Origin of the sequence: Hymenobacter sp. IS2118 (genome assembly GCF_000715495.1) — a bacterium.
Lineage (GTDB): Bacteria > Bacteroidota > Bacteroidia > Cytophagales > Hymenobacteraceae > Hymenobacter.
Genome location: NZ_JNLX01000003.1, coordinates 1 through 54,850 on the forward strand (window position 1 = coordinate 1; position 54,850 = coordinate 54,850).

At 62.0% G+C, this 54,850-nt stretch carries 34 protein-coding genes, 2 pseudogenes and 1 riboswitch; of the genes and pseudogenes, 22 read left to right on the forward strand and 14 right to left on the reverse strand.

Features of this window, described 5'->3' with window-relative positions:
• From GM79_RS26385 to GM79_RS00130, 3 genes and pseudogenes are all read right to left on the reverse strand, one after another.
• A pseudogene (locus tag GM79_RS26385) lies at positions 1-198 on the reverse strand (hypothetical protein); the annotation flags it as partial.
• A gap of 215 nt (positions 199-413) precedes the next feature.
• Complete coding sequence (locus tag GM79_RS00125; RefSeq protein WP_035557223.1) at positions 414-1,097, reverse strand: IS110 family transposase; 684 nt, start codon at positions 1,095-1,097, stop codon at positions 414-416.
• Complete coding sequence (locus GM79_RS00130) at positions 1,007-1,423, reverse strand: IS110 family transposase (protein WP_035557228.1); 417 nt, start codon at positions 1,421-1,423, stop codon at positions 1,007-1,009. The genes GM79_RS00125 and GM79_RS00130 overlap by 91 nt, the downstream gene beginning before the upstream one ends.
• Before the next feature lie 320 nt (positions 1,424-1,743).
• Between GM79_RS00130 and GM79_RS24025 the strand changes: the two genes are divergently transcribed.
• The gene (locus GM79_RS24025) at positions 1,744-2,541 is read left to right on the forward strand and encodes an IS3 family transposase (RefSeq protein WP_051718302.1); all 798 of its coding nucleotides are present in this window, start codon (positions 1,744-1,746) and stop codon (positions 2,539-2,541) included.
• A gap of 126 nt (positions 2,542-2,667) precedes the next feature.
• Positions 2,668-2,949 (forward strand): integrase core domain-containing protein, encoded by a 282-nt coding sequence (locus GM79_RS24030; protein WP_051718303.1) that lies wholly within the window; start codon positions 2,668-2,670, stop codon positions 2,947-2,949.
• Between the two features lie 677 nt (positions 2,950-3,626).
• On the opposite strand, the gene GM79_RS22525 is transcribed toward GM79_RS24030, so the two are convergent.
• Entirely contained in the window at positions 3,627-4,571 is a 945-nt protein-coding gene (locus tag GM79_RS22525) for a LytTR family transcriptional regulator DNA-binding domain-containing protein (RefSeq protein ID WP_051718304.1), read from the reverse strand.
• A 264-nt stretch (positions 4,572-4,835) separates the two neighbouring features.
• Between GM79_RS22525 and GM79_RS26295 the strand changes: the two genes are divergently transcribed.
• From GM79_RS26295 to GM79_RS00190, 10 genes are all read left to right on the forward strand, one after another.
• Positions 4,836-5,141 carry a twin-arginine translocase TatA/TatE family subunit gene (locus GM79_RS26295; protein ID WP_035557232.1) on the forward strand — a complete coding sequence of 102 codons (306 nt, stop codon included), beginning with the start codon at positions 4,836-4,838 and terminating at the stop codon, positions 5,139-5,141.
• Positions 5,142-5,159: 18 nt separating this feature from the next.
• Positions 5,160-5,636, forward strand: coding sequence for a twin-arginine translocase TatA/TatE family subunit (locus GM79_RS26300; protein ID WP_081867456.1), 477 nt, complete (start codon positions 5,160-5,162; stop codon positions 5,634-5,636).
• A gap of 32 nt (positions 5,637-5,668) precedes the next feature.
• Entirely contained in the window at positions 5,669-7,096 is a 1,428-nt protein-coding gene (gatA, locus tag GM79_RS00155; protein ID WP_035557240.1) for an Asp-tRNA(Asn)/Glu-tRNA(Gln) amidotransferase subunit GatA, read from the forward strand.
• Between the two features lie 279 nt (positions 7,097-7,375).
• Positions 7,376-9,571 carry a lytic transglycosylase domain-containing protein gene (locus tag GM79_RS22530; RefSeq protein WP_051718305.1) on the forward strand — a complete coding sequence of 732 codons (2,196 nt, stop codon included), beginning with the start codon at positions 7,376-7,378 and terminating at the stop codon, positions 9,569-9,571.
• Between the two features lie 168 nt (positions 9,572-9,739).
• Positions 9,740-12,010 carry an NADP-dependent malic enzyme gene (locus GM79_RS00165; protein ID WP_035557243.1) on the forward strand — a complete coding sequence of 757 codons (2,271 nt, stop codon included), beginning with the start codon at positions 9,740-9,742 and terminating at the stop codon, positions 12,008-12,010.
• A gap of 113 nt (positions 12,011-12,123) precedes the next feature.
• Complete coding sequence (locus GM79_RS00170) at positions 12,124-13,935, forward strand: DUF885 domain-containing protein (protein ID WP_035557246.1); 1,812 nt, start codon at positions 12,124-12,126, stop codon at positions 13,933-13,935.
• A gap of 239 nt (positions 13,936-14,174) precedes the next feature.
• Positions 14,175-14,780, forward strand: coding sequence for a Holliday junction branch migration protein RuvA (ruvA, locus tag GM79_RS00175; protein WP_035557249.1), 606 nt, complete (start codon positions 14,175-14,177; stop codon positions 14,778-14,780).
• Positions 14,781-14,988: 208 nt separating this feature from the next.
• The gene (gene sprA / locus GM79_RS00180; RefSeq protein WP_051718306.1) at positions 14,989-22,497 is read left to right on the forward strand and encodes a cell surface protein SprA; all 7,509 of its coding nucleotides are present in this window, start codon (positions 14,989-14,991) and stop codon (positions 22,495-22,497) included.
• Positions 22,498-22,640: 143 nt separating this feature from the next.
• The gene (gcvH, locus tag GM79_RS00185) at positions 22,641-23,021 is read left to right on the forward strand and encodes a glycine cleavage system protein GcvH (RefSeq protein WP_035557251.1); all 381 of its coding nucleotides are present in this window, start codon (positions 22,641-22,643) and stop codon (positions 23,019-23,021) included.
• A 33-nt stretch (positions 23,022-23,054) separates the two neighbouring features.
• Positions 23,055-24,863 (forward strand): VanZ family protein, encoded by a 1,809-nt coding sequence (locus tag GM79_RS00190; protein ID WP_081867457.1) that lies wholly within the window; start codon positions 23,055-23,057, stop codon positions 24,861-24,863.
• 55 nt (positions 24,864-24,918) lie between these two features.
• On the opposite strand, the gene GM79_RS00195 is transcribed toward GM79_RS00190, so the two are convergent.
• Positions 24,919-25,455 carry a hypothetical protein gene (locus tag GM79_RS00195; RefSeq protein ID WP_152559743.1) on the reverse strand — a complete coding sequence of 179 codons (537 nt, stop codon included), beginning with the start codon at positions 25,453-25,455 and terminating at the stop codon, positions 24,919-24,921.
• 338 nt (positions 25,456-25,793) lie between these two features.
• Entirely contained in the window at positions 25,794-26,693 is a 900-nt protein-coding gene (locus GM79_RS00200; RefSeq protein WP_035557257.1) for a YicC/YloC family endoribonuclease, read from the reverse strand.
• A gap of 229 nt (positions 26,694-26,922) precedes the next feature.
• Here GM79_RS00200 and GM79_RS00205 point away from each other — a divergent pair, with 229 nt between their 5' ends.
• The 4 genes from GM79_RS00205 to GM79_RS00220 all read left to right on the forward strand — a co-directional run bounded on the left by GM79_RS00205 (position 26,923) and on the right by GM79_RS00220 (position 34,324).
• Positions 26,923-29,712 carry a TonB-dependent receptor gene (locus GM79_RS00205; RefSeq protein WP_161787079.1) on the forward strand — a complete coding sequence of 930 codons (2,790 nt, stop codon included), beginning with the start codon at positions 26,923-26,925 and terminating at the stop codon, positions 29,710-29,712.
• 128 nt (positions 29,713-29,840) lie between these two features.
• A complete protein-coding gene (locus GM79_RS00210; RefSeq protein WP_035557262.1) occupies positions 29,841-31,631 on the forward strand; it encodes a T9SS type A sorting domain-containing protein in 1,791 nt (596 codons plus the stop codon).
• A 123-nt stretch (positions 31,632-31,754) separates the two neighbouring features.
• Positions 31,755-32,981 (forward strand): glycosyltransferase, encoded by a 1,227-nt coding sequence (locus tag GM79_RS22535; RefSeq protein WP_081867459.1) that lies wholly within the window; start codon positions 31,755-31,757, stop codon positions 32,979-32,981.
• Between the two features lie 74 nt (positions 32,982-33,055).
• A complete protein-coding gene (locus GM79_RS00220; RefSeq protein ID WP_152559744.1) occupies positions 33,056-34,324 on the forward strand; it encodes a lipopolysaccharide biosynthesis protein in 1,269 nt (422 codons plus the stop codon).
• Between the two features lie 110 nt (positions 34,325-34,434).
• On the opposite strand, the gene GM79_RS22540 is transcribed toward GM79_RS00220, so the two are convergent.
• Entirely contained in the window at positions 34,435-37,995 is a 3,561-nt protein-coding gene (locus tag GM79_RS22540; RefSeq protein WP_051718309.1) for a gliding motility-associated C-terminal domain-containing protein, read from the reverse strand.
• 249 nt (positions 37,996-38,244) lie between these two features.
• Here GM79_RS22540 and GM79_RS22545 point away from each other — a divergent pair, with 249 nt between their 5' ends.
• The 4 genes from GM79_RS22545 to GM79_RS24040 all read left to right on the forward strand — a co-directional run bounded on the left by GM79_RS22545 (position 38,245) and on the right by GM79_RS24040 (position 43,922).
• Positions 38,245-39,444 (forward strand): endonuclease/exonuclease/phosphatase family protein, encoded by a 1,200-nt coding sequence (locus GM79_RS22545; RefSeq protein ID WP_051718310.1) that lies wholly within the window; start codon positions 38,245-38,247, stop codon positions 39,442-39,444.
• 275 nt (positions 39,445-39,719) lie between these two features.
• Entirely contained in the window at positions 39,720-41,303 is a 1,584-nt protein-coding gene (gene cysS / locus GM79_RS00235; protein WP_035557268.1) for a cysteine--tRNA ligase, read from the forward strand.
• A gap of 101 nt (positions 41,304-41,404) precedes the next feature.
• Positions 41,405-42,424: a M28 family peptidase gene (locus GM79_RS00240; RefSeq protein ID WP_035557271.1), complete on the forward strand. Its 1,020-nt coding sequence runs from the start codon at positions 41,405-41,407 to the stop codon at positions 42,422-42,424.
• A 184-nt stretch (positions 42,425-42,608) separates the two neighbouring features.
• The gene (locus GM79_RS24040; protein ID WP_081867460.1) at positions 42,609-43,922 is read left to right on the forward strand and encodes an alpha/beta fold hydrolase; all 1,314 of its coding nucleotides are present in this window, start codon (positions 42,609-42,611) and stop codon (positions 43,920-43,922) included.
• Between the two features lie 199 nt (positions 43,923-44,121).
• On the opposite strand, the gene GM79_RS00250 is transcribed toward GM79_RS24040, so the two are convergent.
• The 5 genes from GM79_RS00250 to GM79_RS00270 form a co-directional block, all read right to left on the reverse strand.
• Complete coding sequence (locus tag GM79_RS00250; protein ID WP_051718311.1) at positions 44,122-45,378, reverse strand: homoserine dehydrogenase; 1,257 nt, start codon at positions 45,376-45,378, stop codon at positions 44,122-44,124.
• Between the two features lie 221 nt (positions 45,379-45,599).
• On the reverse strand, positions 45,600-46,625 hold the full coding sequence (gene metX / locus GM79_RS00255; RefSeq protein WP_035557274.1) for a homoserine O-acetyltransferase MetX: 1,026 nt from the start codon (positions 46,623-46,625) through the stop codon (positions 45,600-45,602).
• Positions 46,626-46,738: 113 nt separating this feature from the next.
• Positions 46,739-48,118 carry an O-acetylhomoserine aminocarboxypropyltransferase/cysteine synthase family protein gene (locus tag GM79_RS00260; protein ID WP_035557276.1) on the reverse strand — a complete coding sequence of 460 codons (1,380 nt, stop codon included), beginning with the start codon at positions 48,116-48,118 and terminating at the stop codon, positions 46,739-46,741.
• A gap of 103 nt (positions 48,119-48,221) precedes the next feature.
• A complete protein-coding gene (locus tag GM79_RS00265; RefSeq protein ID WP_035557279.1) occupies positions 48,222-48,887 on the reverse strand; it encodes a peroxiredoxin-like family protein in 666 nt (221 codons plus the stop codon).
• Between the two features lie 367 nt (positions 48,888-49,254).
• Positions 49,255-49,370, reverse strand: a riboswitch (SAM riboswitch).
• 242 nt (positions 49,371-49,612) lie between these two features.
• On the reverse strand, positions 49,613-49,897 hold the full coding sequence (locus tag GM79_RS00270) for a LysM peptidoglycan-binding domain-containing protein (RefSeq protein WP_035557282.1): 285 nt from the start codon (positions 49,895-49,897) through the stop codon (positions 49,613-49,615).
• Positions 49,898-50,076: 179 nt separating this feature from the next.
• On the opposite strand from GM79_RS00270, the gene GM79_RS00275 reads away from it, so the two are divergent.
• Together GM79_RS00275 and GM79_RS00280 are read left to right on the forward strand one after the other, a co-directional pair.
• Positions 50,077-50,496 carry a hypothetical protein gene (locus GM79_RS00275; protein ID WP_035557285.1) on the forward strand — a complete coding sequence of 140 codons (420 nt, stop codon included), beginning with the start codon at positions 50,077-50,079 and terminating at the stop codon, positions 50,494-50,496.
• Between the two features lie 169 nt (positions 50,497-50,665).
• A complete protein-coding gene (locus tag GM79_RS00280; protein WP_081867461.1) occupies positions 50,666-53,278 on the forward strand; it encodes an erythromycin esterase family protein in 2,613 nt (870 codons plus the stop codon).
• On the opposite strand, the gene GM79_RS00285 is transcribed toward GM79_RS00280, so the two are convergent.
• Together GM79_RS00285 and GM79_RS25210 are read right to left on the reverse strand one after the other, a co-directional pair.
• The gene (locus GM79_RS00285) at positions 53,268-54,353 is read right to left on the reverse strand and encodes a YbhN family protein (protein ID WP_051718312.1); all 1,086 of its coding nucleotides are present in this window, start codon (positions 54,351-54,353) and stop codon (positions 53,268-53,270) included. The two genes, GM79_RS00280 and GM79_RS00285, sit on opposite strands and share 11 nt — an antisense overlap.
• A 151-nt stretch (positions 54,354-54,504) precedes the next feature.
• Positions 54,505-54,850, reverse strand: a pseudogene (locus GM79_RS25210) (hypothetical protein); the annotation flags it as partial.

Sequence of the window (54,850 nt, forward strand, 5' to 3'; positions counted from 1 at the left end):
GTCGCCTGGCCAAGCCAGGCGCTCACTTTTTTTAGCCGCCGCTGGCAGCTTAGTCGGCCGGCCCGATCGCTGCCCTTCGAGCAGTCCCGCTAAGCCGTGGTCGCCCCAGGCCGTGAGCCAGTCGTGGACTGTAGCATAGCGCACTGCAAAAAAGATGGCTAACTGAGTCATACTCTGGCCGCGGTGGTGGCCCAGCACGGCTTGAGCACGGGCGGCGCTGGCGGGGGTTGCGCACGTGGTGGCTACACGCCTCAAGGCTCGTCACTTCGTCGGCCGTCAGGGAAAGGGGAAAACGCGAGGTGGTCGGGTAAACCAGGAGATACTGTGATGAAAAGCAAGAAATTGGGCAATTTTTTTATCTTTGGGCTCCTTAAAGGAGGACCTTCGGGTTCATCCTGTGTAGCCTCGTCCCATTAAACGGTCGGGGCTACTTCTTTTTCCGCCACGTAGGCAGGGTGAAAGAGCGGGTCGTAGGGCCGGTCATTTTTCCAGAGAGAATAGCAGAGCAGCAAGAGTTTGCGCATGACGGCAATCACGCCGGGCTTGCCGCTGGGCGGGCGCGCAAGCGGGCGTAAAAAGCTTTTTTGCTGAGGGTTGAAGCGCAGACTACTGACCGCTGGCAGGTAAAGGGCCGTGCGCAGGCGCACGTTGTCTCGTCGGGAGATGCGCGTAGCCCCGGCCGAGAGGCCGCTTTGACGCTGCACCACGTCCAGCCCGGCGTAGGAGGCGAGCTGCCGCTCGTTTTCCACCAGGCTAAAGCCGTTGGTTTCGGCCACCACCACGATGGCCGTGGTCAGGCCCATGCCGGGCACGCTGTTGAGGTGGGCCAGCTTGCCGGCCAGCTCCGGCTCGGCTTTCAGCAGCGCGGCCAGGTCCTGGTCCACGGCTTTTAGTTGCTCAATGAGAAGCGCTTGCTGGGCGGCCAGACGTTCCAGGGTGCGGGCGTCGGGCTGGTAGCTGTGCTGGTAGGCGTGGCGCAGGGTTTTGAGCCGCCCGCCCTGGTCACTCAGGCGCTCGCGGGCCAGGGCCGCAGCTGGCGCAGGGCCGGTGTGGGCGGCTGCCAGGCGGGCAGGGCCCGCTCCAGGCCCAAGTGGCACAGCAGCCGGGCGTCGAGCTGGTCGGTCTTGCTCTTGAGCTCGGTGCTTTGGGCAAAGTGCTTGACTTTATTGGGCAGCAGCACGCTTAAGGCCTGTGCGTTATCCGCCAGAAAATAGGCCAGCGCCTCGTAGTAGACCCCGGTGGCCTCTACCACAAACCAGCGCGGGGCTGCGGTGGGCTGTTGCTTGGCCTTCCACGCCAGCAAGGCCGCGAAGCCGGCCGGCGTGTTGTCAAACGTGGCTTCTTTGCCGAAATGCAACTGCTGGCTGGTCTCGATGCGGCCGAAACAGGCCACAAACGTGTCTTTAGCAATGTCAATGGCCACGACGTACTTGAGCGGGGCGGGGGGGGGAAGGGACAGCGGGCATGGGCGTGGGGTAAAAAGGGGGAAATCAACCAGCCAGCAAGGTTCTTACCGTAACTATTCTTGTACAAATACGGGATGCTTAAGCGAACCGAGCTCCCTACATACTGTGCAGTCTTCAGGCAAAAACGAGAAACGAGGCACAGGTTCTCCTATACACGGTCGACACCAAAGAGCCGCCGTTAGAGAATTATGGTGTCCTCGTTTCCTTTTCTGGCTACCTCTCTACTTGAGAGGCAGTGCAATCATACAAGAGAATTGGGTGCTAACTTCCCAATCTGATGGAAAAAGCTCCTCCGACAAAACGACCGCGCTATGATGCGGCCTTCCGCGCCGAAGCGCTGCGGCTGGCCAACGAAAGCCGCTCCACGCTGGCCGCCGCCCGCGCGTTAAATATCGATGCCAAGCGCATTTATGCCTGGCTGAAAGCGGCCCAGCCGCCCTTGCCCGCCGACCCGACCGAGGCGGCCGAGGTTCGGGCGCTGCGTGCAGCCAGTAAACGGCTGGCGCAGGAGTTGGAGATTTTAAAAAAAAGCCATCGCCATCTTCTCCCAGTCCCAGTCCCAGTCCCAGTCCCCGACCCCGTGAGCCCATTGCATTTTATTGAGCAACAACGGACTCACTACCCTGTCCGGCAGCTGTGCCAGGTCCTGGGCGTGGTGTCCAGCCGCTACTACGCCTGGCGGCAGCGCCCGGCACCGGGGGCGGGAACGGGCGCGGTGCTGGGATGGGAAACGGAAATGGTGGCCGTGTTTGACCACCACAAACGCCGCTACGGCACACGGCGAATCCAAGCCGAGTTGCGGGCAACGGGCCACCGGGTGGGCCGTCAGGCGCTACGCACGGCACTACGCCGCCATGGACGGAAAGCGTTGCAGCCCAAGTCGTTCGTGCCGCGCACCACCGATTCGACGTATGGGCAGCGCTACGCCCCCAATTTGCTGCTGGACCAGCCGCCTGCCATGCAGGCCAACCAGGTGTGGGTGAGCGACATTACCTGCCTGCCGCTGGCCAGCGGCGCTTGGTCCTACCTGTGCGCGTTTCAAGACCTGTTCACCAAACACGTGGTGGGCTGGTAGGTGCGCGCCGATATGCCCGAGGCCCTGGTCACCAGTGCCTTGCAGCGGGCATTGCTGGCCCAACGGCCTGCGCCCGGCCTCATCGTCCATTCCGACCGGGGGCGTACCCGGTAGGGCGGGCAATACGTGGGCAACACCTACAAGGCCCTGCTGCGCAATGCGAAGGCCCAGCTCTCGCACAGCCGGCGCGGCGAGTGCTACGACAACGCGCAAGCGGAAAGCCTCTGGTCCCGCCTCAAAACCGAGGAACTCGAAGCCCGCGACTGGCCCGTTTTTGCCGACCTGGCCGACGCGCAGGCAAGCGTGGCCGACTATTTTGACTACTACAACCACGAGCGCCGTCACTCCAGTATTGGCTATCAGAAACCATATCAATTTCATCAACAGCAACTTAACAACATTACCTAATTCTCTCCTGCTTAACTAGACCACCTCAAGATGCTTCAACTGCGCTCAGTATGACCGTTTGGGTATTTTTCGGATAGACTCTAAGCCCTAGTGGTGCCACGAATCGCCCGAAGGGCTCCGTGGTATTACCTTGCCTCATACCACCGAAATAGCCATTAATCTGTTGATTTAGCGGGTGTAGCTCCTTGTATGTTGGTTGAAAATTTGGAGGACTATGCCACTAACGGCAGGCTCGCAGAAGTAAGGTGGGCGCAGGGCGTACCAACCCACTTTAGCCTTTGTATTGTAAGTGGTGGCCTCCTTTGGATTTGTGGCAACACGTTCATTGCCTGGCTTTCACGTTGAAAGTGTCGAAAATTAGCGGATTGGGCGAGGGCCAGCGGACAGTTCGCTTGCCCAAACTTCCTCACACATCTCCTTGAAACAACTTTGCACTTCCGACCCCATGCCGTGAAGCAAAAAAAAACCCGCGCCAAAGGTGCGGGTCTTTCTGAGCTATGAAAACAAACTTAGTCGTCGGCAATAGTAGCTACTAGCTCGCTGCAACCGATAACCGAATCAAAGGTGGGGTATTTTGGAACAGGATAAACTAGCATTTCGGTGAGTCGGGGGATTGACACGGCGAACGGCAGCTATAGCGGGGTGCAAGGCGACACTTCGGCTGGCCATTGGTGATTTTAGACCAGATTCAAGCGGCCAAGCAGTCCGGCTTTGTAAGAGTTGCCAATGGGAACGCGCACCGGTGCGCGGGACGAAATAGTGTCCCGTACCCCATCCAAAAGGGCTGAATCGGCCTCAATGGTCATGATGCGGTCGAGGCGAACGATGTATTTCCGGTGCACACGAGCGAAGTCGCGGACGGGTAGTTTTGTTTCCAGGTCCTTCATCGTGCCGTACACTGTAAACCGCTCGCGGGTAGTGTGTAGGTTGACGTAATCACCCAATGCTTCCACATACTGGAGGTCGGCGGTGGCAATGCGGACCAGGCGTTGGTCTTGTTTAACAAAAATTTCTGCCCGGTTATTGGCGTAGAGAGCATCGCCGGTATTGTTGGCCATGCGTAGGACGCCTTCCAGCTTCTGCCGCTCGTCTTCGAGCTGAATGCGGACGCGCCGGAGTTCCAGATGGGCCATCACCTGGCGGGCCAGAATGCGCAGGGCCTCACGCTGGTCTCCGGTCAGTTCCCGGGGGACGGTGTCTAAGGCGCAGAGGGTGCCCAAGGGCTGGCCTTCGGGGGAGAGCAGCGGCGCACCAGCATAAAAACGTATATTAGGGTTGCCGGTTACTAGCGGATTCTGGGCAAAACGCGCATCCAAGGTGGCATCCGGTACCTCATAAATATCGTCGGCCCGCATGGCATACTGACAAAACGCATGTTCGCGGGGCGTTTCCTTCATTTCCATTCCTACCCGGGCTTTGAACCACTGCCGTTCGTCGTCAATTAAGGAAACCAATGACATCGGAGTGCCGCAAATGAACGCAGAGAGTTGCGCCAGGTCATTGAATACTTGCTCAGGGTCAGTATCCAGCACCTGGTAGCTGTGGAGGGCTTCCAAGCGTTCCGGCTCGTTAACTTGACGCAGCGAAGCGTCGGCCTGGGTTGTGCGCTTCGATGATTTCACAGCAGCGTGGTAAGTATAGTATTTTCGTTATGAACCAATTATGGTAATAGACTGGTTGGTAAAGCTACATAATGTGCTGAGGAAAGCAGGGAAGGATTCCGCGCAACTTTCATTCTCAGCCTGCCAATAGGTGTAAATTGCCGGTTAATGAACTGGAATACTCTTCCAAAACCGCACTGCCAGGTATCTTTGGAACTCCAAAAGTCGTTCAGCCTCGTATATCGCCATTCATCAACTTAACCGGGCCCAATCCCTTCTTAACGTATGCTTCATTCTTTGTTTTTAATCGGCAGCTTCGGTACGACCGAAATCTTGCTCATTGTGTTTGTTATTGTCTTGTTATTTGGCGCTAAACGCATTCCCGAGCTATTCAAAGGCATGGGCCAGGGCGTTCGTGAGTTTAAGGATGCTAGCAAAGTGGCTGAAAACGAGCAGCCCCAGTACCGCGACCAGCCCATGGCACCACCCGTGCAGCCGCCTTATCAGCAGCCCGGCGCTCCGCAGCAAGGCTATCAGCAGCCCGTGCCGCCCGTTTACAATCCCAACGACCCCAACAACCAGCCGCGCTAATCCGCGCACTTCTGACTCATGCAAATCCCTTTCATGCTCTTTTTGGGCGACATCGGCGGCTCTGAGCTCATGCTCATCATGGTCGTCATACTCATTTTTTTTGGGGCTAATAAAATACCGGAGCTGGCGCGGGGCCTGGGCAAAGGAATCCGCGAGTTTAAGGACGCCAGCACTGAAATCCGTAAGGAATTTGAGCAGGCCGGCCAGCCCGCCCCCACGAACTACGCGCAGCAGCAGCCGGTTTACGACGCCCACAACCAACCCGTGAGTTCATTGCCAACTACTCCGGCAGCGGACACGGGCTCGGGCTTTGACCCGTGGGCGGCACCGGCCACGGCCTCGGTCATGCCAACCGCCGATGCCGACTACTCCGCAACAGACAATGCCCCGGCGCCCGCGCCACCCGTTGCGCCCACGCTGCCCCCCAACCTGGCGCCGGAAGGTACTCAGCCCCGGCAGCCGTACGTGCCGGCGGCCCCAAATCCCAACGTATAGCGCTCAACCGCTCACCTAATCTGCAAAACAGCTTGAAGCGTTTTCATTCCTTATCCGAAGTTCGTAGCGAGCTGGCGGCGGGCACCACGTCCTGCCGCCAGCTCGTGGAGTATTACCTGGACAACATTGAGCGCCAGCAGCATCTCAATGCCTTTTTGGAAGTGTGGCCCGACGAGGCCCGCGCCCAGGCCGAGGCCATTGATGCCAAGTTAGCGGCTGGCACCGCCGGGCCGCTGGCCGGCATGGTTATCGGCATCAAAGACGTGCTGGCCTACGCGGGCCATGCGCTACAAAGCAGTAGCCGCATGCTGGACGGGTTCAAATCGCTCTTTACCGGCACGGCTGTGCAGCGCTTGCTCGATGCCGATGCCATCCTGATTGGCCGCCAGAACTGCGACGAGTTTGCCATGGGCGGCTCGAACGAAACGTCATTTTTCGGTCCGGCCCGGAACGCGGCCGACCCCGAGCGGGTGCCCGGCGGTTCGTCGGGCGGTTCGGCCGTGGCCGTGCAGGCCGATATGTGCCTGGCCTCCATTGGGTCCGACACGGGCGGTTCGGTGCGGCAGCCGGCAGCTTTTTGCGGCGTTATTGGTCTGAAGCCCACGTACTCGCGCATTTCCCGCTATGGTTTGGTGGCGTTCGCTTCGTCGTTCGACCAGATTGGGCCCATCACGCGCTCGGTGCAGGACGCCGCGCTGTTGCTGGAAATAATGGCCGGCCCCGACGGCATGGACAGCACCGCCAGCCAGCGCGAAGTGCCCGCATACAGCCAGCAGCTCACGCCGGCGCCGCATTACCGCATTGGTTACATTGCCGATGCCATTGATAGCGAGGGGTTGAATCCTGAAATCAAAGCGGCGCTGGAAACTCAGCTCGACATCTTGCGTGGCCAGGGCCACGTGGTGGAAGCGGTGGATTTCCCGTACCTGGATTTTATGATTCCGACTTATTACATCCTCACCACCGCTGAGGCTAGCTCAAATTTGGGCCGCTTCGACGGGGTGAAGTACGGCCACCGGGCCGCCGACGCCACCGATTTGGAGTCGCTGTACAAGAAAAGCCGTTCCCAGGGTTTTGGTGCGGAAGTTCAGCGCCGCATTCTGCTAGGCACGTTTGTGCTCAGCGCCAATTATTACGATGCTTACTACACCAAGGCCCAGCGTGTGCGCCGCCTGATTAAGGATAAAACCGACGAGCTGTTGCGCCAGTTCGACTTTTTGGTATTGCCCACTACGCCGACTACGGCCTTCAAAATAGGCGAGAAGCAGGACCCGGTTTCCATGTATCTGGCTGATATTTTTACGGTGCAGGCCTCACTAGCCGGCGTGCCCGCGATTTCCGTTCCGATAGGGGAGGACGCGGCCGGCTTGCCCATTGGCCTGCAGGTAATGGCTGGTGCCTTCCGCGAAGCCGATTTGCTGGCCTTTGCGAGTGTGCTGACAGAAGAAATAGTGGCTTAACTGCCAAACAAACAGCATAAAAAATGGCCGCCCACTGTAGTAGGCGGCCATTTTTTATGCTACCAGCGTGTTGCTCCCATCTGGCTACAGGAATTGCGTTAGCGGCAGATGGCAATTTTTCGGCGCTAGCGTTGCTGAAAGCAGACCGGCAGTCAAGTGTTTGGCTCCCTTCGCAATTCAACCTTGATTTGGAGCGCAAGACAAAGGCCGGCTTTAATTTTCTCTAAAACCTCCAGCGCTACCTATACAAGTTCTTTACCCTTGCGCTATCTTAGTGCTATGAAGCAAGGGATTAAGCAAACTAAAACTTCCCGCCGCGACCGGCTTTGGCTGGTGCTGATGCTGCCTTGGCTGTTGTTTAAAACGACAGATAGCAAGGCCCAGGGAGTACCGGAGCCCGAGTTGGCGAACCCGGCAAATGCCACGGTGCCAGCTTTGTTGGGCGATACCTTACGGGTGCAGCTGGAGTTGCTGCCCAACTCGTTGGTAGCGGAGCCGGCTGAGCCTGTGAGCGTTGATTCGGCCCGGCTGGAATGGCTGCGAACCGCCCCAACGCTGCGCGACCTGGTGGGCGACCGGGTGAGTTGCTTCGAAACCGACGTGCCGCGGCAGTTCAACAATTCCGTAATGGCTTACGTGACCTTGTTCACGGCCCGCAACCGGAGCTATATGCAACGCGTGCTGGAGCGGGAAAACCTGTACTTCCCGCTGTTCGAGAAATACCTGGCGCAGTACAACCTGCCCACCGACTTAAAGTATCTGGCCGTAGTGGAGTCCGCTCTTATTCCGACGGCCAAATCGCCGGTAGGTGCCACCGGGCTGTGGCAGTTTATGGGGCCTACCGCCGGCGACCTGCGCCTGAAGCGCGATGAGTGGGTGGACGAACGCATGCACCCCGAAAAGGCTACTGAAGCCGCCTGCAAGCACCTGCGCTACCTCTACGGCGTTTTCCACGACTGGGAGCTGGTGCTGGCGGCCTACAACTGGGGCGCGGGCAGCGTGCAGCGCACCATGCGCCGCACCGGCAAAAAAACCTTCTGGGACCTCTACCCGCACATGCCCGCCGAAACGCGCAACTACGTGCCCACTTTCACGGCCATCATGTACAGCATGAAGTACGCCGACGCCCACGGCCTGCGCACCGACAACCTGAACTACCAACGCGCGGAGCCCATGGATACGCTGGGCCTGCGGGGCCAGGCCTTCGACCTGCGGCGGCTTAGCCAGGCCTGCGGCTATCAGGATTCCTCCTATCTATCCCGCTTTAACCCGGAGCTGCGGCAGGCGACGCTGCCCGCCGGCTACCGGTCCTATGTGGTGCGTTATCCCGCCGCCGCCGCGGTGCACCTGGGCGACGTGGACCGCGCCACGCTACTTGATTATTGCCAGCCCACCGCCGCTTTGCCGCAACCGTTGGCGTTTATGCCGCCGCGCCTGAATGGCGTGGAGCCCTGGGCAGCCCGGCCATTGCTGGCCGCTACTGAAGGCCCGCGCGCCCGTGGCGAAGCCGAGGCGCCGCGCTTCCGGCGGGTGCCACATAAGGTGCGGCGTGGTGAGACGCTGGCCAGCGTGGCCGAGCGCTTCGAGGTGAGCCAGGCCCAGCTGCGCCGCTGGAACGACCTGCCCAAAGGCCGCCCGCTGAAGCCCGGCAAGCAGCTGGTGATATTCGTGCCGCAGCCCGTGGCGGCACCTTCTAAACCTGCGGCGCCTGCCGAAGCTGCCGCGCCGGTTGCCATTGCCGTGGCGACGCGCCCCGTGCGGCCCACGGTTGCTCCCGAGGTAGCTGCCGCCCGCCAGGCGCAGGCCGAGGCCAATGCCCGCGAGCTTGCACGGATGCAGGAAATCGCGCGCCAGGAAAAAACCCAGGAAGCCCGCCTGGCTGGTATCCGGCAGCGCCAAGCCATTCAGCAGGCCGCGGCGGAGGCGCAGGCCCGCGTAGCCGCCAGCCGGCTGGCCAAGGCCCAGGCAGCGGAAGCCAAACGCAACGAAGCCAAACCAGCCGCTGAGCTGGCAGTTGCCGGTGAAATTGCCGATGAAGTGACACCGGCCGGTAATGCCGAAGGAACGGCCTACACCGTGCGCAAAGGCGACACCCTGACCAAGCTGGCCCGCGACTACAAGGTGAGCGTGGCGCAAGTGGTGGCGTGGAACGGACTGGATTCGGAAAAGGTGGCGGCGGGCCAACGGCTGGTATTCTCCGCGCCGGCTGAGGATGAGGAAATACCGGCTGAAGCCACCCCTCGAAAGCAACCCGTCGGCAGGGCTACCAAGACGGCGGCAGTGGCTACTACGCGCCAGGCCCCGGCAATGGCCAAAGCATTGGGGTCTCCGAAAGTCCACCTGGTGCAGCGCGGCGATACACTTTTTAATATCTCGCGCCGCTTTGGCGTGAGCGTGAAAATCCTGCGTGAAGCCAATAACTTGATTTCGGACGAAGTGAAGCTGGGCCAGAAGCTACTGGTGCCGCAAGGATAAAAAACCCTGCTTGCTTGCCACGTCGATGCTACCGCTTGGCGGGTTGGGTTATAAGCCAGCTACTGCCGGTGAGGTAAAATAAAGACGGCTTTGCTGCGTATTTCGCGCTAATTTCGCCTATACGGCCGCGCTGCCTGCGCGGCCGTTTCTCATTTGTACTGCTTTTCGATGCTGAAAACAAGCCAACAAGACGCCCTCAACTACCACTCCCAGGAGCCCGCCGGCAAGCTGGAAGTGGTGCCCACTAAGCCCATGAGCACGCAGCTCGACCTGGCCCTGGCCTACTCGCCCGGCGTGGCCGAACCCTGCAAAGCCATTGCCGCCAACCCGGACGACGTGTATAAATACACTGCCAAAGGCAACCTGGTGGCCGTGATTACCAATGGCACGGCAGTGTTGGGCCTGGGTAATATTGGCCCGGCAGCGTCCAAGCCGGTGATGGAAGGTAAGGGTGTGTTGTTCAAGAAGTTTGCGGGCATCGACTGCTTCGATATTGAGATTGATGCCACCGACCCCGACGAATTTATTCGCATCGTGAAGGCCCTGGAGCCCACGTTTGGCGGCATCAATCTGGAGGACATTAAGGCGCCGGAATGCTTTCGGATTGAAACCGAGCTGCGGGAGAAGATGAATATTCCGCTGATGCACGACGACCAGCACGGCACGGCCATCATCACCTCGGCCGCGCTGCTGAACGGGTTGGAAATCGTGGGCAAGAAAATCGGTGAAATCAAGCTCGTGGTGAGCGGCGCGGGCGCGGCGGCCGTGTCGTGCCTGCGGCTGTATTTGGCCCTGGGCCTGAATAAGGATAACGTGGTGGTGTTCGATAAGGACGGCATCATCAACGCGGCCCGCACCAATCTGGACCCGATTCAGATGCAGTTTGCCACTGCCCGCCCCATCACCACAATGGACGAGGCCATGGAAGGGGCCGACGTGTTCCTGGGCCTTTCGGCGGCCAACGTGCTGCCGGCGGGCTTGCTGCTGCGCATGGCGGCGCAACCCATGGTGTTTGCCCTGGCCAACCCCGACCCGGAAATCAGCTACCAGGTGGCGATGGCCACGCGCGATGACCTGATTATGGCCACCGGCCGGTCCGACCACCCCAACCAGGTGAACAACGTGCTGGGCTTTCCCTACATTTTCCGGGGCGCGCTGGACGTGCGCGCCACCGAAATCAACGAGGCCATGAAGCTGGCCGCCGTGCACGCGCTGGCCGAGCTGAGCAAGGAGTTCGTGCCCGAAATTGTAAACAAAGCCTACGGCGACAATACGTTGTCGTTTGGTCCGAACTATCTGATTCCCAAGCCGCTCGACCCACGCCTCATTACTACTATTAGTCCGGCGGTGGCGCGGGCGGCCATGGAAAGCGGCGTGGCCCGCCTGCCCATCACCGACTGGGCGGCCTATGAAGACCAGCTCCGGGCCCGCCTCGGCGTGAACCAGAAGATGATGAACCGCATGACCTCGGCTGCCAAGGCCAACCCCAAGCGGGTGGTATTTGCGGAAGCCGACAACTATAAAATTCTCAAAGCAGCCCAGATTCTGCGCGACGAAGGCATTGCCATGCCCATTCTGCTGGGGTCGCAGGAAGCCATCGAAACCATTGCCCGCGCCAATAGCCTGGATTTGGAAGGCTGCGAAATTATCAACATTCTGAAGCAGGACGAGAAGCGCGCCGAGTACGCTGCCCTGCTCTATCAGAAACGGCAGCGGCGCGGCATGACGCTCTACGAAGGCCGCCGCCTGATGCGTGAGCGCAACTATTACGCCGCCATGATGGTGGAAACCGGCGAGGCCGACGCCTGCATTACCGGCCTGACCAAGGACTACGGCAAGAGCATTATTCCCTCGCTGCAAGTAATTGGCACCGAAGAAGGCGTGCGGCGCGTGGCGTCGATGTACATCATTCAGCACAAAAAAGGCCCGTACTTTTTCGCCGATACCACGGTGAACATCAACCCCACGGCCGAGGAAATGGTGGAAATTATCGGCCTCACGGCGCGGGCGGTACGCTTTTTCGATGCTGAGCCGCGCATGGCCGTTATCAGCTATTCCAACTTTGGCTCGAATTCCGGGCCGCTGCCCGAGAAAACCCGCCGCGCCACCGAGCTGGCCAAAGCCCGCTTCCCGGACCTGCTCATCGACGGCGAGATGCAGGCCAACGTGGCCCTCAGCCCGCAGCTGCTTCAGGAGCACTACGACTTCAGCCCCCTGGCCGAAAAAGGTGCCAATACGCTGATTTTCCCCAACGTAGAGTCGGCCAACATTGCTTACAAGGTGCTCCAGGAAATTGGTGGTGCCGAAGTCATTGGGCCGGTGCTCATGGGCATGCGCAAGCCGGTACACATTCTGCAGCTGGGCGCCAGCGTGCGCGAAATCGTGAACATGGCCGCCATTGCCGTGGTCGACGCGCAGCTGGGTAGCAAAGGGTTGTAAAGAATTAGATAGTTATCCATACAATCGCGCCCTGACGCACCCGCTGAGATGGTTGCGTCAGGGCGCGATGGTATGAGCAGCTAAGAATTCCTATTTCTTTATTTCTTTGCGGAATGAAGAAAATTCTCCTCCGTAGCGCTGGCGTACTGCTGCTCTTGCTGGTCGCATTCGTTGTGAATGCGACCTGGTTCAAACCAGTGTTTATTCGCGCTTTTTACGAGCGGGTGTTCATCGAATTTGCCTTCGATTCGCCGGAGCTGCTGTCCAGCCTGCGCATGGTGGAGCAATTTGGCGTGCAGGGGCACAATAAGGAATTGAATGACTTGTCGGAAGCTGCCGCAACCCGGCAGGCCGAGCGCCTGCGCCACAACCTCGACGTGCTGCACAGCTACGATGTGAGCGGCATGGACACCCAGCAGAAGCTGTCGTACGACGTGCTCGACTGGTTTATGAGCACCGCCGCCGAGGGCGACAAGTTTCGCTACGACAATTACCCGGTGAACCAGCTGTTTGGGGTGCAGAACGGGTTTCCCACCTTCATGGCCACCACGCATCAGGTGCATAACCAGCGCGATGCCGAGTACTATAACCTGCGCCTGGGCAAAGTGAAAACCCAGTTCGCGCAGGTGCTGGAGGGCCTCAAAATACGGGAGCAGCACGGCGTGGTGCCGCCCACGTTCGTCATCGACAAAGTGCTGGCCGAGATGACAGCTTTCGTGGCCCAGCAGCCCGAGGCAAACATTCTCTACACGTCGCTGGCCGAGAAGCTGGGTAAGGTGACGGAGATGGAAAAGGCTGAAAAGGACCGACAGCTAGCCGAAGCCAAAAACCAGCTCGCGACGGCCGTATACCCCGCTTACCAGTCGCTCATTACCTACTTCACCGCGCTCCGGCCGCGCTCCACTACCGATGCCGGGGTGTGGAAATTCCCCGACGGGGCCGCCTACTACGCCTACTGCCTCAAGCAAAACACCACTACCGACCTCACGCCCACCCAAATCCACGACCTGGGCCTGCGCGAAGTGGCGCGTATCGAAGGCGAGATGCAAACCATTCTGCAAGCTCAGGGCCTTAACGGGCCGGCCGTGGGGCCGCTGATGGCCAAACTAAACCAGGAACCCCGCTTTTTGTATCCGGACTCGGATTCGGGCCGGGCGCAGATTCTGGCCGACTACAAGCGCATTCTGGCCGAAGTGAATGCCGGTCTGGAGCTAGCGTTTCGCGAGCGGCCCCAGGCGGCGCTCGACGTGCAGCGCGTGCCGGAATTCAAGGAGAAAACCGCGCCCGGCGCCTACTACAACCGCGCGGCCGGCGACGGCTCCCGGCCCGGCGTGTTCTACGCCAACTTGTACGACGTAGCGGCCACGCCCCGGTTTGGCATGCGCACGCTGGCCTACCACGAAGGCATTCCGGGCCACCACTTCCAAATCAGCGTGCAGCAGGAGCTGAAAGGGCTGCCCACTTTTCGCACGCTGGTACCGTTTACGGCCTACACCGAGGGCTGGGCGCTGTATGCCGAGCGACTGGCCTGGGAAATGGACTTCCAAAAAGACCCCTTCGATAACCTGGGCCGCCTGCAGGCCGAGCTGTTTCGGGCCGTGCGGCTGGTGGTGGACACCGGCCTGCACGACAAGCGCTGGACCCGCGAGCAGGCCATTGCCTACATGGGCAGCCACACCGGCGAAGCGGCCACCGACGTAGAGGCCGAGATTGAGCGCTACATCGTGATGCCCGGCCAGGCGTGTTCCTATAAAGTGGGGATGCTGAAAATTCTGGAGCTGCGCGAACGCGCCCGGCAGCAGCTCGGCCCCAAATTCGACCTGCGCGACTTCCACGCCGTGGTACTGAAAAATGGCGCCCTGCCGCTCACCATTCTGGAGCGCGTGGTGAACGAATACATTGCCACTAAAAAAGCCAGCACCTAAGCCGCAGGCTACCCGGTAACTTGGGAATCGCCGCCATCGTGCCTGCGCACGGAGGCGGCGATTCCTTTTTTTAATCAAATTATTTCGCCGAAAAGCCGGTAGATTTGGGATAGAAACCGGCGTGTGTGCTGTTGGGCTGGTCGGCCGGTTCCGGCTTTTTGTTAGTTCTTCGGGCACTTGTTTCGTGCCTGCGTCCGTTGCCGGGTGCGGGCGCCGCCTCGCTTTTATCCCTTTCCCGCATGATTGCCTACCTCGACGGTAAACTCGCTTACAAAGACGCCACCCAGGCCATTGTTGACATCCTGGGCGTGGGCTACGAAGTCCGCATTTCGCTGGCCACCTACTCCAAGCTGCCGGCCGAGGGTGCGGCCACCAAAATCTACACCTACCAGCACATTAAGGAGGACGGGCAAACGCTCTACGGCTTCCTCGACCCCAGTGAGAAGGCGCTGTTTATGCTTCTGATTTCGGTGTCGGGCATCGGGCCGGGCACGGGCATCGTGATGGTGAGCAGCATGAGCGTGGGCGAAATCCGGGAGGCCATCGTGAGCGGCAACGTGCGGGCCATTCAGAGCATCAAAGGCGTGGGGCCGAAAACGGCCCAGCGCGTGATTCTGGACCTGCAGGACAAGCTGCGCAAGGACGAAATGCTGGCCAAAGCCGGCGTGGACACCGTGCCCCTGGCCCGCCAGCACAATACCCGCCGCGCCGAAGCGTTGCAGGCCCTGGTGACCCTGGGCTTCGCGCGGGCCGCCGCCGAGAAGCTCCTCGACCAGATTCAGCACAAGCACGGTGGCGAGCTGACCGTGGAGGAATTGATTAAATTTGCTTTGAAGTCGCATTGAGTCGCGGCGGTTTTGAGCGGTTAGCCAATAGCTTTTAGCTACTAGCCACATTCATCATTTTGCTTCTTTCCAAAGCATCATTAAACCACCGATTTCCATCAGCTATCAGCTAACAGCTATTGGCTAACAGCTACATGGCCACTATTCATTTATCTGCTTGAAATTCGGTCAGAAACTACTTCCTGCCTCGGTTGTCGCGCTTGCATCCTTGCTTACGTGGTGGTCACAGGCCGCGCCGTTGGCCAGTGCCCGCCGGCCCGGCACATGGCTCCGGGCCAGCCACGTTTTGGCCGCCGATACGCCGAACCCGGTAGCCGACACCACGGGGCCTTACGTCCCCAGCCGGCGCCCCAGGGTGCAGGCCCAGGACCGGCCTGGCAGCCCCTTCGGCACCCGCCGCCGCGAGTCGCCGCTGATACTGCCGCTGCCCAGCAACGTGAAGCTGAACGTGACCGTGGACGACAGCCTGACCCAGTTTGACGTGCAGGAAAAGGTGGGCGCCGACATTGACTACCGCGACCCCAGCGTGCTTAGCTACGAGCAGTACGAGGAGTTCCAGCGCCGGCAGGGCGTGCGCGACTACTACCGCCAGAAAGCCAGGGGCGGCGTAACCGGGCCCGCGGCGGCGGCGGGCACCCCCCAGGCCCAGCGCCTGATTCCCAAAATTTACCTCGGGCCGGTGGCCAACCGCATTTTTGGCGGTAGCTACGTCGATATCCGGCCGGCCGGCTCGGTGGCCCTCAAGTTTGGCTGGCGCCACAATAAGAACGAAAACCCGGCCCTGACTTTGCGCCAGCAGAGCGTGGGCGACTTTTTGTTCGAGCAGAACATCAACGTCAACCTCACCGGCGCCATCGGCACCAAGCTCAAGCTGGTGTTCAACTACGACACCAAAGCTTCGTTCGACTTCGACAACCAGATGAAGTTCGACTACGTGGGCGAGGAAACCGACATCATTCAGAAGCTGGACCTGGGCAACGTGAGTCTGCCGCTCACCAACTCGCTGGTGCAGGGCGGGCAAAATTTGTTCGGCATCAAAACCCAGCTGCAGTTTGGTAAGCTTGGCGTAACGGCCGTGGCCGCCACCGTGCGCGGCACCGCCGACGAGGTGCGCATTCAGAACGGCGCCCAGAGCCGGCAGTACGAAATCAAGGCCAGCCAGTACGAGCGGGACCGGCACTTTTTCCTGTCGCATTTCTTCCGCGACCGCTACGACCAGGCCCTGCGCAACCTGCCCACCATCCAGAGCGGCGCCACCATTACGCGCCTGGAAGTGTACGTGACCAACGACAACCGCACCACCGAAAACCTGCGCAACGTGGTGACGCTCATGGATATTGGCGAACCCCTGCGGCTCTACCGGGACAAGTACCGCCTGGGCAGCCCCACCCCGCGGGTGCCGGCCGATAATGAAGCCAACCGGCTGTACCAGACCATTATCGACGGTGGGCCGCAGGCCCGAGACAACCTGGGCGTCGATAACTTCCTGCAGATAGGCCAGGGCCTGAGCAAGAACCTTGATTTTGAGCGGGTGCGGGCCCGCAAGCTCGACCCGCGCGAGTACACGTTTAATGCGCAGCTGGGCTACGTGTCGCTGAACACGGCCCTGCTGCCCGACCAGGTGCTGGGCGTAAGCTTCCAGTACCTCTACAACGGGACGACCTACCAGGTGGGCGAAACCCAGGATGAGTACGGCAACCGCCGGCCCGACGACGTGGTGTTTCTGAAAATGCTGCGGGCCAGCAACCCCGGCGTGGGCGTGGCCGACCCCAGTCGCAACCCGCAGAATGCCAACCTGCTGACGCTGAACACGCCGACCTGGGATTTGATGATGAAAAACGTGTATCCGCTGAATGCTTCGCAGCTGCAGCGTGATAACTTTCAGCTCCAGATTATTTACAAGGATGACGAAACCGGGGTGGATTTGATTTCGCTGAAGGAAGGCATCAAAATCGCCAATCGGCCCATCATCGAGGTGTTGAACCTCGACAACGTGAACCCCAACAACGACCGCAACCCGGACGGCAACTTCGACTTTTTTCCCGGCGTCACGATTGACCCGGAGCTGGGCAAAATCATTTTCCCGAACGTGGAGCCCTTCGGTTCCTACCTGCGCACGCAGTTCGACCCCAGCGAAACTGAGCTGATTGACAAATACGTGTACTCGGAGCTCTACAACCAGACCCAGAGCGACGCCCAGCAGCTGCAGGTGAAGGACAAGTTTTTCCTGCGCGGGCGCTTTCAGGGTGGGGCCGCTTCCGACGAAATCAACCTGCCCGGCATTGGCATTGCGCAGGGCTCGGTGCGGGTGCGCTCGGGCTCCACGCTGCTGACGGAGGGCGTGGACTACCAGGTGTTTTACGACCAGGCCAAGGTGAAAATCCTGAACCCGGCCTACCTAAACTCGGCCAACGAGCTGCGGGTGGAATTTGAGAAAAACGCCTTGGTGCAGGTGCAGCCGCGCCGGCTGGTGGGCGTGCGCCTCGACTACCGCCTGAGCGACGACGTGAACATTGGTGGCACGGCCCTGCACCTGCTCGAAAACCAGGCGCCCGGCATCAACCGCGTCAACATCGGCGACGAGCCGGGCAACAACACCATCGTGGGCGTGGATGGCAGTATTCGGAAAGACAGCCGGGTGCTCACCAAGTACCTCGACATGCTGCCCTTTGTGTCGACCAAGGAAATTTCCACCATTTCCTTCGGCGGCGAGTTTGCCAAGCTGCTGCCGGGCCGCTCGCAGCTCGGCAACGGCGAAAACGGGGTTTCCTACATCGACGACTTTGAGAATGCCCGCACGCCCTACACGCTGGGCGGGCTGGCGTCTATTCCGGCGTGGCGGCTGGCCAGCACGCCGCTGCCCATCACCGGCAGCACGGCCGTGGGCCTGCCTTATAACTACCAGCGCGCCCGCCTGGCTTGGTACACCATCGACCAGAGCTACTACACCGGCGGCCCCAACGTGCCCGGCAACATCAACCCGGCCGATTTGACTAACCACTACATCCGCGGCATCAAGCGCGATGAGGTGTTCCCGAATAAGGACCTGGGCGCCACCGGCAACGGCTACGAGTACACCTTCGACATGGCGTACTATCCCGGCGAGCGTGGCGCCTACAACTACAACCCCAGCATTGACGCGGGCGGCCAGCGATTTACCGGACCCGAAGCCAGTGCCGTGGGCTTGCAAGGCAAGTTCGGCGGCATTAGCCGGGCCATCACCTTCGACACGGACTTCGACAATGCCAACATCGAGTACCTGGAATTCTGGATGATGGACCCCTTCCTGGGAGGCGAAAAAGGCCGGGTAGACGATGGGGTAAACCCGCCAGTGAATAATACCACCGGTGGCGATTTGGTCATCAACCTGGGCAACGTGAGCGAGGAGCTGCTGAAGGATGAAAACCAGCACGAGTTCGAGAACGGCCTGCCCACCAGCGACGACCCCCAGGACATCCAGGAAAACAGCCGCCCTACGGTGTGGGGCCGGGTCACGAACCAGCAGTTTCTGACCGACGCCTTCAACGCCGCGCCCGGCGCCCGCCAGCGCCAGGACGTGGGCCTGGACGGCGTGAACGACGCCGCCGAAAGGGTGCAGGCCACCCAGCCCGACGGTTACGGCGCGCAGTTTGCTAACCTGCCCGACCCCTCGGCCGACAACTTCCGCCACCACCTCGACCCCAGCTACGACCAGGGCAACACCAAGCTGCTGGGCCGCTACAAAAACTACAACGGCTACGAGGGCAACTCCGTCGAAAACAGCCAGCTCAGCTCCACGGCCTTTCCCGACAAGGAAGACCTGAACCGCGACAACGTGGTGCAGGAAGTGGAGCGCTACTACGAGTACCGCATGTCGTTGCGGCCCAGCACCGCGCCCGGCGGCCTGCAGGTGGGCCAGAACTTCATCATCGACAAGGTGACGAACAAGGACGAGCGCACCAGCGGCGAAGAAGTGACGTGGTACCAGTTCCGGATTCCGATTCGGGAGGGCTACACCGTGCGCGGCGCCACGCAGGAGTTCGGCTTCAAGAACATCCGCTTCCTGCGCATGTACATGACCGGCTGGCAGCAGCCCGTGGTGGTGCGCCTGGTGCAGCCGCAGTTCGTAGCCAATCAGTGGCGCCGCTTTATCTACCGCATCGTGGATGCCCGGCAGGGCACGCAGCCGCCCGTGGGCCAGCTCACCGATGCCGACGCCTTCAGCGTGTCGACGGTGAGCATTGAGGAAAACGGGCTGGCCGCGAATTTGGGTCCCAGTGGTAAAATTCCGTACCTGTCGCCCCCCGGCATTTTGCGCGACAAGGAATATGGCAGCACCAGTACCTCACGCCTGCAAAACGAGCAGAGCCTGCGCCTGTCGGTGACCAACCTGCGCGACGGCTACGCCAAAGCCGCCTACAAAAATCTGAGCATCAACATGCTGCGCTATAAGAAGCTGCGCCTGTTCCTGCACGGCGACAGCGAGGACCCCAGCGTGGCCGACGGCGACGTGCAGGCCTTCATCCGTATCGGCACCGACTACACGCAGAACTTCTACCAGTACGCGCTGCCGCTGGCCATCACCGGGCCCGGCGCCACTACGGCCGACCAGGTATGGCCCGTTGCCAACCGCATCGACGTTTCGTTTCAGGATTTCATCGACGCCAAATCGGAGCGCAATAAGCGGACGCCGGTCAACTACCTGATTCCCTACACCAAGACGCTGCCCAACGGCGCCACCATTACCGTGGTGGGCAACCCCGATTTTTCGGCGGTGCAGGGCGTGATGATTGGCATGCTGAACCCCACAGCCGACATTAGCAGCGGCAACACGAACGCGATTTCGGCCAATTTGTGGGCCAACGAGTTTCGGGTGTTTGACTTTGAGCAGCAGGACGGCTTTGCCGCCACGGCCCGCCTGAACGTGAAAATGGCCGACCTGGCCAACATCACGGCTACCGGCAGCTACACCAGCGTGGGCTTCGGCGGCCTGCAGGACAAGGTGCAGCAGCGCTCCTTGGACGATGCTTTCCGGGGCGACTTGCAGGCTACCGTGGCGGCCGAGAAGTTCCTGCCCGAGCGGTTCCAGCTGCGCGTGCCCGTGCTGCTGCAAATCGGCCACGAAAGCCGCACGCCCCTCTACGACCCCCTCGACCCCGACACCAAGCTGAGCCAGAGCCTGGAGAAGTTCACCGATGCCGGCGGCGACCTGAACCGCGCGGCCCAGGCCGAGTACCGCAACGAGGTAATCGACCAAACCACCAGCCGCAGCATTTCGGTGCTGAACGTGCGCAAGGAGCGCGGCCCCGGCAAACCCGGCGCGACTCCCAGCACGCCCAAGCCCTGGGACATTGAGAACCTGGCCCTGAGCTATGCCATCACTGACCGCCTGCACACCGACATTCGCACCGACCGCGACTACACCAAGGCCTACACCGCCGCCCTGGCCTATGTGTACCAGACGACACCCAAAAACTACACGCCCTTCAGCAAGATTAAGGCCTTGGACAACCCGTACCTGAAGATTTTTCAGGAGGTGAACTTCACGCCGCTGCCCTCGCGCTTCTCGTTCCGCACCGATATTGACCGGCGCTACAACGAGCGGTTTTTGCAGCGCATCCTAGAGCCGGGCACGCTGCCCAGCACGGCGGGCATCGCGCCGGTTATTCAGAAGTCGTTTTTCATCAGCCGGATTTACGACCTGAAGTGGGACCTCACCAAAAGCCTCATTTTTGACTACACCGCCAACAACCGCGGCGTGGTCGACGAGGGCCAGGGCCGCACCATCGGCGGGAGCGACGAGGCCATCCGCAACCGCGACCAGCTGAAGGAAAACCTGCTGCGCGGCGGCCGCACCACCAATTTCAACCAGGTGGCGGCCCTCACGTACCGGCTGCCGCTCGACAAGTTTCCGCTCACCGACTGGATAAGCGCCGACACCCGCTACTCGGCCAGCTACACCTGGCAGGCGGCTTCCACGGCGCTGCGCGCGCCGGTGTTTCCGGTGCCCACCGGCAACGAAGAGCAGGACAACCTCACCACCGAGCTGCGCCTGGGCAACACCGTGCAGAACAACGCCGAGCTTAGCGCCAACGGCCGCATCGACCTGGTGAAGCTCTACAACAAGGTGAAGTTTCTCAACATCATCAACAACGCGCCGCCGCCCGTGGCCCGTGCCAAAAAAGACGAGACGGCCAAGGGCAAGTCGGTGCAGGCGGGCGAGGAAGCTGCCGCCGACACCACCCGCGAAGCTAACCGCTTCGTGAAAGCCGTGCTCCGCTCTTTGATGACGGCCCGCTCGCTGAACTTCACCTACATCCGCACCAACGGCACGCTCCTGCCCGGCTACCTGCCCAATACCCGTCTGTTCGGCCTCAACAGCGACCTGACAGCGCCGGGCGTACCCTTTATTCTGGGCCGGCAGTACGAGCTGCCCGACCTCTACGACCGCGCCAGCCGCAACGGCTGGTACACCGAGCGCAGCGAGTTTCTGAACACCCCGCTCAGTTCCCTGCTCACCGAAACCCTCACGCTGCGCACCGCCCTGGAGCCGTTCCGCGGCTTCAATATTCAGGTGGATGCGCGGCGGCAGCTGGCCCGCAACCAGGAAGTGTACTACCGCAACCTGCTGAATGAAACGACCCTGGAGCTAGTGCCCGACCCCAACAATCCGGGCCGTTTCCAGCAGGCGCCCAGCCCGCTGCTCGGCACGGGTTCGTTCCAGACCTCCACTGTCACCATCCAAACGCTATTTGGCGATTTGGGGGCCAATGGGGAAACCTCGAAGGCGTTCAACCGCTTCGTGAACAACCGCGAAATCGTGCGTCAGCGCCTGGCCACGGCCAACCCCGCGCCGGGCTCCAACCCGGAAGTTGGCTACGGGTTCAACTCGCAGGAAGTGCTGGTGCAAAGCTTCATCGATGCCTACCACGGCCGGTCGTCGGATGGCTACGAGGCCGATAAATTCGACCCGTTTGGCAAGATTCCGCTGCCCAACTGGCGCATCGACTACAACGGGTTTGCCGAGCTGCCCTTGGTGAAGCAGTACTTCACGTCCTTCACCTTCAACCACGCCTATCAGTCTACCTACAGCGTGGGCAGCTACACCACGTCCACGGTTTACGCGCCTACTTTCAACCCCGAAACCCAGTTTCCCAACCTCACCAACACGGCCGGGCAGTTCCTGCCCTACTACGTGGTGGGGCAGGTGAGCATCGTGGAGCGCCTTTCGCCGCTGGTGGGCATCAATTTCCAGACCGTGAGCCGGGCCACCGGCCGCCTCGAATACCGTACCGACCGTGCCATCGTGCTCAACACCACCAACTCGCAGGTAACCGAGCTGTATACCAACGAAATAATAGTGGGCCTGGGCTACGCCACCAACAGCCTCAAGCTGCCCTTTAAAGTGGGCGGCGAGCAGCGCGTGCTGCGCAACAACCTCACCGCCCGCCTCGACCTGAGCATCCGCGACAACATCACCGTGCAGCGCACCATTGAGGACGTGGTGGACTTCGGCGACGCTCAATTCCCGAACCCGGACAAAGGCCGCCCGGATGGCAAGGTTACCAACGGCTCGAAGACCTTCCAGCTGCGGCCCACCGTCGACTACCTGCTCAACTCCCGGCTCAACCTGCAGCTCTATTTCAGCCAGACCGTGAGCACGCCGCGCATCAGCAACGCCTTCCGCAACACCAATACCGAGGGCGGCCTGCAGCTGCGCTACAGCCTCACGCAGTAGAATGCCCGAATTTTGGGTTCCGCAATGGGCTGTTGGAGGAATATTGTAACCACGAACAGCCTTTTGGTTCCTACTTTTGAGCCTGGATTTGAGGTCGGTGCTCAGATTCATCCTTCATAACTCATCATTCAAAATTTCCCGCCATGAACCTGCCCGCCACGCTGCACTACACCAAAGACCACGAATGGATTCGCGTTGAAGGCGATGTTGCCTACGTGGGCATCACCGACCACGCTCAAAAAGAGTTGGGCGATATTGTGTATGTTGACATTGACACGCTGGACAAAGAAGTGGCCCAACACGAGGTGTTCGGCACCGTGGAAGCCGTGAAAACGGTTTCGGACCTGTTCAGCCCCATCACCGGCACCGTGCTGGAAATCAACGACAAGCTGGGCGACGCGCCCGAAACCGTGAACTCGGACCCTTACGGCGACGGTTGGATGGTGAAAATCTCCATCGCCAAGCCCGAAGAGCTGACCGACCTGCTGTCGGCCGAAACCTACGGGGAGCTGGTCGGCGCGTAACGCTGCCGGTCCCGCTTTCGCTGGTGCGCCGTGATGTCAGAACCGCTTTCTCACAAGCTTACGCCAGCCCCGCGTCCCTACGCCGGCTTGCCGGCGCTGTGGGCCGCCGTGGTGCTGGCGCTCACGCTCACGCCTGCTCAAAATATGCCCATCACGCCCGCCTGGGAGCTGTTGTCTTTCGACACGGCGGCCCACGCGGGCGTGTTTGTCGTTCTGGCCGGGCTGAGCTGGTTTTCCCTGTCGCGGCAGCGCCGCTGGCCCCAATTGGCCCGGCACGCTGGCTGGGTAGTGCTGGTGGGCACCATTCTTTTTGGCGGGCTGATAGAGCTGCTGCAACACAGCATGCACCTGGGCCGGCACGGCGACTGGACGGATTTGCTCAGCGACGCCATCGGTGCCGCCGTGGCCGTGTCCCTGACTGCTGCCTGGAATCGGCGCGGCCGGCGCCGCAACCTGGCGTCGGGGGTGGTTTGGGCGGGTGTGGCTGGTGCAACGTTGGCAACAGTGCCGCTGCCGGGCCACGCGCAGGATATGCCGCGGGTACGCCGCACTATCGCGAAGCTGGCGTCGCCGCAGCTGCACGGGCGCGGCTACGTGAATGAGGGCGATAAAAAAGCCGCCGCGTACTTGCGCGATAGGCTGAAAGAATTGAAACTAGAGCCGCTGGCGCCCAACTATACCCAGCCATTTACGCTGGACGTGAACACGTTTCCGGGGGAGCTGCACTATCGTTTGGCCTTTCTTGGTAGAAAGCCGCAGCGGCTGCAAATACCGTCGTTCTCGCCCGGTCGTGATTTCATTGCTGCCGCCCACTCCGGTGGCGGCAGCTTGCGTAATGTGCCGCTGATAGTGCTGGATACTACCATTTTTACCGGGCCGCTGCCGAACGTAGTAGCGCATCAGCGGCTGCTACAGCTGCCATTGGCCGGTAAAGCACTCTTGCTCACCGCGCGCGATGCGAGCCGCTTGCCCACGCTACCTATCGCGCTTCAGCAGCACTTGGATTCGGCGGCTGCTTGGGTTAAGCTAGTGCCAAAACTCACGGCCACGCTGGCAGCTGCGCAAAGCAAGCGTGTCGAAATAGAAGCATTATCGCCTAAATCAGAAAATGAAGCAGGCAGAATTCGTATGGGCCATAATTCAATCCCCGAGCCGGTCGAAAGGCGGGTAGACATTAAAGTTGACGCCCAGCTCCGCCGCGACTACCCAACCCAAAACCTGGCCGCCATCATCCGCGGCACTGCGCAGCCTGATTCCTTCCTAGTAGTTACGGCCCACTACGACCACCTCGGCCGCATGGGCAAGCACGCCTATTTCCCCGGTGCCAACGATAATGCCAGCGGCGTGGCCCTGCTGTTGGAGCTGGCCGCCCACTACGCCCGGCCCGAAAACCGGCCGGCGTACTCAGTCGTCTTCCTGCTTTTCGGGGCTGAGGAAGCCGGCTTGGTGGGGTCCAGCTACTTCGTGGCTCATCCGCTGGTGCCCCTCCAAAGCATCAAGTTTCTGGTGAATTTGGACTTGTTGGGCACCGGCGAGCAGGGCGCCACCGTAGTGAATGGCCGGGTGTTCGAAGCGCCGTATCGCCGCTTGGTGGCCATCAACGAAGCCCGGCACTACCTGCCCGCGCTGGGTGCCCGCGGCCGGGCCGCCAACTCCGACCATTTCCCCTTCTCCGAAGCCGGCGTACCGGCATTTTTTATCTACACCCGCGGCGGGAGTGCCGCCTACCACGACGTGAATGACCGGCCAGAGGCGCTGTCATTGGCGGGTTTTGCCGGGGCGTTCGGGCTGGTGCGCGACTTTCTCAACGAGCTGGGCGCTGCCCCACCCACAAAAAAATAGTCGGTAGCCGAACCCAGGTCCGACTACCGACTCAATAAGTTTAACCACTAAGCGTCTAGCCTTTGGATTTCAGCGAAAGCATGATTTGCTTGGCGATGGGCTCCCACTCGGGCTTCTGACGGTCGGCACAGTTGAAGGTGCAAATCATCAGTTTGCCTTCCACGTCGGTGAAGAAAACCAGGGTGTATACTTCGTGGCCCATCTCGGGCTTCATGAATTCGAGGTAGCCCACCTTGCGGTTGTTGATACTTTTCACACCATCACCGAACCAGGTGGCGTCCTTGTACTGCTTGTGGTAAGTCTTGCCAAACGAGGCGGCGTAGATGTCCACCATGTCCTGGTCGGCATCGTTGTCGCTGTAGTTGAAAGCGAGGCTGATGAGGTTGTTGTTGGTGAAAATAACGCTCGGGCGGCTTTGGGCCTTGGCGTAGGCGAAGTCCATCTGCTGCTCGGTCATTACCTCGAAGCCTTTAGGAATCAGGATTTCAACCCGCTCGCTGAGCACGCGCTTCTTTACCAGCTCTATTTCGGAGGCGGGATGCGCCGCCGTTAGCATTAATCCAAGAATGCAGAGTAGAAATGTAAGTTTCATGCTAATAGGAATATGGGGGTGATTAACTAATGGCCTCTTTGGTAAACCCAAGTTAGATACAATACTTAAGTATCCAACTTTCGGGTTGCAAATATTGCGATTTATTTTTTATGATGAACGGCAAGCCAGACGATTTGTGAATAACTGCCTAAGATTCCAAGGGTTGAGGAATCAAAGTTGAACATGGTTTTGCACTGGCAAACTCTCGTCAAAATGCTTTGCACAACCATAAGGCAAGAAACCAATAAAAGAAAAGTGCAAAAATAGATTGATTTTATACCCTAACAGGGTTTTGCCTGTTTTGGGCGAGGGTGATGAAATGATTCAACAGTCGAACGTTAAAGAATATTATTTAACTGCTCTTTTATTTTTTCCAACTCCTCTTTCATGCCCACCACGAGGTGCTGCACGGTGGCATCGTTGGCCTTGGAGCCGATGGTGTTGATTTCACGCCCGATTTCCTGAGCCAGAAAACCGAGCTTCTTGCCTACGGCTTCGTCGGGCTGATGGATTGCCTGCTCGAAATAAATCAGGTGGGCCGCCAGCCGCACTTTCTCTTCGGCAATGTCCAGCTTCTCGATGTAGTAGAGCACTTCCTGCTCGAAGCGGGTGGCATTGAACTGCTCGTGGCTGGTGAGCTCGGCCAGATGGCCGGCCAGCCGCTGGCGTACGTGCTCGATGCGGGCGGGGTCGTGCGCCTCCACGGCCGTTAGCTGCTGGCGAATAGTGGCCAAGTAGCCGAGAATTTCGCGGGTGAGGGCGGCGCCTTCGTCCTGCCGGAACTGCTGCATGGCGGCCAGCGCCTCCACGAGCAGGGGCTGTAGCTCGGGCCAGGTAATTTCTTCGGCTGCCGGCTCGGTCTCGCGGGCTTCGGCGGCGGTGGGCACTACGCCCGGCAGGCGCAGGGCAGCCAGCAGGGTAGCTTCGCCAGTGGGCAGGCCCAGGCTTTGGGCCACGCCTTTCAGCTCCTCAAAAGCCGCTAGCAACGCGTCTTTGTTAAGCGTAGCGGCGGCGCGGGCGGCAGCGGGGCGCACAAAATCCAAGTTCAGGTTGACTTTACCGCGCAGTAGGGCCTTGGCCACGGTGTTGCGGATTTCCAGCTCGTGCGGCATGAGGAAGCGCGGCAAGCGCAAGGTCAGGTCCATGGTTTTGGAGTTGACGGAACGAAGCTCGACGCCGGCGGTGTAAGTGTCGGTTTCGCGGTGGGCCTGGCCGAAGCCGGTCATAGAAAGGAGCATGGGCGGGGGGGAAGCTGATTGGGGCCGCAAAGAAACGACTGAACCCGTGCGGACGGCGAAAAATCAAGGAAGAGAAGCACGGTAAAAGGGTAGGCGAGAAGCAGGGTTTTTTGAAAAAAGGTGCAAAAGTAAGGGCCTATGAGGCATTCTAAAACACTCGTATAGCGCCGTAACAATAAGGTAATTCACCGGCTATGTTGTCGTAATAGGCCCCCGGTACTTTTGTGGCGTGAAACCAACCCCTCGTTTTATGCGCCTCACCTTATTAGGCTTCTTTTTGTTGTGGATGAATGTGTTGGCCTTCGGCCAGCAGGGTACGCTGGCGGGAAAAGTGACCGATAAAAAGGCCGGCGAAGGCGTAATTGGTGCTACCGTACTCGTGACTGGCACCACCCAGGCCGCCCCCGTGAACGTGGACGGCAGCTACACGCTGCCCCTCGACCCCGGCACCTACAACATCACGATGACCTACGTGGGCTACCAGCCGCTCACCTTCGCCGGCGTGGTGATAACCAGCGGCCAAACCACGACCCTGAATGGCGTGATGGCGGAAAGCGCCACCAGCCTCACCGAAGTGACCGTGACCGGCGTGAAGCAAACCGGTACCGAAGTGGCCCTGATTCAGGACCTGAAGCGGAGCGAGGTGGTGGTGAGCGGCATGAGTAACGACCAGATTGTGAAATCGCTGGACCGCGACGCTGCTGAAGTAGTGAAGCGGATTCCGGGCGTGACGGTGCAGAGCAACAACTTTATCGTGATTCGCGGCTTGGCCGAGCGCTATAATACCGTGCTGCTCAACGACGCCCTCACGCCCTCGGCCGAGGTGGACACCCGCTCGTTTTCCTTCGATATTCTGCCCAGCTCGGTGATTGACCGGGTGCTGATTTTCAAGTCGGGTTCGCCCGAGCTGCCCGGCGAGTTCGGCGGCGGCGTGGTGAAGGTGTACACCAAAAACTCGGTGCTGGAGAACAGCACCACGGCCAGCGTTTCGGGCTGGTACCGCAGCGGCACCACGTTCAACCCCTACCTGGCCAGCGCCCGCTCCGGCACCGACGCACTGGGCTTCGACGACGGCAAGCGCCAACTGCCCACGGCCGGTTCGACCGCCGAAATTGCTCCCAAGCTGCAAAACACCTTTTTTCCGCGCACCATTACGGCCCGGCCCGACGTGCGGATGTCGCTGGGGTTGAACCGCAAGTTTGAGATTGGGTCCAAGTACCTCAGCAACGTCACCTCGCTCTCGTATTCCAATACCCAGGAGCGCTACGACGTGACCCGCCAGCGCGTGGAGCTCTACCAGCAGGAGCCCGAGCTGGTGAACCTGCGCAGCGACTATACCGACAGCCGCTCGCTGGCTACTACCCGCCTGGGCATCATTCACAACTGGCAGGTGCGGCTAAACGACCGCAACCGCATCGATTTCCGCAACTTCCTGAACCAGTACGGCACTGACGAGGTGATTCATCGCACCGGGCTGTTTAACCCCCAGGACGAGGAGCGCGACGAGTACGCTACGCACTACCAGAGCCGCACCATTTACTCGGGCCAGCTGCAGGGACAGCACACCGTGGGCAGCACCGGGCACACCAGCCTCACGTGGTCGGGGGGCTACAACTACGTGTTTCGCGACGAGCCCGACTACCGCCGCTACCAGGGCCAGCGGGCCCGCGGTTCCAACGACCCGTTTCTGGTGCAGGTGCCGCTTGCCGGCGCTCCCAACCAGCTCGATGCCTCGCGCTTTTATTCCGATTTGAAGGAGAATACCTACATGCTGAGCGGGCAGTGGGAGCGGCGCTTTGCCGGCCGTGACACTACCAGCGTCAATCAATACAAGCTTCGGGTGGGCTTCTACGCCGAGCAAAAGGCCCGCACCCTGAACAACGACTACTACTCCTACACCCGCGACCGCGCCACCGACCCCGCCCTGCTTGAGCTGCCCATCGAGCGCATCTTCGACCCGGCCAACGTGGGCCCGAACGGCTTCAAGTTTGAGCGGGCCACCCGGCCCGAAGACCGCTACTCGGCCGAAAACGACTTGGTGGCCGGCTACGTGGGCGTGGTGGCGCCGCTCACCGAGCGCCTCAACGTGTCGGGCGGCGTGCGGCTGGAATACAACCGCAAGTACCTGCTCAGCGGCAACGACTCGACCTACGAGGAAAAGCGTTTCATTCCGATGCCCTCGCTCAACTCCACGTTCAATTTCAACGACCGGTCGCTGCTGCGCCTGGCCGGCAGCGTGACCGTGAACCGGCCCGAGTTCCGGGAAGTGGCGCCCTACATTTTCTACGACTTCAGCACCGGCACGGCCGTAACTGGCAATACGAAGCTAAAAACGGCTTCTATCTACAACGCCGACCTGCGCTACGAGTTTTACCCCTCGCGCTCGGAGCTGCTCTCGGTGGGCGTGTTCTACAAGCACTTCCGCAACGCCATCGAGCAAACCATTTTGGCGCAGGGCGGCGAGGCCATCAACGTATCGTACCAGAACTCGCCCACGGCCTACGACTACGGCGTGGAGCTGGAAGCGCGCAAAAGCCTGGTGGGCCTGAGTCAGAGCCCGTTTTTGCAGCGCCTGAACTTCGTGCTCAATGCCTCGCTCATCAAAAGCCGGGTAACGCTGGAAGACGACCAGCGGCAGATTCTGAACCGGCCGCTGCAAGGCCAGTCGCCCTACGTGGTGAACGTGGGCGCCTTTTATCAGGACGATGAGCACCACTGGCAGGCAGCGGTCCAGTACAACGTGGTGGGCCCGCGCATTGTGCTGGTGGGCGACCGCACCGACAACTTCTCGGTAATTGACCGCCAACGCCACGTGGTAGACCTGTCGGTGACCAAAACCGTGGGCACGCACCTGGAAATCAGGGCGGGCATTCAGGACCTGCTGAACCAGCCCGTGCGCCAGAGCTGGGACTTGAACCGCGATAACAAAATCAACCGTGGCACCCAGGAAGAGCGCACCCACTTCGGCAGCTTCCGGCGCGGGCAGTACTCTACCCTCGGGCTCACCTACCGCTTCTAGGCCGGGCAGCAAGCAACAATAAGGTAACACGTAACCAACTGAATGGTAACGCCTGTCCCTTGGGGCGGGCGTTGCTGTTTCGGTCCTTTGCAGGACGAAATCTCCCGTACTATTCCCCTCCCTTTGATATGAAAAAGCTTGTACTCTCTGCCCTGCTGGCGGTGGCCGCCGTGGCCGCCACCCGCACCGAAGCCTTGGCCCAAACCGCCTGCCCTGCGTCGGCAGCGCCCATCAGCGTGCCGGCCGGCGTGCTCACCGGTGCCATTACCTGGTCCAATACCAACATTTACCTCATCAATGGCAACGTGGTGGTAGGCCCCGGCGCAGTGCTCACCATTGAGCCCGGCACCATCATCAAGGGCGACCGTAACAGCAACGGCACGCTCATCGTGGCCCGTGGCGGCCGGCTCGAAGCCAGCGGCACGGCCACGCAACCCATCGTGTTCACCTCGAACCAGCCGGCCGGCTCGCGGGCCCGTGGCGACTGGGGTGGCATCATCATGCTGGGCCGCTCGCAGGAAAACGTGGCCGGCGACCCGCTCATCGAAGGCGTGGCGGGCTACAACTACGGGCCGGGTTTCGTGAGCGGCACGAGCGGCGCCGAAAACGCGCCCGTGCTCAACGACAACTCCGGCACGCTGCGCTACGTGCGCATCGAGTTTCCGGGCATTCTCATTTCGACGGGCAACGAAATCAACGGCCTGACGATGGGCGGCGTGGGCTCGGGCACTACCATCGACCACGTGCAGGTTTCTTTTTCCGGCGACGATTCGTTTGAGTGGTTCGGCGGCACCGTGAACGCCAAGCACCTGATTTCCTACGGCGCGCTCGACGACGACTTCGACAGCGACAACGGCTTTGCCGGTAACGTGCAGTTTGGCCTGGCCCTGCGCGACCCCTCGGCGGCCGACGTGTCCGATTCTAACGGCTTTGAGTCCGACAACGACCGCAACGGCTCCAACGCTACGCCCCAAACCGCGCCCGTGTTCTCCAACATGAGCCTGTTTCTGCCTTCGGCCGGCGCCGGCCAGACCTTTGCCGAGCGGCACCGCCGCGGCGCCCACATCCGCCGCAACTCGGCCCTGTCGCTGCTCAACTCCGTGATTTCGGGCCCCTACGCCCCCGTGCTCAATATCGACGCGGCCACGGCTAGCAGCGGCGGTTTCATCACCCCCAACTCGGAAACCCAGGCTGCGAACGGCAACTTGGTGCTCAAAAACAACGTGTTTGCCCTGGGTGGCACCCGCACCGGCAGTTCCACGCCCGGCAACTTTAGCGTCACCACCGGCAGCACGTTCGATATCGCAGGTTTTTTCAACGACGCGAGCCGCGCCAACCTTATCACCACGCAGGCGGCCCTGAACCTCAACGCCGACAATTTTGGGCTCGTAGACCTGGCCTCGGCTGGCAACTGCGGCTTCGCGGTGAACTGCATGCCCGACTTTAGCCTGCCCGCGGCCTCGCCGCTCGTAGCCGGCGCGGCCTTTACCGATGCTAAGGTGAGCGGCGCTTTCTTCGATAAGGTGGACTATCGGGGCGCATTTGGCCCGGCCGGCACGCCCAACTGGGCAGCGGGCTGGAGCAACTTCAACCCCCAAATCACCTGCTACAACCGCCCCGGCCTCACGCTGGGCAACCGTGAGGTAGTGACCGCCCCGCTGCAGGCCCTCAGCGTGGCGCCCAACCCCACCAACGGCACCGCCGCTACCCTGGGTTTCGAGGTGAAGCGCGCCACCACCGCCACCGTGCGCATCGTCGACATGATGGGCCGCGAAATAGCCACCGTGCTGAATGCAGGTAAGTTAGGGGCGGGCCCGCAGCGCCTGACCCTGCCCGCCAACCTGGCCCCCGGCGTGTACCTGGCCACTGTAACCACTGGCGAGGCCGTGCAGTCGGTACGCTTCGTGGTGACGCAATAAGCACCGTTTCAATCCTTTTTTCTGTATTGAAGCAAAAGCCTGCCCTTCTCTAAGGGCAGGCTTTTTCCGTAGCGCCGGGCCGTACAAAGCGGGAGCGGAGGCCGGGGCCTTACTTTGTACCGAATGCCGCCGTCTCCATCTGATTCCTCCGTGCCCGCGCCCCGCGTGTTGATGCTGCCCAAGTGGTATCCCAACCGCTACGACGACCAGGACGGCGACTTTGTGGGGCGCCACGTGGCCGCCATTGCCCAGCAAGGCGGGGCCGCCGTGGCCGTGCTTTTTGCCGCCGTGGCCCGCGGCCCCCTGCCCGGTTTAATTGCTGCGGAGGAAGATTTTAGCGGCCCCTGGCCCACGCTGCGCTACTATTACCGCGCCGCGCCCACCGGCCTCGCCCTGCTCGACAAGCCCCTGAAACTGCTGCTCTACTTCTGGTGCCTGGCGCGGGGCTACCGGCGCATCTGCGGTCACTGGGGCCAGCCGCCGGCCCTGGTGCACGTGCATGTGCTGCTGCGCACGGGGCTATTTGCCTGGGCGTTGCGCCTGTGGTTCGGCATTCCTTTCATCATTACCGAGCACTGGACGGCCTATCTGCCGGGCCGGGCCGAAGCCCTGAGCTGGCCCCGCCGGCTGCTGACGCGGGCTGTGGTGCGGCGGGCGGCAGCGCTGCATACCGTGTCGGCTAATCTGCGCGCTGCGCTGGCAGCCTTGGGAGCCGTCAATGCCCGCACAGTGGTGATACCCAACGTGGTGGATACGGCCCTGTTTCATCCCGCAGCGTCGCTGGTGCGCACGTCGGGCGGGCCAGTGCTGCTGCACGTGGCTGCCTTCAATGAAGCGGCCAAGAACCTGAGCGGGCTGCTACGGGTGGTGGCCGGGCTACGCAGCCAGCTGCCCGGCCTGCGACTGCGCATAGCCGGCTACGGGCCCGACGAAGCCCTGATGCGTGCTGAGGCTGCCCGGCTGGGCCTGCTCACCGAGGGCTCCGTCGTTTTTCTGGGCAAGCTGACCCATGCCGAGGTAGCCGAGGAAATGCGCCGCGCGTCGTGCTTCGTGCTTTTCTCAAATTTTGAAAACCTGCCCTGCGTGTTGGTCGAAGCCCAGGCCAGCGGCCTGCCGGCGGTGGCCACCAAAGTGGGCGGCGTGCCGGAGCTGCTGCCGGCTGACGGTCGCTTCGGCGAACTGGTGGCAGCCGGCGACGAAGCCGCGCTGACGCAGGCTATCCAGACCGTACTGGCCACTACATACGACGCGGCGGCGTTGCGGGCCAATGCCGAAGCACATTTTAGCGTGCCGGCGGTGGGGGCGGCGTTCCGGCTTTTGTACCGGGAGGTGTTGGGGCGGGCGTTGTAGGTTGGATTTTTGAAGTGGTATGTAACGCCCCATTTCCCCATGTTCCGGCCCCGGTGCCGACCTTGCGGCCCGGCATGCTAAAACGGATTCTTCAACACTTCGCGGCGCGGGTACTCACGGCGGGGCTGAGCTTCGCGGTGGTGTGGCTCACGGCGCGGTACCTGGGGGCGGCCGGGCGCGGGCAAGTCAGCTTGTTTGTGACCGACGTAGCGGGGCTGGTGCTGCTGGCCGGGCTGGTGGGCGGCTCGTCGCTGATATACCTCGTGCCGCGGCGCAACGCCTGGCACCTGCTCCTGCCTGCCTACGGCTGGGCGCTGGTGGTGAGTGGTTTGGGAGCGGCTGCGGTGGGGCTGTTGCGGCCCGCCAGCTTCGCCTACACGCTGCATCTGGGGGGCGTGACGCTGGTACAGGTGCTGCTTTCCATTAATGTGTTTCTGCTGCTGGGCCGGCAGCGCGAGCGTGCCTTCAACGTGCTCACTACCGCGCAGGCCGGGCTGCTGGCCGGGGCGCTGGCGCTGGCGTTTGGGCCGGGGCAGTGGCTCAGCATCACGGCCTACTACTACGCCAACTACGTAGCCTACGGCCTGCCGTGGCTCATCAGCACGGTTTTGCTGCTGCGCCTGCCCGATGCCTGGGACCGCCGCCGTCCGCGCCGCCGCGCCGCCGCCCGCGAGCTGGCTCGCCACAGCCGCGGCGCCCACCTGTCCAACCTGCTCACCTTCGCCAACTACCGCTTCGGCTACTACGCCGTGGCGTACCTGGCCGATACCCGGTCGCTGGGCATTCTCTCGGTGGGTGTGGCTCTGGCCGAGGCCATTTGGCTAATTCCGCGCAGTACCGCCCTCATTCAATATGTAGCCCTGGTGAACGCGGCCGACAAGCGCGGCCAAACCTACGCGGCGCTCCGGGGCAGCCGGCTCACGCTGTTGGCCACGGCGGCGGCGGTGCTGGTGCTGGTGGCCGTGCCCGCGGCGTGGCTGGCGGCCATTTTTGGCCCCGAGTTTGGGGCGGCACGCGCCGTGATTCTCGCGCTGGCGCCCGGCATTTTCATCAACGGGGCGGGCATGCAGGCCAGCAGCTATTTCAGCGGCATGGCCCGCTACGGCGTCAACAACCGTGCGGCGCTGCTGGGCCTGGTTGCTGCCGTGCCCACGAGCCTGGTGCTGGTGCCGCGCCTGGGCATGGTAGGCGCGGCGCTGGGCATGTCGGCCTCCTACGCGGCCAGCGCCACGTACCTGCTCTGGCAGTACCGGCGCGCCATTCAGGCCCGCTGGCGCGATTTGCTGCCCGGCCGGGATGATGCCCGCTGGCTGCTGCGGCGCGGGCGCCCGGCCGAAGTGTGATTGTCGCTAAGGCATCCCTGGCCGTTGTTGGCGCGCTGGCCGCAGTTACGCGCTACGCGCTAAACTGTGGCCAGCCGAAGGCTACCAGCTAAAAGCTAGCAGCTCAATACTTACCGGCGCACTTCCACCCAGCCTTTCACGCGGCGGTCGTCGGCATCGCGCAGCAGGTAGTAGTAAACGCCGTTGGGCACGCCCTTGGCATCCCAGTTATTCTGGTAATTGTCGGTCTGGTACACCCGCTGGCCCCAGCGCGAAAATACTTCCAGTGAGGCCAGGCGGCAGCTGAAACGGGGCCGGAAGGTTTGGTTGGCGTCGTCGTCGTTGGGGGTGATGATGTTGGGCACGAACACGTCGCCGATGACCACGGGCGCGAAGCCGGTCAGGACTTCACAGTTGCCGTAGCGGGCCGTGAGGGTAACCTGGTACGTGCCCGGCTGGGTATAGGTGTGGGTAGGCGTAGGCTTGTCGCTGGTGGCCGGGCCATCGCCAAAATTCCACAGGTACACCGCATTGGGCGCCAGCAGCACGGGCGTGAACATGATTTCAAGCGGAGCGAGGCCCGTGTACTGCGGCGCGCTGGCGCACACGGGCAGGTTCAGCCCCACGTCCTGGGCCGAGGTAGGCGCTAATATCACCCGCTTGGTAGCCGCCGTCTGGCAGACGCCATCCACCACGGTGTAGGTGACCGGGAAGATGCCGCCCCGGTTGCCGGTATCCGGCGGCGTGAAAAAGCCGGTGGCCGAAACCCCGGTGCCACTCCAGACGCCGCCCGCCGGCGAGCCGCGCAGCTGAAACGGCTGGCGTAGGTCGGCGCACAGCGTGGTATCACGTCCCACCGTAACGGTGGGCGGCCGGCTCACCATCACCTGCTGCGTGATTACGCCGCAGCCCAGCGAATCGGACACGGCGTACGAGAGCGTGTGCGTGCCCGCCCCGGCCGTGGCGGGGCTGAAGCGCCCGCCCGCCACGCCCGGCCCGCTGAAAACTCCTCCGGCCGGTGTGGCGCTCAAAGCCAGTGCGGGCATGGTGGTGCATTGCGGCGGCACCGGCGCAAATACCGGTACCACAAGCGGCGCCACCAGGTAGCGCACCGTGCGTGTGCTTTGGCAAGTGCCCGTGGCCTGCACCGTGTAGCTCAGCGGGTACTGGCCAGCGCCCACCGCCGAGGGCACGAAGCGGTAGCCCCCGCCCGGCAGGGCTTCCACGCCCGGCCCGCTCCACACGCCACCGGCCGGGCGCCCGCCCAGCGGCACGGGCCCGTCGGTCACGCACACGAAGCGGCGGGGGCCGGGGTCGGCCTGCACTACTTCGAAATTGATTTTGAAGGCTGCGTTGTTGCAGTTGGTGCTGCCGTTGCGGGTGGAGTAGCTGCCCGCGCCGGGCGGCACCGGGAAGCCCTGGGTACCGCCGCAGCTGGCGCACACGGCCTGGTACACCACGCCGCGCTTGTCGAAGCGCGAAGTGCCGCCGTCCACGTGCTCGCCCCGGCCGCCCCGCTCACCGAAAAAAGTGCCGTATTCCAGGCTGGTCATGCCGGCCGAAAACTGGGCCAGGTAGAAGTCGCTGCCGTCGGTGGTGCCCTGCGTGGCATTGCCCGTCACGGGCAGGCCGGTGGTGTTGCCGCCCAACCAGGCAGCGTTGGTGTTGCCGCCCCAGCCGCTGATGTACACCCGCTCGCAGTCGTCGACCAGAAAGGCGGTGGGCACCAGGTTGGGCCCGCCACGGGCCCCGGCGCGGTTGCCGAATGCCGTGTTGTAAATGCTGGTCGTGAGGTCGGGGTCGAGCTTTTGAATGAATTGCGTGCCCCCCGCCGTGCCAAACAGCCCCTGGGGAATGGTCACCGTGCCCAGCGTCTGGCCAAATAAATAGGGGTTCCCGGTGGCATCGAGCTGCAGGAAATAGGCTTGGTCATAGGAATCGGTGCCGATGAAGGTGGCGCGTTCCAGGGTGCGGCCGTCGGGGCTGATGCGGGCGGCGAAGCCATCGGTGCCGCCGCCGGGCGCGGCCGGCAGGTAGGCATCGGCCGAGGCCGGAAAATTGGCCGAGGTGGTGCCGCCGCACACGAATACCCGGCCCTGCGCGTCGCGCTGCACCGAATAAGCAGCTTCGGCCCCGGCACCCCCCAGAAAACCGGTCCACAGGGCCGCGTCCAGGTTGGGTGTCAGCTTGCTCACCAGCGCATCGGTGCCGCCGCCCCGGAAGGTGGGGTTGAAGCCCTGCGTGAGTCCCAGCAGGTTGGGCGAGCTGGTGGCGGCGGCAATGTAGACGTTGCCGGCCTCGTCGAGCAGCACGTCGCTGCGGAAAGCGTCGCCATAGTTGGCCCCGATGGACCGCGGCTGGGCCACCACCCCGTCGTTGCCCGACCCACCAAAGTACGTGCTGGCCACGAGCGTGCTGCCACTGGCATTGAAACGGGTAATGACGAGGTCCGACCCGTTAGGCATCGTGGTATTGGCCTGCCCCGAGCCCAGCGGGTCGAGGGCCGAGCCGCCACCAAAGCGCGGCTGCATGGCCCCGGCCGTGGTAGGGTAGTTCGTGGACGACGTGCTGCCGAGCACCACCAGCTCATTCTGCCCGTTCACCACCAGGCTGTGCGGAAAATCGGCCTCGTTGCCGCCCAGGTAGGTGGCCCACACCCGCGACGCCTGCCCGGTAAGCTGGGTGTTGTATTTGATGATGGCCATGTCGACCACGCTGCTGAAGGTGGTGCGAAACGCCCCCGGCGTGGTCGGAAACACCCCGCCCGTGTTGAACACGATGCCGCCCGAGTACATGTTGCCCGCGTTGTCATAAGTAGCCGTGTACCCCCAGTTGTCGGCCGTGGAGCCGGTCAGGCTCGAAAACTGCACCGTGGGGTCAATGGTCAGCGCGCGGGCCTTGTCGTAGGCCCCGAGGGCGAAGCTGATGGTGCGGCCCGTGAGTACGTAGCGGCAGGCCACGTCCCGCTGCCGGCCCGCGGCATCGAGCTGCCAGGCTTTGGGGGCCAGCTCGGTAGTGGTGCCCACGGTAGTTTTAATGACGAGGTTGCCGGCGGCGTTCAGGCTTAGGCTGCTGGCGCCGTCGTAGCGCAGCAGCACGCGGGCAGGGTTGGCGCGGGGTGCCAGCAGCACGTCGTATTCCAGGTTCTGGCCGGCGTTTTCATACAGCGTTAGGTCGATGCCGGGCCACAGCTCGGTGTAGCGCAGGCGCCGGAACGCCCCCACATTACTGGCCCAGCGCGTAGCGTCGGCGCCCACGAAGTAGTTGCGTTCCCCGGCCGTGGGCCCTTCGGCCGTGAGGCGCACCTGGGGGTTGGCCCGCTCAAAATGCACCGTGTAGGCGTGGCCGGCAATATCGGCGGTGGGGGTGGCCAGGGGCGTGCCCGCGTGGTGGTGGTTCAGGATGGTGGGGTCCAGAAAGGAGTACGTGAGGGCGTCGGCCTGCACGAAAAGCCGACCGGCCGGCAGCGCTGCCTCGTAGCGCACGCGCGGGTTCCACTGCCCCTTGTTCTGAATAAATTCTAGGCTGGCCGGCGTCGGCTCCGAGGCCGTTGCCCGCGCCGGTGCTGCCAGTAGCGTGAGCAGCGCAGCCAGGCCGCAACAAAAACCGGACAGAAACGCGCCTTGGTGCGTTCGGCGTTCGGACAGCAACGCAAGCAGGTAGCGGTAAGCGGCGCGAAAAGATAGATTCATACAAACGGCTGGGAAAGAACAACGTAGAAGCGCAATCGGAAGGAGATACCAGCAGCCCGGCCGCGAAGTTCCACCGGCGGCAACCGATGAAAAAACGCGGCCATTCCCGCGCAGACGCGCGGAGCAGCCCAACCCGCGCCACCGGCATGAAAACCAGCCGCCGTCCGAGTGCCTAAAGATAAATAAACCCGGTGCCCGCCGTGGCCTCGCGCCCGCGCCGCTACCTTTGCGCCCCCCCTTGATTGTACCGTGCGCCGCTCTTTTGCCTTCAAAATAACCTTACTCACCTTGGCGTGGCTGCTGCTGGCCATTGCCTGCCAGCAGGTGCCGGCCAGCGCGTTCTGGCCCGTGGTTTTTGGGGCCCTCACCACGCCGGTAGCGCTGGGCCTCACGGCGCTGCTGGCGCTGTACTGGCTGCGGCGCAACTGGCGGGTGGCGGTGCTGCCCGCCGTGGCCCTGTTTCTTACGTGGCCCCATGTGCAGCGCGGCCTGGCCCTGCACCCGGCCCACCTGGGCACGGCGGTGCAGGAACGAACGCAGGAGCTGGCCAACGGCAATACGCTGCGGTCCTCGTTTTTCGTGCCGACATCGAAAGCCAGCGTCTCGCTGCTTTCCGCCAACGTGCGCATTTTCAACGTGTATGCCCAGCTGCGCGACCCGGATAACGTCTCGTCCAGGGGCTTTATTCGCTGGCTGGCCGAGAGCCCGGCCGACGTGCTCTGCCTGCAGGAATACTACAACGAGCCCCGCGGCTCGCGACACGACAAGGACCTGTTTCGCTCGGCCGACCAGTTGGGACGGGGCAGCGACCGCAGTGCCTTCGTGTCGGTCACGCTCACCAATACCGCCGGAGCGGAATTTGGGCTGGCCATTTTTTCGCGGTTTCCCATCGTGCGGCGCGGCACCATTGCCTTCGGCCGCCTCTCCCAAAACCACGCCATGTGGGCCGACCTGGCCCGGCCCGCCGACCGCACCGGCCGCGCCCGTCCCGATACCATTCGGGTGTACAACCTGCACCTGCAAAGCATGAGCATGGATGAAACCGACATCGCCAAAGCCACCGAAAGCCGGGCCGGCCTGCGCCAGAAAGCGCCCAACCTGCTCCGGCGCTTTCGCAAGGGCGCTGTGGCCCGCGCCGCCCAAATCGACACCGTGCTGGCCCACCTGGCCCGCTCGCCCTATCCCGTGCTGCTGGCCGGCGACCTCAACGACCTGCCCTATTCCTACGCCTACGACCAGCTGGCCGACCGCCTGCAAAATGCCTGGGCCACCACGGGCACCGGCATCGGCGCCACCTACAACGGTAAATTGCCTGCCCTGCGCATCGACCAGCAGTTTGCCGGCCCAAAGTGGCAGGTGCTAGGCTGCCGCGTGCACCGGGAAGTCGAATGGAGCGACCATTTTCCGCTTGAAGGGCTGTATCAGTTAACAGTTAATAGTGAGCAGTGAGCCACCAATTCCCCTCCTTACCAACCGTAGGTCAGCGTAGCTAAGGAGGGGACATTTCAGCGAAGCTGAAATTGGGGTGGTTGTGGCGTTGCAGGGCTTGCGCAATTGGGGTAATGGTTGTTGGCGTTGCAGGGCTTGCATTGGGGTGATGCTTTCGTGGGCCGTGCAACGCCACAACCACCCCAGTTCGAGCCGTTGGCTCGAACGTCCCCTCCTTAGCTACGCTGACCTACGGTTGGTAAGGAGGGGAGTTTCCTCGCCGCTACCTTTGTGCCATGTCGCTCTCGCTTTATAATACGCTTACCCGTAAAAAAGAAGAATTCCAGCCCGTGCATGCGCCCCAGGTGGGCGTGTATTTGTGCGGCCCTACCGTGTATAGCGAGGCTCATTTGGGCAACGCCCGCGGGCCGGTGGTATTCGATGTGCTCACGCGCTACCTGCGCCAGCTGAAGTACCAGGTGCGCTACGTGCGCAACATCACCGATGTGGGGCACCTGGAAAGCGACGCTGACACCGGCGAGGACAAGATGGCCAAGGCCGCCCGCGCCGCCCGCATCGAGCCCATGCAGGTGGCCCAGCACTTCGCCAACCGCTACCGCCAGCACATGATGGCCCTGGGCTGCCTGCCGCCCGACATTGAGCCCCAGGCCAGCGGCCACATCACCGAGCAAATCGGCATGATAGAAGAAATCATCGCCAACGGCTTTGGCTACGAAGTCAACGGCTCTGTGTATTTCGACGTGCCCAAATACAACGAGGCGCACCGCTACGGCAAGCTCTCGAACCGCAGCATTGAGGACCAGCTCGGCGGCACCCGCGACACGCTGGCCGGCCAGGACGAAAAGCGCAGCCCCCTGGATTTCGCCCTCTGGAAAAAGGCCGCGCCCGAGCACATCATGCGCTGGCCTTCACCCTGGGGCGAGGCACCCGGCGAAGGCTTCCCCGGCTGGCACCTCGAGTGCTCGGCCATGAGCCGCAAGTACCTCGGCAACCTCTCCGACATCCACGGCGGCGGGCTGGACCTGATGTTTCCGCACCACGAGTGCGAAATAGCGCAGTGCCAGGCCAGCGACACCCATACCGACGAGTCGCGGGTGTGGATGCACAACAACATGATTACCGTGAACGGCACCAAGATGAGCAAGAGCCTGGGCAACTTCGTGTTGCTGGGCGACCTGTTTAAGGGCCCCACCGGGCCGCTGGCGCAGGGCTATTCGCCGATGGTGGTGCGCTTTTTCCTGCTGCAGGCCCACTACCGCTCGCCCGTCGACGTGAGCGACGACGCCCTACAAGCCGCCCGCAAAGGCTACCGCAAGCTGATGAACGGCCTGCGCCTGCTCGATAAATTAGTTGTTGGTGCCTCGTTGCCGGTTGCTGGTGAAGGCGACGCTGAGCCAACAACCGACCACCAACAGCCAACCGCTAAGCCCGCCGACGCCGACCTGCGCAAGCTCACCGCCGACCTCTACACCGGCCTCGACGACGACCTGAACACGGCCCGCAGCATCGCCAGCCTTTTCAACCTGCTGCGCAAATTCAATACCCTGGCCACCACGCCCGCCGCGCTGGCCGACGTGTCGGCCGCTTCGTTGACGGAAGCTGTAGCTGCCTACCGGACCCTCGTGGTTGATATTCTGGGCCTGCAGGACGAGCCCCGCGCCAACGCCGAGCAACTGCTCGAACTCACGCTCGGCTTCTACACCGAAGCTAAAAACGGGGCTAAGGAAGCGAAAGAATCTGCTGAAGATGCCACGCCCTACTACGCTAAAATCGACCAGATTCGGACGGCCCTCAAAGGCCAGGGCATCGTGATAAAAGATACCAAGGCCGGCGTGGAGTGGGCCTACAGCGAGGAATAGCTCAGTAGTAGCTGTTAGCTAATAGCCGTTAGCTGTTAGCTTTTTATGCTCAAGTAACCATAAAAGCTAACAGCTAACGGCTGACAGCTAACAGCTAAACAATGAAACTTCGTCTTCCGCTCGCCGCCCTGGCTGGCCTGCTCATTCTCACCGGCTGCCCGGACAAGAAAACTACCGAAACGCCGGACGCGCCCACGGCCGAAGCCAAGCTACCCCCGGCCCCGGTGTTCAACGCCGATTCGGCTTACGCTTTCACGGCGAAGCAGGTGGCGTTTGGGCCGCGCGTGCCTAACACCAAGGCGCACATAGCCACGGGCGACTGGCTGGTAGCCAAGTTCAAAGGCTATGGCCTGCAAGTGATGGAGCAGCCCTTTGAGGCGGTCACCTTCGACGGCACCGTCATCAAGGCCCGCAACATCGTGGCCCGCTACCAGCCCCAGGCGGCGCGGCGCGTGGCCATTTTCGCGCACTGGGACACCCGCCCCTTCGCCGACAACGACCCGACCAACAAAAACGCCCCGATGGACGGCGCCTCCGACGGCGCCAGCGCCGTGGCCGTGGCCCTGGAAATGGCCCGCGTGCTCAGCCTGCAGCCCGACAGCCTCGCCCCAAACGTGGGCGTCGACTTCATTCTCTTCGACGCCGAAGACTGGGGCCACGACTCCGGCACCCAGGCCGACCTCAAAAATCAGCTTGACGGCGCCGGCGACTCTTGGTGCCTGGGCTCGCAGTACTGGGCCAAAAACCTGCTGCCGGCTAACTACAAAGCCGAGTACGGGGTGCTATTTGACATGGTGGGGGCCCGCGGCGCCAAGTTCAGCCGCGAGGCGCTTTCGCGGGAGAAGGCCCGGTTTGCCGTGGATAAAATCTGGAACACCGCCGCCGCGCTCGGCTACACCGATTATTTCCTGTTCAATGATTCGCCCGGTATTGTCGACGACCACGTGTACACCAATCAGGCGGGCATTCCCACGGTCGACATCATCGACCACCTGCCCAACAACCCCGAGCAGTATTTCCCCAACTACCACCACGCCACCACCGACAACATGAGCGTCATCGACCGCGCTACGCTGAAAGCCGTGGGCCAGACGGTGTTGCAGGTGCTGTATATGGAGTAAGAAATAAAAGGCGCTGGCCCGCGTCTCTGACGCGGCGCCGATTGGTTCCGAGCCTCTGGCTCGAACGTGCGATAACGTTGCCGACGTATCCCTGACCCGAGCCAGAGGCTCGGAGCCAATCGGCAGCGCGTCAGAGACGCGCGCCAGCCCGTTGCATAACAGCAGTTACTAATCAGCTCCCTCCATGAAACCCTTGTTTCTGCTCGCCGCGCTGGTTGCGCTGGCTTTTGCTGCTCCGGCCCAACCCATTAAGCAGCCCCCGGTACGCGTGGCCGAGGGTACTATGTTCCGGCAAAAAGTGGCCGTGGCACCCTACGCCGGCCGCCGCTACCGCTGCACCATGCGCGCGCAGGCCGACACCGTCGGCGGCAGCTGGGCCAGCTTGGGCGTGGTGTACTACCAGGGCGGCCGCTACCTGGCCGATGCCGACCTCTACAACCAAAAAAAGCCGCTGAACCGCGTGCGCGCCCGGCAGTGGACCACGTACACCATCACCGGTACGCTGCCCGCGGGCACCGACACCGTGCACCTCAACCCCAACGTGCACGGCAACGGGCGCTTCGCCTTCGACGATTTCCGGCTGGAAGTGGCTCAGCCCGGCGGCACCTGGCTACCCGTGCCAGTGGCCAACGGCGACTTTGAGGCGCCCGCGCCCGCCGACTCGTCGGCCACGCGCCTGCCGCCGGGCTGGCAGCCCTACGCGCCCCAGCCGGTGGCCGGCTACACCTACCGCGTAGCCCGCGAGGCCGCCGGCAACCGCTACCTGCTGCTGCGCGGCACCGGCATCGTACCCTACGGCAACAACCCCGCCGCTGGCCACTACCAACTGGCCAACGGCGTGCGCCTCTACTACGAAACCTACGGGCAGGGCCCGCCGCTGCTGCTGCTCCACGGCAACTCCTACAGCATCGGCGGCTTCAACTACCAGATTGCCGATTTGGCCCGGCATTACCGCGTCATCGCCGTCGATACCCGCGACCAGGGCAAGTCGGCCATCACCAAAGGCGTGCTCACCTACGACCTGTTTGCCGATGACATGGTGGCCCTACTCGACGCGCTGCAAGTGCCCGCCGCCCACGTCGTGGGCTGGAGCGACGGCGGCAACACCGGCCTGAGCATGGCCCTGCGCTACCCCGCCCGCGTGCGCAGCCTGGTAGCAATGGGCGCCAACCTCTACGCCGACACCACGGCCGTGGAAGCAAGAATTCTGGACGAAATCCGCGAAAACCTGCGTCGCAGCCCGGCCCGTTACCACCGTATCACCACGCTCTTGCTGGACTACCCACGCATGAAACCCGCTGAGCTGGCCACCATTAAAGCGCCGGTTCTGGTGCTGGCCGGCGAGAAAGACGTCATCAAAGAAGCCCACACCCGGCTGATTGCGGCCAGTATTCCGGGCGCGCAGGTAACTATTTTGCCCGGCCTGAGCCACTTCGCACCCGAGGAGGACCCGGCCGTATTCAACGCCGCCGTGCTGGATTTTTTGGCTAAACACTGAGAGACAGATTAGCGGCCAGGGCAAGCGCGCAAAAGCAACCGTAGTTCCCAGCCCGTTATGCCTCGGCTGCGCTCAGCATGACAACTTTCTTTGTGATATCGAGCAGTTGTGCAAACGCACATTAATGACTGGCAAGCAATTGATAGTCAAAAGAAAAGCTTGCGGCTTGTAGCTTAAAGCTCACCGCTCACTTTCAGCTTTATGCCAGCGCGTGGGCAGTTTCAGCTTCGGCCGGAACTTCCGGGATGAGCCCAACCTCGCCGAGCCGGGCGACGAAAACCCCGGCTTCGCGCAACGCGACCCGCCACTGCCCCAGAGCCGCGAGGCCGACGCTGCCAGTGGCCTGCGTGCCGTCGGTGCCGGGCAGCACGGCTTGGGCTGGTAGCCGCAGCCAGTCCAGGGCCTGGCCCAGCGCTGCCGCCGACGGATGCCGCAGGTAGACTTCTACTTCCAGGCCCTCAACCAATTGAGCCTGAAAGCGGGCCGCCTGTTTGGTGTAGCCGTAGCGAAAGCCACTGCGCAGGGCCTGCACATCGGCCAGGACCGCCGAGCCGGTGGGGTGGCCGCCGGCGCCGCGGCCCTGCAGAAAGTGCGGGCCCGCATACTCCGCTTCGATGGCCACGCCGTTGAACTCGTGCTCCACGTTGAAGAAGGGCGACTCCGGCCCCAGCAGCTGCGGCGTCACCAGCGCCGTTACCCGGCCGTTGGGTAGGCGGTAGAGGCCGGCTATTACTTTTATTTTCTGGCCCAGACTAGCTGCGTAGGCAATGTCAGCGGCTCCGACGCCTTCGATGCCCAGGTTCAGCACTTCGTCCGGATTCAGCAGCAGGCCGAAGGCGTGGGCCGCCAGAATGACGGCTTTGGAGCGCGGGTCGAAGGCGCCCATGTCGAGCGCGGGGTCGGTTTCGGCAAAGCCCAGCGCCTGAGCTTCGGCCAGCGCCGGGCCGTAGTCGGAGCCTTCTTCGCTCATGCGCGTCAGCACGTAGTTCGACGAGCCGTTGAAAATACCACTCACGGCCCGCAGCGGCTCGTGGCTGAAGTAAGCGTCCAGGGTGCGAATGATGGGAATGCTGCCGCATACGGCCGCTTCGTAGAGCAGCGTGCCGCCAAATTCCCGCTGCAGCGCTACCAGTTCGGGCAGGTGCCGGGCCACCATGGCTTTGTTGGCGCTCACTATGCGGCGGCCCTGCCGCAGGGCGGCACTTACCAGCCGGAAGGCCTCTGCGGGGTCGTCAATCACCTCAACCAGCAGGTCCAGGTTGGGGTCGGCCAGCAGTTCATCGGCCCGGAAGCTAAACCGCTCAGCTGGCAGCGTTCGGGGCTTGTCCGGGCTTTTTACGGCAATTCGCGTGATGGTCAGGCCGAGCTCGGGCTGCCGTTGCAGGATGTCGTAAAAGCCCTGGCCCACGCAGCCAAAACCAATCAATCCGATGCGCAGGGGTCGTTTGTCGTCCATTGAGGGGAGGGTTAATTTCAACAGAATTCAGGAATTACGCGCGCCAGCAGCTGCGTGCGTAATTCCTAAGAATTAAAAGAATGGGAAGGCAATGCGTTTATACTGCGCCACTTCACTTTGTGCCAAATAAATAGCTGTTGTACTTTCAGTATCATCTTTGTGCCAAAAAGGTGCCTTGGTTTCAAATCAAGGCACCTTTTTGGCTGATGACGTACTGCCCGTCAGTGCGCGAAGGTGGGAGCGTAAAACAGCTCCAGGAAATGGGTAATGGCCGCCGTTTCCAGCAAAAACCCGTCGTGCCCGTAACGCGAATCCAGCTCGGCATACATGGCGCCCGGAATGTGGTTGGCCAGCTCCCGCTGCTCGCGAAGCGGGAAAAGCACATCGGACGTAATGCCCAGCACCAGCGTGCGGGCCCCGATGCGCCGCAGCGCCGCTGGCACCCCGCCCCGGTTGCGGCCCAGATGGTGAGAGTCCATGCTTCGGCTCAGGGCCACGTAGCTGTAGGCGTCGAAGCGCGCCACCAGCTTATCGCCCTGGTAGCGTTGGTAGGCGCTGGCGCGGTGTTCGCCCGGCAGCTCATTGTCGGGGTCGGTTTGGGTTTCGGCGTAGGCAGAATAGCTGCGATAGCTGAGCAAGGCCACGGCGCGGGCGGCGCGCAGGCCGTCGTCGCCGCCGCCGGGCTGGCCGGCCGCGTACGTCGGGTCGGCCTCAATGGCCAGCCGTTGGGCTTCGTTGAAGGCAATGCCCCAGGCCGAGTGCCGCGCATTGGTGGCAATAACGACCAGATGGTCGAATAAATCCGGGCGCTGCACGGCCCACTCCAGCGCCTGCTGCCCGCCCAGCGAGCCGCCAATGAGCGTGTGAATGTCCGTGATTTCCAGCTCCTGACGCAGGGCCTCGTGCGCCGCCACCAAGTCGCGGATGGTGAGGCGGGGGAAATGCTGGAAGCGCGCCTGGCCCGTGGCCGGATTGGCATCGAGCGGGCCGGTGCTGCCGTAGCAGGAGCCCAGCACGTTGGCGCACACGACGAACCACTCGGCCGGGTCGTAGTAGCAGCCGGGGCCTACCAGCCCCGGCCACCAGCTCAGCACATCGGCATTGGCCGTGAGGGCATGGCACACCCACACCACGTTATCGCGGTTTTCATTAAGCTGCCCCCAGGTTTGGTAGGCCACGCGGGCCCCGGCCAGCGTTTCGCCGCTTTCCAGCGTCAGGTTGGGGAGGTGGAAAATATGGTTTGGCATTACTCGAACAGTTTTTTTTCACCGCAGAAGGCGCAGAGGATTTCGCAGAGGGCCGCAGAAGCTTCTGCGTCTTCTGCGAAACCTTCTGCGCCTTCTGCGGTGAAATTTTGAGGTTATACTTCCAGCGGCTGGGCGTGCTCCAGCTCGGGCTCGCCTACTTCCGCGCCCTCCGTAGGCGCGGTAGCGGTATTCCCAATAGCGTCAAAGGCCAGCTGCAAATCGGCCTTGATGTCCTCAAAATGCTCGATGCCCACCGAGAGGCGCAGCGAAGTGGGCGTGACGCCGGCCGCCAGCTGCTCGGCTTCGCTCAGCTGCTGATGCGTGGTGGCCGAAGGCTGAATAATGAGCGTTTTGGCATCGCCCACATTGGCCAGGTGGCTGATTAGCTTGAGATTATCGATAAACTGCGTGGCCGTTTCCTTGCTGCCCTTGAGGCGGAAGCTGAGCACGCCGCCGAAGCCGCGCTTCAGGTACTTCCGGGCGATGGCGTAGTAGGGGCTGCTGGCCAGGCCGGGGTAGCTCACGCTTTCCACCTGCGGGTGCTGCTCGAGCCAGGTAGCGACTTTGAGCGCGTTTTCTACGGTGCGGTCCACGCGCAGGCTCAGGGTTTCGAGGCCGATGAGCAGCTGCCAGGAATTGAACGGGCTGATGGCCGGCCCGAAGTCGCGCAGGCCTTCGACCCGCGCCCGGATAATGAAAGCAATGTTGCCGAACGGCCCGTTTTTGCCGAATACGTCGTTGAAAACCAGCCCGTGGTAGCCCTCGCTGGGCTCGGTGAACTGCGGAAACTTGCCGTTGCCGAAGTCGTAGGTGCCGCCGTCCACAATCACGCCGCCCACGCTGGTGCCGTGCCCGCCAATCCACTTCGTGGCCGACTCCACCACAATGTGCGCCCCGTGCTCCAGGGGCCGGAACAGGTAGCCGCCCGCGCCAAACGTGTTGTCCACTACCAGCGGTAGGTCGTGCTTGTTGGCCACGGCCGCGATGGCTTCAAAATCCGGAATGCTGTAGCTGGGGTTGCCAATGGTTTCCAGGTAAATGGCCTTGGTTTTGTCGTCAATCAGCGCCTCGAAGCTGGCCGGGTTGTCGCCGTCGGCAAAGCGTACTTCAATACCCAACCGCTTGAAAGCGACCTTGAACTGGTTGTAGGTGCCGCCGTAGAGGTAGGCCGAGCTTACAAAGTTGTCGCCGGCCTGCAGAATATTGTTGAGGGCAATGAACTGGGCCGCCTGTCCCGAGCCCGTGGCCAGCGCGGCCACACCGCCTTCCAGGGCTGCCACGCGCTGCTCAAACACGTCGGTAGTGGGGTTCATAAGGCGGGTGTAAATGTTGCCAAACTCCTTCAGGGCAAACAGGTTGGCCCCGTGCTCGGCATTCTTGAATACGTAGGAAGTGGTTTGGAACAGCGGCACGGCGCGGGCTCCGGTGGTGGGGTCGGGCTGCTGGCCGGCGTGGAGCTGAAGGGTGTCGAAATGCAGGGGTGAAGCGGACATGGTAAGTGGAGTTATGAGTTGTGAATTATGAGTTGTGAGTTGCTGGTTGGGTACTGGCTGGCGCTGGCACGTAAAAACCAGCAACCAGCAGCGGACAACCCGATTAGAGTTGGGCCAGGGCGGCGAGTAGCACGGCCGGGTCGGGGCGCTGCTTGAAGTTGGCTTCGGTGGCGGCCCAGGCAATGGTGCCGTCCCGTGCAATCACGAACGTACCCGTGAGCGGCAGCTCGCCGCTGTCGTCGCCGTTGAAGGTGGCCAGGTCGATGCCCACGCCGTGCAGCGTGTGGTACACGGCGTCGCCCACCTGATAGGCCAGCCCGAACTGCTTGGCCACGGTGTTGCCCAGGTCGCTGAGGACCGGAAAACGCAGCTCTTTTCCCTCGGCCGTGAGGCTGGTCAGGTCCGGCGTCTGGGGTGAAACCGCCACCAGCGTAGCATTAAAGCCCTTAAACTGGGCCAGCGCCTGGTTGTAGGCCCGCAGCTGCACGTTGCAGTAGGGGCACCAGTTGCCGCGGTAAAACACCAGCACGACCGGTCCGGCTGCCAGCAGTCCGGCCAGCGTAACTGGTTGGCCCGCCGCGTCGGGCAGGCTAAAATCGGGGGCCGTCTGGCCGGCCCGGAGGCTGTGCCGGGTCAGGCCGGCGGCGTACACGGCGGCAATGCCGGCATCGATGGTCTGGCTGGCGGTGGCGGGCAGCACGGTGGCCAGGTGCTGGGCCGTAGCGGCCAGCTCTGGCTGAATGGAAGCGGGAGCGATGAGCGTGGACATACGAAGTCGAAAAAATTATCTGGTTGAGGGAGAGATACTTATTCGAGGGGAGTGGCCCACGCAGGGCGGCAGTCTGGCGCGGCGCGAGCCGGCCCGTAGCCGCACTCAGCGCATTCGAGGCACCCGCGGGGCCACAACGGGCACCAGGCGCAACGGCATTCCCACGAAGAAGAAAGAGAAGGTTGTTAAGCCGCGCTCAGGCTAGCAACAACACGGGCGACAACAGCACATTCGCATTCGTGCCGGACACGATGCCACGCTCCGGCCGCCATCGGTCGAAACGAAGAAGCCCGAAACCAGGGTGCACAAAGCAGCCGGCGCAGTCGGGAGGAGAAAAGCAGGACGTGAGGTAGTTTCCATGGCACTCGAATCATCTGTCCCAGTGCCGCCGAAGCCGCAGGTGGGTAGGAATTGGCACCTTTCATTTTGTGAAGGTTGCCAGTGGGTCACGGAGCCTATTCTCTCGCCACTTCTGTATAAAACTTAAAACTGCCCGCCGTTAGCAGGGAGTACCGGGTTGGTGAGGGCAAATGTAAGGGAGAATTTTTTGGATAGGCAAGCGTGCCGGCAAAAATAATTTTTCCGGAGCCCAAACGAGCCTGCAAAAAAAGCGCGAAGCACCGTGCTGAGAAAAGCGCGAATCGGGTTATGCAAAACCGCTAAAACACAAAAAAGCCACCCTGAAACAGAGTGGCCTTTCTCACCTTTTTTCTGCAAAAAAGTACCTAGAGACTAGGTAGGGTCAACACCTGGCCTACTTCAATCAGGTCAGGGTTGTTGCCGATGATGGCCTTGTTGGCCTCGTATATCTGTGGCCACTTGGCGGCATCGCCGTAGTGGTTCTTAGCAATTTTAGAAAGCGAGTCGCCGCTCACCACGGTATACGTTTCTCCGGTGGCGGCTGGATTGGCAGCGTTGCCAAAGAAGTCGGTGGCACCGGTACCGGTTTTCGCGGCGGGCTCTACGGGCTTTTGTTCGCCTTTGTCGCTGAGGAAATCAAGAAGTCCCATGAATGGTTTCAAATTAAATGAAAAAATAGCCGACTGGTTCTAGCCATGCCAACAAAACAACTATACGGGCCCGCCGAAGCGGGGTTTCGTTCTAAACTCTTTTGCCTGTGGGCCGTAAGCCGACGAGCCCATGCTTTTGGGTTTGGCTATTCTTTTCTTTCACACAAAAATCTGTTCCGATGAAAACCAATTCCCTCTTTTCGCTTCGTTATATCGCCAGCCTGTTGCTGCTCATGTCGCTGTTTGTTACTGCCTGTGGCAGCGATAAAGGCAAGGTAGAAGGCGTGAACATGCTGTACGGTACCGACAGCAAGGTATGGAAAACTGCTAAAGAAACCGATGCCACCGGCGACAAAATGACGCAAACCGACGCGCAGGAGAACGAGGAGCTGCGCATTTTTGCCAACGGCACCTACAACATGACCGGCGCCAGTGGCGCAGTAACGGGAAAATACACGTTTGACCAGGCTGGCAAATCGATTACCATGACGCCTGACGGCTCGGCCACGAGCAATACCTTCGCCGTGGAAACCCTCACCGACGACAAGCTCACCCTGAAGTCGGCCGACGGCGCGGCCCTGATGCTGGAAGCTGAGTAAGCACCCCTCAATTCCATTGAAAAAGCCCCGAACCACTATGGTTCGGGGCTTTTTTTGTGCCGAAAGTGGGGCAAATGAAAGAGGCGCCAGCGCAAATGCCTGCTAGCTTGCAACCTCAAACCGCGCGGTTCAATCCTACTGCTGAATCCTGGCTCATTTGCTTCTATCCATGCGTTCCGTTTCCCGATACGTGCTTGCCCTCGGCCTTTTATGCGGGCTGATTTCTACTCCAGCCCAGGCCCAGGTGCCCGCCGCCCTGCCGGTGCACGCACTGCGCAGCATCAATCCCGCCGATACCAACTTTGAGGATTTAGAATTCCTGACCCGGGAAATTGGCCCGGCGCGGGTGGTGATGCTCGGCGAGCCCACCCACGGCGAGGGCAATGTGTTCGAGGCCAAAATCCGGCTGATTCGCTTTTTGCGGGAGAAAATGGGGTTTACCACCCTGGCGTTTGAGAGTGGGTTTTACGATTTGCACAAGGCGCAGCAGGAATTGGAAGCCGGCAAAACCGCGCAGGAAACGATAGGCAATAGCGTGTTTCCGATTTGGACGGAACAGCGGGAATTCCAGGCCGTGCTGCCGCTCATTGGCAAAGGCAAGCTGCGCGTGGCCGGCTTCGACCCGCAGCTGACCGGCGAGTACAGCGAGGCGCTGGTGGAGGAATTAGAAGCGTTTCTGGCCCCTGAGAAAGGCGCGGCGGCCGTTAACTACGACCACCTGGAAGAAGTGGTGAGCTACATGGGCGAGCATTACATCTTTCAGCCTTCCGCTTCTTTGCCCTTGTTCGAGAAGGAGCTGGACAAAGCCACGCGCCTCGCCGCCAAAGCAGCGGCGAGCAGCAACTCCACGCGCCGCGCCGAAGCCGCTTTCTGGCAGCAATGCCTGCGGAGCTTACTGCTCCAGGGCCGCAACTATGCGCTCAACAAACCCGGCGAGAAAACCGAATCCGAATTTAAAGCCAAAGACAGCAACCCGCGCGACGCCCAAATGGCCGAAAACCTGTTGTGGTACCTCCGGCAGCACCCGCAGGAGAAGGTGATTTGCTGGGCGGCACTGCCACATCTGGCCAACAAAGCTGAATTATTGGAGAACGCCGAAATGAAAGAGTACCGGCCAATGGGTCGCACCGTGAAAGCCGCCCTTGGCCCCGACCAGGTGTACATTTTGGGTACCCTGGCCGGCGGAGGCAGCCACGGCGCTTTTGGCCTGAACGTGAAGCCCGTGCCCACGCCGGCCGTTGGCACGCTGGAGGCGGAGTTGCTGGCCCAACCGGCCGACTACGCTTTTGTGAGCCTGAAGCACGATGCCGCGGGGCAAAATATCACAACGTATGCTTTTGAATATGAGCCGCTGGCGGGCCCGTGGAGCGAAGTAGTTGACGGATTTTTGTGGCTGCGCGCCGTGAACCCGCCTCACCGCGGCGCGGCCGTTGCCATCGCCGGTGCCGCCCCAGCCGATGCGGAAACCATTGCCGGGGCGTCGCCGGGCCTGCTGAACCCGGCCCAGAGTCCCCAGCGCGTGCGCGCCCCGCAAGCCAGCGCAACCAGCCAAACGGTGCGCGGCCAAGTGCTCGACCGCAAAACCAACGCCCCCGTGCCATATGCTTCCGTATCGGTGCCCACTCAGGGAGTGGGTACGGTGGCCAATGGCGAGGGTCAGTTTGCTCTGGCCGCACCAGCGGGTAGCATCCTGCAAGTCAGCAGCGTGGGCTATGCCACGGTCAATGTCAAGCTCACGGCAGATGCCTCGCTTCTGACGCTGCGGCTGGTGCCGGCCGCCACCGAGCTGCAGGAAGTGCAGGTGCGCGGCGAAAGCTTGGACCCGCGCAAAATCATGAAGAAAGTGCTGGCGGCCCTGCCCCAGAACTACGAGCAGGAAGACTACAGCGCCGAAGTGTACACCCACCGCCGGGTACTAAGTTTCGATACCCTAAGCTTCGAGAGCGAATACGTGAGCCAAGTGCTGGAGCCCGCGGGCTACCGGAACTGGGGCGGCGGCTTTTTGATGCTGGGCTCCGTAGAGCAACACCGGGTGAAGGAAATGCGCATCCTAAAAACGCTACCAGGCGCGGGATACAAGTACTACGGGGGCGCTATATGGGGCGGACAGGGGTTTTTGACTGCCAGCGCCGACCCAATCCGTATTTCGCCGCTATTCAAGACCAAAACCTTGGGCAAGTTCCGGCTCCACTTGGATAGTGTGTTGACCCAAAATGGCGAAAACCTGTACGTCATCAGCTTCGCAGCCAAGAGGGCCAATCATCGCAGCACCGGCACGTACCTGATGGCGGGCTATTCTGGGCGCGTGTACGTGCAGCAAAGCAACCTCGCGGTAACCCACTATGAAGCGCTGTGGCAAACGGATACGGTGACCTACAATGCTGTGGCCCGCAAGTACTACGGACGACGGAACCTGACAGCACAGCTCTACAGCACTATTTTCGCTGATTCCCGCACCGACCACATGGTGGAGTACACCCGCGGGGCAAACGGCCGCTACCATGTGCAGCGCAGCGTGGGGCAGGGCCTCAGCAGCGGTCGGGTATTAGGCGGTAAGCCGTTCTATCGGCAGTCTTCTTGTGTGGAATATTTTGTGCCGCTGCCGCCAAGCACCCCTTTGCCGGCATTGAGTTCCAAAATTAGTCCGACAATAGACCCTCGTTCCGCCAATAGAGAACTGTTTCAGCTGCAATACACCGACTACCACCCGGAGTTCTGGCAAACGTACCAGCGTCCCGACTTGGCGCCCGAAGCAACGGCCCCGCCCGCCGCTAAGCCGTAGCCGCTTTGGCCGGCCGCTTGCCAAAAACCCGCGCCACCCAGCGGGGCAAAAACACCATGCCCAGCACCAGATACAGGTAATATGTGACTACCCGGTAGAGCAGCACCAGGAAGCTGGTCATGGTGGCGGTGCCGATGAACGAGCCGAAGAACGTGGGAAACGCGCCCTCGGCAATGCCCGCGCCGCCCGGCGTGATGGCGATGAGCAGGATGACCTTGTAGGTGATGTTGCGGGCGAAGATGAACAGGAACGTGCCCGTGCTCATCGGCACGAAGGCTGCGATGAGGCAGCCGATGATGGCGTAGCGGGCCGTCCAGACAAAGGCCGTGCTTGCGGCGGCGTGCCACCAGTAGCGCGGCCCGTTGCCCCGCAGCTGCACCGAGGCCCGCACCATTTCCTGCCCGTGCTTGTAGGCCTTGCGCCGCCAGCGCCGCAGAATAGGCAAGGAAAACAGCCGTACCATGAGCCGGCGCACCGACCGCGGATTGACGAAAATAGCGTAGAGCATCAGCCCTGCGTACAGTGTAACGAAGATGTAGCTCACCCCAAACGCCACCCGCAGTGTGGCCACGAAGCCGGTTTCCAGCGCCTCGTGCGGGTAAAGCCCGGCCCCGGCAATGAGCACCACCAGGGGCACCATCAGCACGTAGTAGAGGTTGTCGAGCAGGGCCGTAACCATAATGTAGGCCAGGCCTTTGCCCAGCGGAATACCTTCTTTTTCCAGAATAAACGGGGCGGCGGCTGTGCCGCCCTGCCCCGACGGTAGCACGCAGGAGGCAAACTCCCAAATCATGATAACGTCCAGGGCCTGCCGCCAGCTCAGCGCACCCTCGGCGATGTGCCGGATGCGGTAGATGTAGCCCAGGTCGCGGGCCGCCAGCACCAGCAGGGCCACCAGCAGCCAGCCCCAGCTTGCGTTTTGCAGCGGCGCCAGCTCACCGGGCTGGTAGCTCCGGTAAAACAGAAACGCCACCACGCCCAGGCCAATAACGACGGGCAGGATGAGGCGAGAAGGCCGCAGGCGCTGCAAAAAATTCGCGTCGTTTTCGGAAAGGTCGGGAGGCGTATTGGGCATGGGAAGTGAAAACGGGCGCAACGCAAAAGTAGGCCGTGGCCGGCTGCTACAACCCAGCCGGGCGGACTAGAAAAAAGAACGTCATGCCCGCACCGCGGAGCATGACGTTCTTTTTTCTCGGGCAAAGCCAGCTAATACCGGTCTGGAACCGCTAGGGCCGGCCGCCGGTGCTGCCGGCCGGCGTGATGCCGCCGGGCGTAGTCGTGCCGGGCGATGGCGCATTGGCCGGGGTGTTGATGGGGTTGGGCACCGTGGCGCCCGGCTGGCCCGTTGGGGGTGCCGGCTGCACCGTGGGCTGGGGCTGCGCGGGCACCGTGCCCGGTACCGTGGCCGGCAGAGTTTTGGTTGAGTCCGTGGTGGTGCTGTCGGTGGGCGTGGTCAGGGGTTGGCTGCCGGGCCGGGCCGCCGGAGCTATGCCGGCAGGCGCACCGGGCGCACCGGCTGGGCGAGTGCCGGGCGCACCGGGCGCATCAGCCGGGCGCCCCGTGGGCGCGCCA

What these genes read in the sequence shown, in the direction of transcription:
- GM79_RS00165 (WP_035557243.1), top strand. Translation starts at nt 9,740, where the DNA reads ATGCTGAAAACAAGCCAACAAGACGCCCTCAACTACCACTCCCAGGAG.
- GM79_RS22535 (WP_081867459.1), top strand. Translation starts at nt 31,755, where the DNA reads ATGCCGCCGTCTCCATCTGATTCCTCCGTGCCCGCGCCCCGCGTGTTG.
- GM79_RS00275 (WP_035557285.1), top strand. Translation starts at nt 50,077, where the DNA reads ATGAAAACCAATTCCCTCTTTTCGCTTCGTTATATCGCCAGCCTGTTG.
- GM79_RS26295 (WP_035557232.1), top strand. Translation starts at nt 4,836, where the DNA reads ATGCTTCATTCTTTGTTTTTAATCGGCAGCTTCGGTACGACCGAAATC.
- GM79_RS22530 (WP_051718305.1), top strand. Translation starts at nt 7,376, where the DNA reads ATGAAGCAAGGGATTAAGCAAACTAAAACTTCCCGCCGCGACCGGCTT.
- GM79_RS00280 (WP_081867461.1), top strand. Translation starts at nt 50,666, where the DNA reads ATGCGTTCCGTTTCCCGATACGTGCTTGCCCTCGGCCTTTTATGCGGG.
- GM79_RS00195 (WP_152559743.1), bottom strand. Translation starts at nt 25,455, where the DNA reads ATGAAACTTACATTTCTACTCTGCATTCTTGGATTAATGCTAACGGCG.
- GM79_RS26300 (WP_081867456.1), top strand. Translation starts at nt 5,160, where the DNA reads ATGCAAATCCCTTTCATGCTCTTTTTGGGCGACATCGGCGGCTCTGAG.
- GM79_RS24025 (WP_051718302.1), top strand. Translation starts at nt 1,744, where the DNA reads ATGGAAAAAGCTCCTCCGACAAAACGACCGCGCTATGATGCGGCCTTC.
- cysS (WP_035557268.1), top strand. Translation starts at nt 39,720, where the DNA reads ATGTCGCTCTCGCTTTATAATACGCTTACCCGTAAAAAAGAAGAATTC.
- GM79_RS24040 (WP_081867460.1), top strand. Translation starts at nt 42,609, where the DNA reads ATGAAACCCTTGTTTCTGCTCGCCGCGCTGGTTGCGCTGGCTTTTGCT.
- GM79_RS00190 (WP_081867457.1), top strand. Translation starts at nt 23,055, where the DNA reads ATGTCAGAACCGCTTTCTCACAAGCTTACGCCAGCCCCGCGTCCCTAC.
- GM79_RS00285 (WP_051718312.1), bottom strand. Translation starts at nt 54,353, where the DNA reads ATGCCCAATACGCCTCCCGACCTTTCCGAAAACGACGCGAATTTTTTG.
- GM79_RS00240 (WP_035557271.1), top strand. Translation starts at nt 41,405, where the DNA reads ATGAAACTTCGTCTTCCGCTCGCCGCCCTGGCTGGCCTGCTCATTCTC.
- GM79_RS22540 (WP_051718309.1), bottom strand. Translation starts at nt 37,995, where the DNA reads ATGAATCTATCTTTTCGCGCCGCTTACCGCTACCTGCTTGCGTTGCTG.
- GM79_RS00210 (WP_035557262.1), top strand. Translation starts at nt 29,841, where the DNA reads ATGAAAAAGCTTGTACTCTCTGCCCTGCTGGCGGTGGCCGCCGTGGCC.
- GM79_RS00250 (WP_051718311.1), bottom strand. Translation starts at nt 45,378, where the DNA reads ATGGACGACAAACGACCCCTGCGCATCGGATTGATTGGTTTTGGCTGC.
- ruvA (WP_035557249.1), top strand. Translation starts at nt 14,175, where the DNA reads ATGATTGCCTACCTCGACGGTAAACTCGCTTACAAAGACGCCACCCAG.
- gcvH (WP_035557251.1), top strand. Translation starts at nt 22,641, where the DNA reads ATGAACCTGCCCGCCACGCTGCACTACACCAAAGACCACGAATGGATT.
- metX (WP_035557274.1), bottom strand. Translation starts at nt 46,625, where the DNA reads ATGCCAAACCATATTTTCCACCTCCCCAACCTGACGCTGGAAAGCGGC.
- GM79_RS00265 (WP_035557279.1), bottom strand. Translation starts at nt 48,887, where the DNA reads ATGTCCACGCTCATCGCTCCCGCTTCCATTCAGCCAGAGCTGGCCGCT.
- GM79_RS00170 (WP_035557246.1), top strand. Translation starts at nt 12,124, where the DNA reads ATGAAGAAAATTCTCCTCCGTAGCGCTGGCGTACTGCTGCTCTTGCTG.
- GM79_RS00220 (WP_152559744.1), top strand. Translation starts at nt 33,056, where the DNA reads ATGCTAAAACGGATTCTTCAACACTTCGCGGCGCGGGTACTCACGGCG.
- GM79_RS00270 (WP_035557282.1), bottom strand. Translation starts at nt 49,897, where the DNA reads ATGGGACTTCTTGATTTCCTCAGCGACAAAGGCGAACAAAAGCCCGTA.
- GM79_RS00260 (WP_035557276.1), bottom strand. Translation starts at nt 48,118, where the DNA reads ATGTCCGCTTCACCCCTGCATTTCGACACCCTTCAGCTCCACGCCGGC.
- GM79_RS00200 (WP_035557257.1), bottom strand. Translation starts at nt 26,693, where the DNA reads ATGCTCCTTTCTATGACCGGCTTCGGCCAGGCCCACCGCGAAACCGAC.